This window comes from Streptomyces colonosanans (assembly GCF_001866645.1).
In the GTDB taxonomy this organism is placed as follows: domain Bacteria; phylum Actinomycetota; class Actinomycetes; order Streptomycetales; family Streptomycetaceae; genus Streptomyces; species Streptomyces colonosanans.
The window spans coordinates 57,672-115,342 of record NZ_MLYP01000058.1; the positions used below are offsets into that span (position 1 = coordinate 57,672).

At 70.9% G+C, this 57,671-nt stretch carries 29 protein-coding genes and 2 pseudogenes (2 of these 31 cut by a window edge); 20 read left to right on the forward strand and 11 right to left on the reverse strand.

The window, feature by feature from the left end; all coding sequences use genetic code 11:
• Positions 1 to 13,597, forward strand: the 3' portion of a protein-coding gene (locus BIV24_RS21900; RefSeq protein ID WP_079168435.1) for a type I polyketide synthase. 1,352 nt of this gene lie to the left of the window's left edge; the window shows 13,597 of its 14,949 coding nt (coding positions 1,353–14,949); its start codon lies off the left edge, out of view; the stop codon is at positions 13,595 to 13,597.
• Positions 13,598 to 13,604: 7 nt separating this feature from the next.
• Positions 13,605 to 20,198 (forward strand): type I polyketide synthase, encoded by a 6,594-nt coding sequence (locus BIV24_RS21905; RefSeq protein WP_071368101.1) that lies wholly within the window; start codon positions 13,605 to 13,607, stop codon positions 20,196 to 20,198.
• A 329-nt stretch (positions 20,199 to 20,527) separates the two neighbouring features.
• Here the strand turns inward: BIV24_RS21905 and BIV24_RS21910 are convergent, their stop codons facing one another.
• Positions 20,528 to 21,130, reverse strand: coding sequence for a TetR/AcrR family transcriptional regulator (locus BIV24_RS21910; protein ID WP_071368102.1), 603 nt, complete (start codon positions 21,128 to 21,130; stop codon positions 20,528 to 20,530).
• Between the two features lie 65 nt (positions 21,131 to 21,195).
• Here BIV24_RS21910 and BIV24_RS21915 point away from each other — a divergent pair, with 65 nt between their 5' ends.
• From BIV24_RS21915 to BIV24_RS21935, 4 genes are all read left to right on the forward strand, one after another.
• Positions 21,196 to 22,212, forward strand: coding sequence for an ATP-binding cassette domain-containing protein (locus tag BIV24_RS21915; RefSeq protein ID WP_071368103.1), 1,017 nt, complete (start codon positions 21,196 to 21,198; stop codon positions 22,210 to 22,212).
• The gene (locus BIV24_RS21920; protein ID WP_071368104.1) at positions 22,209 to 23,057 is read left to right on the forward strand and encodes an ABC transporter permease; all 849 of its coding nucleotides are present in this window, start codon (positions 22,209 to 22,211) and stop codon (positions 23,055 to 23,057) included. Before BIV24_RS21915 ends, BIV24_RS21920 begins: the two co-directional genes overlap by 4 nt.
• 650 nt (positions 23,058 to 23,707) lie before the next feature.
• On the forward strand, positions 23,708 to 24,061 hold the full coding sequence (locus BIV24_RS21930) for a VOC family protein (protein ID WP_143064643.1): 354 nt from the start codon (positions 23,708 to 23,710) through the stop codon (positions 24,059 to 24,061).
• A 96-nt stretch (positions 24,062 to 24,157) separates the two neighbouring features.
• The gene (locus BIV24_RS21935) at positions 24,158 to 26,263 is read left to right on the forward strand and encodes an MMPL family transporter (protein WP_071368107.1); all 2,106 of its coding nucleotides are present in this window, start codon (positions 24,158 to 24,160) and stop codon (positions 26,261 to 26,263) included.
• Between the two features lie 264 nt (positions 26,264 to 26,527).
• On the opposite strand, the gene BIV24_RS21940 is transcribed toward BIV24_RS21935, so the two are convergent.
• Positions 26,528 to 29,908, reverse strand: coding sequence for a non-ribosomal peptide synthetase (locus BIV24_RS21940; protein ID WP_177198787.1), 3,381 nt, complete (start codon positions 29,906 to 29,908; stop codon positions 26,528 to 26,530).
• 21 nt (positions 29,909 to 29,929) lie between these two features.
• Positions 29,930 to 33,613, reverse strand: a complete 3,684-nt coding sequence (locus tag BIV24_RS21945) for a type I polyketide synthase (RefSeq protein ID WP_071368108.1) — start codon at positions 33,611 to 33,613, stop codon at positions 29,930 to 29,932.
• Positions 33,614 to 34,193: 580 nt separating this feature from the next.
• Here BIV24_RS21945 and BIV24_RS21950 point away from each other — a divergent pair.
• A complete protein-coding gene (locus tag BIV24_RS21950; protein ID WP_071368109.1) occupies positions 34,194 to 34,979 on the forward strand; it encodes a beta-ketoacyl-[acyl-carrier-protein] synthase family protein in 786 nt (261 codons plus the stop codon).
• Positions 34,980 to 35,212: 233 nt separating this feature from the next.
• Here the strand turns inward: BIV24_RS21950 and BIV24_RS36105 are convergent.
• Positions 35,213 to 35,410: pseudogene (locus BIV24_RS36105) on the reverse strand (diiron oxygenase); the annotation flags it as partial.
• Positions 35,411 to 35,547: 137 nt separating this feature from the next.
• Here BIV24_RS36105 and BIV24_RS21955 point away from each other — a divergent pair.
• From BIV24_RS21955 to BIV24_RS36110, 6 genes are all read left to right on the forward strand, one after another.
• On the forward strand, positions 35,548 to 36,240 hold the full coding sequence (locus BIV24_RS21955; protein WP_342745266.1) for an MFS transporter: 693 nt from the start codon (positions 35,548 to 35,550) through the stop codon (positions 36,238 to 36,240).
• 981 nt (positions 36,241 to 37,221) lie between these two features.
• Positions 37,222 to 37,398 (forward strand): hypothetical protein, encoded by a 177-nt coding sequence (locus tag BIV24_RS34845; protein ID WP_218149325.1) that lies wholly within the window; start codon positions 37,222 to 37,224, stop codon positions 37,396 to 37,398.
• Positions 37,399 to 37,469: 71 nt separating this feature from the next.
• Complete coding sequence (locus BIV24_RS21960; protein ID WP_071368111.1) at positions 37,470 to 38,075, forward strand: response regulator transcription factor; 606 nt, start codon at positions 37,470 to 37,472, stop codon at positions 38,073 to 38,075.
• A gap of 48 nt (positions 38,076 to 38,123) precedes the next feature.
• Positions 38,124 to 39,401 carry a cation:proton antiporter gene (locus tag BIV24_RS21965; protein ID WP_245766890.1) on the forward strand — a complete coding sequence of 426 codons (1,278 nt, stop codon included), beginning with the start codon at positions 38,124 to 38,126 and terminating at the stop codon, positions 39,399 to 39,401.
• A 78-nt stretch (positions 39,402 to 39,479) separates the two neighbouring features.
• Complete coding sequence (locus BIV24_RS21970; protein WP_071368113.1) at positions 39,480 to 42,239, forward strand: helix-turn-helix transcriptional regulator; 2,760 nt, start codon at positions 39,480 to 39,482, stop codon at positions 42,237 to 42,239.
• Positions 42,236 to 42,364, forward strand: a complete 129-nt coding sequence (locus BIV24_RS36110; RefSeq protein WP_281247762.1) for a hypothetical protein — start codon at positions 42,236 to 42,238, stop codon at positions 42,362 to 42,364. The genes BIV24_RS21970 and BIV24_RS36110 overlap by 4 nt, the downstream gene beginning before the upstream one ends.
• A gap of 29 nt (positions 42,365 to 42,393) precedes the next feature.
• On the opposite strand, the gene BIV24_RS21975 is transcribed toward BIV24_RS36110, so the two are convergent.
• From BIV24_RS21975 to BIV24_RS21990, 4 genes are all read right to left on the reverse strand, one after another.
• Positions 42,394 to 43,065, reverse strand: a complete 672-nt coding sequence (locus tag BIV24_RS21975) for a hypothetical protein (RefSeq protein ID WP_071368114.1) — start codon at positions 43,063 to 43,065, stop codon at positions 42,394 to 42,396.
• 206 nt (positions 43,066 to 43,271) lie between these two features.
• Positions 43,272 to 44,336, reverse strand: coding sequence for a lipoate-protein ligase LplAB (gene lplAB, locus BIV24_RS21980; protein ID WP_071368115.1), 1,065 nt, complete (start codon positions 44,334 to 44,336; stop codon positions 43,272 to 43,274).
• Between the two features lie 102 nt (positions 44,337 to 44,438).
• Complete coding sequence (locus BIV24_RS21985; RefSeq protein ID WP_071368116.1) at positions 44,439 to 45,128, reverse strand: response regulator; 690 nt, start codon at positions 45,126 to 45,128, stop codon at positions 44,439 to 44,441.
• Positions 45,128 to 46,297, reverse strand: coding sequence for a sensor histidine kinase (locus BIV24_RS21990; protein ID WP_071368117.1), 1,170 nt, complete (start codon positions 46,295 to 46,297; stop codon positions 45,128 to 45,130). Before BIV24_RS21990 ends, BIV24_RS21985 begins: the two co-directional genes overlap by 1 nt.
• 260 nt (positions 46,298 to 46,557) lie before the next feature.
• On the opposite strand from BIV24_RS21990, the gene BIV24_RS21995 reads away from it, so the two are divergent.
• Positions 46,558 to 48,834, forward strand: a complete 2,277-nt coding sequence (locus BIV24_RS21995) for an MMPL family transporter (protein WP_071368118.1) — start codon at positions 46,558 to 46,560, stop codon at positions 48,832 to 48,834.
• 303 nt (positions 48,835 to 49,137) lie between these two features.
• Positions 49,138 to 49,404 (forward strand): annotated as a pseudogene (locus BIV24_RS32280) (ATP-binding protein); the annotation flags it as partial.
• 12 nt (positions 49,405 to 49,416) lie between these two features.
• Here BIV24_RS32280 and BIV24_RS22000 read toward each other — a convergent pair.
• Positions 49,417 to 50,142: a hypothetical protein gene (locus tag BIV24_RS22000; RefSeq protein ID WP_245766891.1), complete on the reverse strand. Its 726-nt coding sequence runs from the start codon at positions 50,140 to 50,142 to the stop codon at positions 49,417 to 49,419.
• 45 nt (positions 50,143 to 50,187) lie between these two features.
• On the opposite strand from BIV24_RS22000, the gene BIV24_RS22005 reads away from it, so the two are divergent.
• Together BIV24_RS22005 and BIV24_RS22010 are read left to right on the forward strand one after the other, a co-directional pair.
• Entirely contained in the window at positions 50,188 to 51,153 is a 966-nt protein-coding gene (locus tag BIV24_RS22005) for an SMI1/KNR4 family protein (RefSeq protein WP_071368120.1), read from the forward strand.
• A gap of 196 nt (positions 51,154 to 51,349) precedes the next feature.
• Positions 51,350 to 52,069 carry a CDP-alcohol phosphatidyltransferase family protein gene (locus BIV24_RS22010; RefSeq protein ID WP_071368121.1) on the forward strand — a complete coding sequence of 240 codons (720 nt, stop codon included), beginning with the start codon at positions 51,350 to 51,352 and terminating at the stop codon, positions 52,067 to 52,069.
• On the opposite strand, the gene BIV24_RS22015 is transcribed toward BIV24_RS22010, so the two are convergent.
• Positions 52,029 to 52,508 carry an FAD synthase family protein gene (locus BIV24_RS22015; RefSeq protein ID WP_071368122.1) on the reverse strand — a complete coding sequence of 160 codons (480 nt, stop codon included), beginning with the start codon at positions 52,506 to 52,508 and terminating at the stop codon, positions 52,029 to 52,031. The two genes, BIV24_RS22010 and BIV24_RS22015, sit on opposite strands and share 41 nt — an antisense overlap.
• A 367-nt stretch (positions 52,509 to 52,875) precedes the next feature.
• Between BIV24_RS22015 and BIV24_RS22020 the strand changes: the two genes are divergently transcribed.
• The 3 genes from BIV24_RS22020 to BIV24_RS22030 are packed head-to-tail and all read left to right on the forward strand — an operon-like array spanning position 52,876 to position 57,064.
• Entirely contained in the window at positions 52,876 to 54,081 is a 1,206-nt protein-coding gene (locus BIV24_RS22020) for a glycosyltransferase (protein WP_071368294.1), read from the forward strand.
• A complete protein-coding gene (locus tag BIV24_RS22025) occupies positions 54,078 to 55,772 on the forward strand; it encodes a lipopolysaccharide biosynthesis protein (RefSeq protein WP_071368123.1) in 1,695 nt (564 codons plus the stop codon). The genes BIV24_RS22020 and BIV24_RS22025 overlap by 4 nt, the downstream gene beginning before the upstream one ends.
• A complete protein-coding gene (locus tag BIV24_RS22030) occupies positions 55,769 to 57,064 on the forward strand; it encodes an MATE family efflux transporter (RefSeq protein WP_245766892.1) in 1,296 nt (431 codons plus the stop codon). The genes BIV24_RS22025 and BIV24_RS22030 overlap by 4 nt, the downstream gene beginning before the upstream one ends.
• Before the next feature lie 17 nt (positions 57,065 to 57,081).
• On the opposite strand, the gene BIV24_RS22035 is transcribed toward BIV24_RS22030, so the two are convergent.
• On the reverse strand, positions 57,082 to 57,671 hold the final stretch of the coding sequence (locus BIV24_RS22035; protein ID WP_245766893.1) for a hypothetical protein. Its footprint extends 919 nt past the window's final position; 590 of the gene's 1,509 nt are visible here — the last part of the coding sequence; its start codon lies beyond the right edge, outside the window; its stop codon occupies positions 57,082 to 57,084.

Sequence of the window (57,671 nt, forward strand, 5' to 3'; positions counted from 1 at the left end):
CGGCCCCTACGTGCTGCTCGCCTCGGCCTTCCACCGACCGGGCCTGGCCGACCAGGTCGCCAGGTTGGGGGAGCGGGTGACCGCCGAAGCCGACGGGCTCGGCGACCTCATCGCCTCGGCCGCCACTCGTCGGACCCATGAGCGGCACCGGTTCGCCGTCGTCGCGGCGGGACCGGAGGAGCTGGCGGCGGCGCTGGACGAGGCCGAGGAGGCGCCGGACGGCGCCTACTTCGGCGCCGTGGACCCCGAGGGCGCCCCCGAGCCGGTGTTCGTGTACTCCGGCCAGGGTGCGCAGTGGGCGGGCATGGCGGTGGATCTGTACGACGCCTCGCCCGTGGTCCGCGAGGCCCTCGACGAGTGCGACGCCCTGATTCGGCGGGATGCGCGGTGGTCGCTGATCGACGAGTTACGACGCAGCGGGGACAGCCGACTCGACCGGACCGACATCGCCCAGCCCGCCCTCCTCGCCGTGCAGGTGGCACTGACGAGCTGGCTGGCCGAATGCGGCATCCGGCCCGAGGCCGTGGTCGGACACAGCGTCGGGGAGATCGCCGCCGCGCACGCGGCGGGCGCGATCTCCCGTGCCGACGCCGTGCGGCTGGCCGTCCGGCGGGGCCAGATCCTGCAGGAGACGGTGGGCCGGGGCGCCATGCTGGCGGTCCGCGCGGACCGGGACACGGTCCAGGCCATGATCGCCGACACCGGCCTGCCGGTGGTGGTCGCCGTGGTCAACGGACCGGAGGCGGTCGTGCTCAGCGGCCCTGCGGATGCCATCGACTCGGCTGCGGCGGCGGTCGAGGGGCGCGGCCTGCGGTGCAAGCGGCTGCCCGGCGGCTACGCGTTCCACAGCCCGGTGGTGGCCGAGTGCGGCCTGCGGCTGCGGGAGGCACTGGCCGACCTCAGCGTCGCCGCGCCCTCGGTGCGGCTGATCTCCAGCGTGCTGCCGGACGATTCGGACGTGCGCTTCGACGCCGGCTACTGGGAACGCAACCTCACCGACCCCGTGCTGCTGTGGCCCGCGATCGACCGGCTGCTCGCGGAGGGCGACCGGGCGTTCGTCGAGATCGGCCCGCACCCCACGCTGACCCGGCCGCTCGCGGACGCCGTCCGCCACCGTCAGCGCAGCGGGCCGGTGACGGCCACCCTGCGCCGCGACGAATCCGGGCTGCTCGGGCTGCACAAGACGGTCGCGCAGCTGCATGTCGGCGGCATCGACGTGGACTGGACGAAGATCACCGGAACGCCGGGGCGGTACCGGACGCTGCCTGTACCCTCCTGGGGCGGCGACAAGCACTGGCTGCCGGGGATCGAGCCCGGCGAGCAGGGGCGCGGCCCGGCGGCCGCGGCACCGGCGCAGGTGCGCCTGAGCCTGCTCGACGGCGACGGCAGCGTGATCGGCGAAATGGTCGCTCGCCCTGCGGATGACGCCGCCCCAGGCGCCCGCGGCACACAGGCCCTGCCGGCCCCGGCCGCCGTGCCCGCCCCCGCCCCCGCCGTGAAGCCGCGGGTGAACGGCGGCCCGCTGCGGCGCGTGGAGGAGCATGTCGCAGCGGTTCTCGGCCTCTCCGGCGACCAGCGGCTGGCGCGACGGCGCGGCCTGTTCGACCAGGGCCTGGACTCGCTCACCGCTGTCGAGCTGCGGGACCGCCTGGCCGCCGAGTTCGGCCTGGAGCTACCCACGACGATCGTCTTCGAGAAGCCGACGATCGAAGCGCTCAGCGCGTTCCTGGCGGAAGCCGCCCCGGAAGCCGCCCCGGAAGCCGACGACGGGAACCAGACGACCTCGTCGGCCGCCGTGTCCGGCGGCCCGGCGGACGATGGCGGCCCGGCGGACGACGCCATCGCGGTGATCGGCATGGCGTGCCGGCTGCCCGGCGCGAGCTCGCCGGAGCAGTTCTGGGAGCTGTTGACGGAGGGCCGTCACGCGGTTCGTGAGATGCCGTCGGCCCGCCGGGCCGACCCGATCTGGGCGGAGGCCGGTCCCGAGGTCCCCATGCGCGGCGGCTTCCTCGATGAGGTGGCCGGGTTCGACGCGGAGTTCTTCCGGGTCTCGCCGCGCGAGGCGAAGTCGCTCGACCCGCAGCACCGGCTGCTTCTCGAGGTCGCCTGGGAGGCACTGGAGGACGCCGGGCAGCCCGCGCCCGCGCTGGACGGCCGGGCCGCGGGTGTCTATTTCGGCCTCAACACCACCGACTACCAGCAGTTGCTCACCCGCGACATGGCCGACGTCAACCACTTCTACGGAACTGGCACGTCGTTCGCCGCGGCCGCCGGACGCCTGTCGTACTTCCTCGGACTGAGCGGCCCCAGCATCGCCGTCGACACCGCATGCTCGTCCTCCCTCACAGCGGTCCACCTGGCTTGCCAGGGCCTGCGCCAGGGGGACTGCGAGATCGCCGTCGTCGGCGGGGCCAATGTGATCGTCGCCCCCACGGTGTCGGTCTCCATGTCGGGGGCCGGCGCCCTGGCCCCCGATGGCCGGTGCAAGACCTTCGACGACGCGGCCGACGGCTACGGCCGGGGCGAAGGAGCGACGGCGCTCATCCTCAAGCCGCTCGGCGCGGCGAGGCGGGACGGTGACCGCGTCTATGCGGTGATCCGCGGGACCGCGGTCAACCAGGACGGCGCCAGCGGCGGCATGACGGTTCCCAACGCGTCCGCGCAGGTCGCCGTCATCAAGCGGGCCATCGCGGCCGCGGGCTGGGAGCCGCGCGACATCGACTACGTCGAGGCCCATGGCACGGGAACGCCTCTCGGCGACCCGATCGAGGTCCGCGCGCTCGCCGAGGCACTGGGACCGGGGCGCGCAGCGGACGAGCCACTGCTGATCGGCGCGGCCAAGGCCAGCATCGGCCACCTCGAGGCCGCGGCCGGCGCCACCGGGCTGCTCAAGGCGGTCCTCGCACTCCACCACGGGGAGCTCCCACCGCATCCGCTGAACCGACCGTCGACCCACATCGACTGGGAGAAGCTTCCGGTCTCGGCGGTGACCGAGCGGCGCCCGTGGCCGCGACGGGACCACCCGCGGCGAGCGGGCGTGAGCTCGTTCGGTTTCAGCGGCAGCAACGCGCACGTGGTCGTCGAACAGCCACCGGAGGTTCCGGAGCCGGCGGCGCCGCCCCGCCAGGCGCCCTACGTCCTGATGGTCACCGCTGCCGCGGAGCCCGCGCTGCGCCAGGCGGCCGGCCGCCTCGCCGCCCGGCTGCGCGAGACCCCGGACGACCTGGACGACATCGTCTTCACCGCCGCCTACCGACGCTCCTGGCTGAGCCACCGGCTCGCCGTCACCGGCCAGGACGCCGCCGCGATCGTGGCGGCCCTGGAGGCGACGGCACGAGGGAACGGCACGCCCGCCGCCCGGCAGGGGCAGGTGCCCGAGGGGGTGGACCGCACCGTCGGATTCTGGTTCGGAGCCGAACCCCTGTCCGCCGCCCTGCGCGACCGGCTGGCAGAGCTGCCGGAGTACGCCGGCGCGCTGCGCTCCTGCGCCGAACGCCTCACCGGCCTGACCGGCGCGACCGTCGACCCGTTCGGCGAGCCCCCGGCCGACCTGTCCGCGGCCTACCTGCTGTGCCACCACGTCGCGGCGACCAGGCTGTGGGCGACCGTCGGGCTGGCACCGGAGGCCGTGATCGGCGCCGGCGCGGGACAACTGGGCGCCGCCTGGGCGGCGGGACGGCTGGACCTGGAGGACGCGCTGCGCCTCGCGGCCGGGCAGGTGTCCGGCGTCGAACTGCGGCCGGGCCGTATCCCCGAGTTGTCAGCGGACGGCGAAGACCTCGCCGTGTCGGCCGACGACCTGGCTCGGCGCGCACGCCGCGACCTGCCCGCCGGCCTGCCGGAGGGTCTGGCCGACGACATCTCGGCCGCGGGCGTGGACGCGCTCCTCGACGTCCTGCCGCAGGACCTGCCCGATCCGCTGGCCGGCCGGTTCGGGGTCGGGACGGACGCCGGTGACCCGGTGGACCGGCTCCCCGTCACCGCTGCGGAACTTTTCGTGACCGGCGCCGCTCCCGCTCCGGCCCAGGCACAGCGCCGGCCAGTCAGCCTGCCCGGCTATCCGTGGCAGCATCGCCGCTTCTGGTACCGCGAGATCGCCGACACCCGCGCCGACCAGCCGGCGATCCCATGGGTGATGTCCGCCTCCAGCGACACCGGCCTGCGGGCACGCGCCGCCGCGGTACGGGACTTCACGGCGCTGAGTCCGGAGCTCAGCGTTCTCGGCGTGGGAGCCTCCCTGGCCGCGCTGCCGGGCTCCGCCGCGCACCGCGCCGTCGTGCTGGCCGGCGAGGCCGGGGACTTCGGCGACGGACTGACCGCCCTCGCGGACGGCCGGACCGCGGCCAACCTGATCCAGGGCAGGGCCGTGACCGACCCGAGGGTCGCCCTGGTGTTCCCGGGACAGGGCGCTCAGTGGCCGGGGATGGCCGCGGAACTCATGGCGGCCGAGCCGGTCTTCGCCGAGCAGATGCGCGCGTGCGGGGAGGCGCTGGCAGAGTTCACCGACTGGTCGCTCGGCGCGGTGATCGGCGGCGAGCCCGGCGCGGCGTCGCTCGACCGGGTCGACGTCGTCCAGCCCACGCTCTTCGCGGTGATGGTCTCGCTGGCCGAGCTCTGGCGCTCCCACGGGCTCACGCCCGCAGCCGTGGCCGGTCACTCGCAGGGTGAGATCGCCGCCGCGTACATCGCCGGTGCCCTGTCGCTGCGGGACGCGGCCCGTGTCGTGGCGCTGCGCAGCGCCGAACTGTCGCAGCTTTCCGGCCAGGGCGGCATGGCCTCGGTCGCCCTCGGCGCGGAGGCCGTCACCGACATGCTGGGCCGCTTCGCCGGCCGTCTGTCGATCGCCGCGATCAACGGTCCGAGAAGCGTCGTGGTGGCCGGCGACGTCGGGGCCCTGGAGGACATGGCGGCCATCTGTGAGCGCGACGGCGTCCGGTTCCGGCGCATCGATGTGGACTACGCCTCGCATTCGCCGCACGTGGAGCAGATCCGCGAGCGGCTCGGGCACGTCCTCAAGGGAATCACGCCCCGTCCGGGGAAGGTGCCGTTCTACTCCGCGGCCACCGGTGGCCTGCTGGACACCACCGAACTCGGTCCGGAGTACTGGTACTACAGTCTCCGCGAGCGCGTGCGGTTCGAAGGGGCGGTCCAGGCGCTGCTCGCGGACGGCCACAACCTGTTCATCGAGGCCAGCCCGCATCCGGTGCTCACGCCGGCGATCGAGGAGACGGTCGAGCACGCGGGGAGCAGCGCGAGAGCACTGGGCACGCTGCGCAGGAACGACGGCGGCACCGGGCGCTTCCTGACCTCCCTCGCCGAGGCGTACACCCAGGGCGCCGATGTGGACTGGCAGCCGGTCTTCGCCGGGCACGACGCGGAACCGGCTGCGATTCCGGACGTCGCCGACCACGAACTCGACGCCTGGCGCTACCGCGTCGACTGGCGGCCCGCCGCCGATCTCGGAGAGCCGCAGCTGAGCGGAGACTGGCTGGTCCTGGCTCCCGGCACCGGCCCGGGCCGGGATTGCGCGCAGGCCGTGTGCGCAGCCCTCTCCGCACGGGGCGCGGACGTGCGGCAGCTCACGCTGGACCCGGCGCGCGACGGCCGGGAGCACATCGCCGGCCTGCTCCGGAACGAGACGGCCGCGGATGCGGCGGGCGTGCTGTCGCTGCTGGCGATGGACGAACGCCCGCACCAGGAGTTCCCTGACGTCCCCGCGGGAACGTCCGCCACCCTGGCCCTCGTCCAGGCGCTGGGCGACGTGGAGGCCGACATCCCGATGTGGCTGGCGACCAGCGGCGCGGTCTGCGTGGACGGCGGGGGCCTGGCATCGCCCGCGCAGGCCCAGGTCTGGGGCCTGGGGCGGGTGGCCGGCCTGGAACTCCCGCAGCGCTGGGGCGGTCTGATCGACCTGCCCGGCTCGCCCGGCGAGGACGCGCTCGCGCGGCTGTGCGCAGTGCTGGGCGGCGGCCTGGGCGCGGAGGACCAGGTGGCGATACGGGACAGCGGTGTGCACGTGCCGCGGCTGGTACGTGACCCGGTGGCCGACCGGCCCGCGGCACGGGCCTGGAAGCCGGGCGGCAGCGTGCTGGTCACCGGTGGCACCGGACGGCTCGGCCGGCGCCTGGCCCGGTGGCTGGCCGCCTCTGGCGCGGACCACGTCATCCTTGCGAGCCTGCGCGGCCCGGACGCACCGGGCGCGGCCGAGCTCGAAGCGGACATCGTACGGTCCGGCGCGTCGGTGACGCTGGCGGCCTGCGACGTGGCCGACCGCGACGCGATGGAGGGCCTGCTGAGCGAGGCCCGGTCCGCGGGGCGGCCGGTGCACACCGTCATCCACGCGGCGGTCGTCCCCGAGCCCGGCCCGCTGTCCGGGACGACGCCTGCGCAGCTGGCCTCCACCCTGCGCGCCAAGGCGACGGGTGCGCGCGTCCTGGACGAGCTGCTGAGCGAGGACGGCGCGGACACGGTGGACGCCTTCGTCCTGTTCTCCTCCGTCGCGGGTGTCTGGGGTGCAGCCGAGAACGGCGTTTTCGCGGCCGCCGACGCATACCTGGACGCACTGGCCGTCCAGCGCCGCGCCAGGGGCCAGGCGGCCACCACCATCGCCTGGAGCTTCTGGAACGCGTTCGGAGAGGACGCCGACGATCCGGCGGTGCAGGAGATGTTCACCAGCCAGTCGGAGCGGCAGGGCCTCCCGCTGCTGGATCCCGGACAGGCACTGCGGGCCCTGCGGCACGTGCTCGACCAGGACGAGACATCCGTGGCAGTCGCCGACGTGGAGTGGGAGCGGTTCGCCCCGCTCTACACTTCGGCCCGCCCCCGGCCGTTCCTCGACGAACTGCCGGACGTCCAGGGCGTAGCGGGCGGGGCGTCGGGTCATGGCGGGCAGGAGACGGGGTCGAGCGCCCTCGCCCAGCTGCTGGCACGGACTCCCGAGTCCGAGCACGAGTGGGCGGTGCTGGACCTGGTCCGGACCGAGGCCGCAACCGTACTGGGGTACGGCCGCGCGAGCGACGTGGACCCCGACCGGCCCTTCACCGAGATGGGGTCCGACTCCGTCACGGCGGTCGAGTTCCGGACCCGGCTGAACGTGGCCACCGGGCTGCGCCTGCCGGCGTCCCTTGCGTTCGACTACCCCACCGCCGCGGCCGTCACCGGCTGCCTGCTCGAGCTCGCCCCAGGTGCGTCGGCGGCGGAGCCCGCACCGGCCGTGACGTCCGAGAACCCGTCCGCCCTCGACGAGCCGATGGCGATCGTGGGTATGGCGTGCCGGCTGCCCGGTGGTGTGGCCACGCCGGAGGAGTACTGGGAGCTGCTGGCCGAGGGCCGGGACGCGGTGTCCGGGTTCCCGGCTGACCGGGGATGGGACCTGGCCGGGTTGTTCGATCCCGATCCCGATCACCTGGGGAAGTCGTACGTCCGCGAGAGCGGGTTCCTGGACCAGGCGGCCGAGTTCGACGCGGAGTTCTTCGGGATCTCCCCGCGCGAGGCGGTGACCATGGATCCGCGGCAGCGGCTGCTGCTGGAGACCTCCTGGGAACTGTTCGAGAACGCCGGCATCGATCCGCAGAGCCTGCGGGGGAGCCGCACCGGCGTGTTCGTCGGTGCCGGTCCGACGGACTACGCGACCGGGGCACCGCTGGCGCCGGCCGCCGCGGAGGGTTACGCGGTCACCGGAAGCACACCGGCTGTCATATCGGGGCGGGTGTCGTACGTGTTCGGGCTGGAGGGCCCGGCGGTGACGGTCGACACGGCGTGTTCGTCGTCCCTGGTGTCGCTGCACATGGCGTGCCAGGCGCTGCGGTCGGGCGAGTGCTCGATGGCGGTGGCCGGCGGCGTGGCGGTGATATCGAGCCCGAAGGTCTTCGTCGAGTTCAGCCGGCAGCGCGCGCTGTCGGCGGACGGGCGATGCAAGGCGTTCGCCGAGGCCGCGGACGGAACCGGGTTCGCCGAGGGCCTCGGCCTCCTGCTGGTCGAGCCGCTGTCGGAGGCCCGGCGCCAGGGGCATGAAGTCCTCGCGGTGATCCGGGGCTCGGCGGTGAACCAGGACGGTGCGTCGAACGGGCTGACGGCGCCGAACGGTCCGTCCCAGCAGCGGGTGATCCGCCAGGCGGTGGCCAACGCGGGCCTGGCGCTGCGCGATGTGGACGTGGTGGAGGCGCATGGCACGGGCACGACGCTGGGCGACCCGATCGAGGCGCAGGCGCTGCTGGCGACCTACGGGCAGGACCGGCCCGCGGGCAGGCCGCTCCTGCTGGGGTCGGTGAAGTCCAACATCGGCCACACGCAGGCCGCGGCCGGCGCGGTCGGTGTGATGAAGATGGTGCTGGCCATGCAGCACGGCGTGGTGCCCGCGACGCTGCACGTCGACGAGCCGAGCCGCAATGTGGACTGGTCCGCGGGCGAGGTCGAGCTGGCGGTGGAGGCGGTGCCGTGGCCCGACGATGGGCGCCCGCGGCGCGCGGGGGTGTCCTCGTTCGGGGTCAGCGGCACCAACGTCCACCTCATCCTCGAACAGCCGTCGGCCGAACAGCAGGAGAAGCAGGAAGACACCGCGCCCGATCCGGCTGCCCCGCAGGTTCCCTGGCCCGTCTCGGCGGCGTCCGCGGCTTCGCTGCGGCAGCAGGCGGGCAAGCTGCGGCGGCTGCTCGCGGACGAGTCCGGTGCGCAGCCGCGCGACATCGGCTGGAGCCTGGCCGCCGCGCGAGCGGCGCTGCCGCACCGCGCGGTGGTGCTCGGAGCCGAGCGGGACGACTACCTCGGTCGACTCACCCGGCTGGCCGACGGCGAGCCGGACCCCGGGCTGGTGCACGGCAGCGCACGGCGCAAGCCGCGGGTCGTCTTCGTCTTCCCCGGACAGGGCTCCCAGTGGTCCGGGATGGCCGTCGAACTGCTGGACACCTCCCCGGAGTTCGCCGGATACATTCGCGAGTGCGAGCAGGCCCTGGCCCCGTACACCGACTGGTCGCTGACCGCAGTGCTCCGCCAGGCGGACGGGGCGCCCGGCCTGGAGCGGGTCGACGTGGTGCAGCCGGCCCTCTTTGCGGTGATGGTGTCGCTGGCCCGCCTGTGGCAGCACTACGGGGTGAGCCCCGCGGCCGTCGTCGGACACTCCCAGGGCGAGATCGCGGCTGCTTATGTGGCCGGCGCGCTGTCGCTGGAGGATGCTGCCAGGATCGTGGCCGTACGGGCCACGGCGATCACCCGGCTGACCGGCTCCGCCGGCATGGCGTCGCTCCAGACTGACGAGAGCCAGGCGGCGGAACTGCTCGCGCCCGCGCAGGGACGGCTCACGATCGCGACCGTCAACAGCCCGTCGCAGGTCGTCGTGGCCGGCGACACCGATGCGCTGGACGACCTGACCGCCGCGTGCGAGCGGCGGGGAATCCGGATCCGGCGGATCGAGGTCACCTACGCGTCCCACTCGCCGCAGGTCGAGCCGATGCGCGACGACCTCCTGGCGAAGCTGAAGGGGATCTCCCCGCAGCGCGCGCGCATCCCGTTCTACTCCGCGGTGACCGGCGAGCCGGTCGACACCAGCGAGCTGGACGCGGCGTACTGGTACCGCAACCTGCGGGAGCCGGTGCTGTTCGCGCACGCCACCCGCGCGCTGCTCGACAACGGCTTCACGATGTTCGTCGAGGCGACTCCGCACCCCGTGCTGACCGCCGCGGTCATGGACACCGCCATCTCGGCGGACGACTCCGCCGAGCCGGTGACGGTGGGCTCGCTGCGCCGCGACGAAGGCGGCATGGCCCGGTTCGCCGCCTCGCTGTCCGAGGCGTGGGTGAACGGCGCCGACCTGGACTGGGCCAAGCTGATCCCCGACGGCAGGCGGGTCCCGCTGCCTACTTATGCCTTTGACCGGCAGCGGTTCTGGATGGACGACGAGCGTGCCGCTGTGGACCCGGCGGACCTCGGCGTGGCGGCGCCGGACCATCCGCTGCTCGGTGCCGCGCTGGAACTGGCGGACACCGGCGGCCTGGTGCTCACCGGGCGGCTGTCGGCCGGCACCCGGCCGTGGCTGGCCGACCACGGGGTCAACGGAGTGGCTCTGCTGCCCGGGACGGGGTTCGCCGAGCTGGCTCTGCGCGCCGGAGCCGAGGCTGGCTGCCCGCGGGTCGAGGAACTGACCCTGGAAGCGCCGCTGCTGCTGCACGGTACCGATCCGGTGCGCCTCCAGCTGGTGGTGGGCCCGCCCGACGGTTCCGGGCAGCGGCCGCTGGCCGTCTACTCACGGCCGGAGGGCGAGGACAGGGACTGGACGCGGCACGCGTCGGCGCTCCTGGCCACAGCCGGCAACACCGCCGCTGCCTCGCTGGCCGCCTGGCCGCCGCCCGGTGCCGAGGCGGTGCCGCTCGACCCGGACGCCTTCTACGCGGCGGGAGCGGAGGCCGGCTACACCTACGGGCCGTCGTTCCAGGGCCTGGCCCGCGCGTGGCGGCGCGGCGACGAGGTCTACGCCGAGGTGGCGCCGCCTGCCCAGGTGCAGGATGAGGCGGACCGGTACGGCATGCACCCCGCGCTGCTCGACGCGGCGCTGCACGCGATGGTGCTCGCCCCGTCCGCCGACCAGGGCGACGGCCAGGGCAGGACGGTGCGGCTGCCGTTCAGCCTGGCGGGCGTGTCGCTGTTCGCATCCGGCGCGCGAACGCTGCGCGTGCGCATCTCGCCGACGGGTCCGGGCGCGGTGGCACTGACCGCGGCGGACGAGAGCGGCGACCCGGTTCTGGCGATCGAACGCCTGGTGACCCGGCCGGTTTCGGCCGAACAGCTTTCGGCGGCGGCGGGCCCGGCCAACCGGTCCTTGTTCCAACTGGACTGGGTCCCGCTGCCGACGCCCAGGACCAGCGTCGGCGGCGACTGGGCCGTCATCGGCGAGGACGCCTTCGGCCTGGCCGGCTCGCTGCCGGCGTCGGGGATTCCGTTCCACTCCTATCCCGATGTGGCCGCCCTGCTCGGCGCGCTGGCCGGCGGTGCGCCGTCCCCCCGTGTCGCGGTGCTCCCCTGTGCGACGGTGGCCGGCGCCGGGCTGCCCGGTCAGGTCCTCGACCTGGCCAGCACGGTGCTGCACGACGTCCAGGCCTGGCTGGCCGACGACCGGACGGTCGATACGCGGCTGGTCGTGGTCACCCGCCGGGCGCTCCCGGCCGGGGACCCCGACGACGTGTACGACCTTGCCGCGGCGCCGGTGTGGGGGCTGGTCCGCTCAGCGCAGGCCGAGAACCCGGGCCGGATCGTCCTCGCCGACCTGGACGAGCACGACTCCACGGCCGCGCTCGCGCATGCGCTGGTCGGCGACGAGCCGCAGTTCGCGATCCGGCGCGGCGCGCTGCTGATCCCCAGACTGGCGACAGCGGGCACGCCGCAGGGCAGGCTGACGCCGCCGCTCGGCGGCCGGTGGCGGCTCGAACCGGACCCGGCCGGCGTCCTGGACGCCATGACGGTGGCGGCGTGCCCGGAGACCGGAGAGCCCCTGGCAGCGGATCAGGTGCGGGTACGGGTCCGTGCGGCCGGGATCAGCTTCCACGATCTCCTGGTTGCTCTGGGGCTGCCCCCGGACGACGGCCTGTTCATCGGCGGTGAAGGGGCCGGCGTCGTCCAGTCGGTCGGTTCCGGCGTGACCGGTCTGAAGCCCGGGGACAGGGTCATGGGGCTGATGCCGCGCGCGTTCGGCACCGAAACGGTCACCGACCACCGCTGGCTGGTCCCGATCCCCGAGGACTGGTCGTTCGAGCAGGCGGCCTCGGTCCCCTCCGCCTTCCTGACCGCCTACTTCGCCCTGAACGACGCGGCGGGTCTGTGCCCCGGGCAGCGGGTCCTCATCCACGCGGCGGCCGGCGGAGTCGGCACAGCGGCGGTCCAGATCGCCCGCCATCTGGGCGCCGAGGTGTTCGCCACGGCCAGCCCGTCCAAGCACGACGCGCTGCGGCTCATGGGCCTGGACGACGCCCACATCTCCTCGTCGCGGGACTCCGCGTTCGCCGACCGGGTGCTCGCCGCCACCGACGGTGCGGGGGTCGACGTGGTCGTCAATTCGCTGACCGGTGAACTCGTCGACGCCTCGCTGCGTCTGCTGCCCAAGGGCGGTCATTTCGTCGAGCTGGGCAAGACCGACCGCCGGGACCCGGAGCAGGTCGCCGACGCACATCCGGGCGTGGTGTACCGGCCGGTGGACCTGGTGCCGGACATGAGCCCGGAGTCGGTCCGGACCGTGCTGACCGATGTCGTCGGGCTGCTGCAGGACGGCGCCGTGCGGCCGCTGCCCGTCCGCACCTGGGACGTCCGTGACGCACCCGAGGCCTTCCGCTTCATGGCGCAGGCCAAGCACGTCGGCAAGCTCGTCCTGACGATCCCGGCCGCTCCCGATCCCGAGGGCACGGTGCTGATCACCGGCGGCACCGGAACGCTGGGTGCCCTGGTGGCGAAGCACATGGCCGGCCCCTGGGGGATGCGCCACATCGTGCTGGCGAGTCGCCAGGGCGCCAACGCGTCGGGCGCCGAGGAATTGCGCGCGGAGCTGGTCGGGTTGGGTGCCGACGTGCGGTTGGCCGCCTGCGACATCGCCGATCGCGAGGCCCTGGCGGACCTGCTGGCCGGGATTCCGGAGGAACACCCGCTCACTGCGGTGGTCCACACGGCGGGCGTGCTGGACGACACGGTGTTCACCTCCCTCACCAGCGAGCGCCTGGCGCCCGTGCTGCGTCCCAAGGTCGATGCGGCCGTGCACCTGGACGAGCTCACCACCGATCTCGACCTCGCCATGTTCGTCATGTACTCGTCTGCCGCCGGTCTGCTCGGCAATCCCGGGCAGGCCAACTACGGTGCGGCCAACGTGTTCCTCGACACGCTCGCCGCGGTCAGGCGCTCGCGCGGGCAGGCCGCCACGTCGATCGCCTGGGGTCTGTGGGCACCCGACAGCGCACTGACAGGCCAGATGAACGCGCTGGACCGCGATCGGCTCTCCCGGTCCGGGGCGCAGGCCATGTCCGCCGCGGAAGGCCTCGCCTTGTTCGACCAAGGGGCCCAGGCCGGGGAGCCGCTGGTCGTGGCGGCGCACATCGACCGTGAAGCGCTGCTTGTGCAGGACGCCCAGGGGACGCTCTCTCCCGTGATGCGCCTGCTGGCGCCGCGTCGCGGTCGGTCGGACCGCAGTGCGAACGGCAGCAGCGCCGCCGCAGGAGAAGCCGATCAGTTCGCCGGGATGTCCGCGGCCGAGCGGCGCCAGGCGCTCGTGCTGCTGGTCAGGAAGCAGGCCGCCGCGGTGCTGGGCCATGGCTCGGCAACCGCACTGGACGTCGACCGCGGGTTCGTCGAGATGGGATTCGACTCACTGACCGCCGTCGAACTGCGCAACCGGCTGGCCACAGCCACCGGTTTGCGGCTGCCCGCGACCGTCATCTTCGACTGCCCGACGCCCGAGGAACTCGCACGCCAGCTCAACGAGCGGCTCGCTCCGGTGAGCGACGCCCCGAGCGGCGGCGACCGGCAGGGCGTCGACGACGAGACCAGCACGGTCGACGACATGGATGTGGACGAGCTGATCCGCGCCGTGCACGGTGCCGACGGCCATGAGCGGAACTCCGGAGAGTGAGGTCCCGATGACTGCATCAATCGAAGAGATCACCAGGGCGCTGCGGGAATCGGTCAAGGAGACTCGGCGGCTGCGGGCGCGGAACGACGAGCTCGAGGCGACGCTCCGCGAGCCGGTGGCTATCGTGGCCATGGCCTGCCGGCTGCCCGGGGGAGTGACCTCGCCGGAAGGGCTGTGGCGGCTGCTGGCCGAGGGCCGGGACGCGGTTTCCGGGTTCCCGGGTGACCGGGGATGGGACCCGGCCGGGCTGTACGACCCGGATCCCGATCACCTGGGGACGTCGTATGTCCGCGAGGGCGGATTCCTGGACGAGGTGGCGGGGTTCGACGCGGAGTTCTTCGGGATCTCCCCGCGCGAGGCACTGGCCATGGACCCGCGGCAGCGGCTGCTGCTGGAGACCTCCTGGGAGCTGTTCGAGTCCGCCGGAGTGGATCCGCAGAGCCTGCGGGGGAGCCGCACCGGCGTGTTCGTCGGTGCCGGTCCCACGGACTACCCGCACGGTATGGAGGGGTACGCGGTCGCCGGGACCGCCCCGAGCATCCTGTCGGGGCGGGTGTCGTACGTGTTCGGGCTGGAGGGCCCGGCGGTGACGGTCGACACGGCGTGTTCGTCGTCCCTGGTGTCGCTGCACATGGCGTGCCAGGCGCTGCGGTCGGGCGAGTGCTCGATGGCGGTGGCCGGCGGGGTGACCGTGATGTCGAGCCCGAGGGTGATCGTCGAGTTCAGCCGGCAGCGCGCGCTGTCGGCGGACGGGCGGTGCAAGGCGTTCGCCGAGGCCGCGGACGGATTCGGGTTCGCCGAGGGCGTCGGTCTGCTGCTGGTCGAGCCGCTGTCGGAGGCCCGGCGCCAGGGGCATGAGGTCCTCGCGGTGATCCGGGGCTCGGCGGTGAACCAGGACGGTGCGTCGAGCGGATTGACGGCACCGAACGGCCCGTCGCAGGAGCGGGTGATCCGCCAGGCGGTGGCGAGCGCGGGTCTGGCGCTGCGTGATGTGGACGTGGTGGAGGCGCATGGCACGGGCACGACGCTGGGCGACCCGATCGAGGCGCAGGCGCTGCTGGCGACCTACGGGCAGGAGCGGCCCGATGGCAGGCCGCTCCTGCTGGGGTCGGTGAAGTCCAACATCGGTCACACGCAGGCGACCGCGGGTGCGGCCGGTGTGATGAAGATGGTGCTGGCCATGCGCCATGGGGTGGTGCCCGCGACGCTGCACGTCGACGAGCCGAGCCGCCATGTGGACTGGTCGGCGGGCGAGGTCGAGCTGGCGGTGGAGGCGGTGCCGTGGCCCGACGGCGGGCATCCACGACGTGCCGGGGTGTCCTCGTTCGGGGTCAGCGGCACCAACGCCCACCTCATCCTCGAACAGCCGCCCGCCCACGACGGCGCGGCCCCGGCCGCACGGCCGTCCGGGCCGGGGGACGCCCGGCCCGCGGGGGAGGGCCTGCCGGTGGTGCCGTGGGTGCTGTCGGGGCGGGGCGAGCAGGGCCTGCGCGGCCAGGCCGCCCAGCTCGCGGAGTTCGTCGAGGCCCACCCGGATCTGGACGCGCGCGACACCGCAAGCTCGCTGGCCCGGCGCGCGGCGCTGACCCACCGGGCCGTGGTGCTCGGCACCGCCCGGACCGAACTGCTCGCCGGGCTGCACGCCCTGGCCGAGGGACAGCCCGTGCCGGGCCTGGTGCAGGGAGCGGCACGCACCCGTTCCGGCGAGGCGGTGCTGGTGTTCCCCGGGCAAGGTTCCCAATGGCAGGGGATGGCGCTCGGGCTGCTGAAGACGGCTCCGGTGTTCCGCGACAGGCTCGCCGAATGCGACCAGGCGCTGGCCCCGTTCACCGGCTGGTCGGTGCGCGACGTGCTCCGTGGTGCGCCCGGCGCCCCGGACCTGGACCGGGTGGATGTCGTACAGCCGACGCTGTTCGCGGTCATGGTGTCGCTGGCCGCCTTGTGGCAGCACGCGGGAATTGTGCCCGCCGCGGTGGTCGGACACTCCCAGGGCGAGATCGCCGCCGCCTGCGTCGCGGGCGGGCTGTCCCTCGAGGACGCGGCGCGGGTGGTGGCGCTGCGAAGCCGTGCCCTGGCGTCGCTGTCCGGGCAGGGGGCGATGGCGTCGCTGGGCCTGGGGAGCGACGAGGCCGAGGCGCGGCTGTCCCGGTGGGACGGCCGACTGTCGATCGCCGTCGTGAACGGGCCCGGGTCGGTGGTGGTGTCGGGCGACAGCGCCGCGATAGCCGAGCTGGTGGCCGAATATCAGGACTCCGATGTCCGGGTACGGCGCCTCCCGGTCGACTACGCCTCGCACTCGCCGCACGTCGAGCGGATCCAGGGCGAACTGCTCGCGCAGCTGAAGGGCATCACCCCCGGCCCCTCGCACATCCCGTTCTATTCGGCGGTCACCGGCGGGCAGTTGGACACCGCCGAGCTCGACGCGGACTACTGGTACCGCAACCTCCGGCAGCCGGTGCGCTTCGACGAGGTCACCCGGACCCTGCTCGAGCGGGGGTACGAGCTGTTTGTGGAGGCGAGCCCGCACCCGGTGCTGACCATGGGACTGGAGGAGACGATCGCCGACGCGGACGCCTCCGCGGTCGTCCTCGGAACGCTGCACCGCGACCGCGGCGGCCTCGACGATTTCCTCGGCTCGGTCGCGCAGGCCTACGTCGGCGGCGTGCCGGTCGCCTGGGAGACCGTACTCGGCCACCGCGCGAACGGCCACGTCGGCCTTCCGTCGTATGCCTTCCAACACCGGCGCTACTGGCAGGACCCCGCGGAGCCGACCGGGGACGCCCTCGGAAAGGCGGGGCTGCGCGCGGGTGAGCACCCCATGCTCGGTGCCGCGATAGACGTCGCCGGAAGCGACGCCGTGGCGCTGTCCGGCCGCCTGTCGCCGCAAACCCACGGGTGGCTGGCTGATCACGTGGTCGGTGACCAGGCGCTGCTTCCCGGCACGGCATTCGTGGAGCTGGCGCTGCGCGCCGCGACCGAAACCGGCTCCTCCGGAATCGAGGAACTGGCTCTGGAAGCCCCCTTGTTGATCCCGCCGGCGGGCGCGGTCCAGGTCCAGGTGGTTGCTGGAGCCCCGGACGACTCGGGCAAGCGCCGGGTGACCGTGTACTCGAGGCCGGAGGAAACGTCCGTTGACGGCGAATGGACAACGAACGCCGTCGGCGAGCTGACCAGCTCGCCTTTCGCGGGAGACTTCGATGACCTCGTGATCTGGCCGCCGGCCGGCGCGGAGCCGCTGTCCACAGACCGGCTCTACGAGGGGTACGCGGAGCGTGGATACGGGTACGGATCGGCCTTCCGCGGGATACGCAAGGCATGGCGGGTCGGCGACGACATCTATGCCGAGGTCGGTCTGCCTTCCCAGCAGCGCGGTGAAGCCGGGCGATTCGGCGTCCATCCCGCTCTGCTGGACGCGGCGGCGCAGGCGGCCGGCATCCTCGTCTCTGGCGAGGGCTCGCCGGGTGAGGGAATCTGGCTGCCGTTCGTGTTCAGCGACGTGGCCCTGGTGGCGCCCGGTGCGGCCGACCTGCGGGTCAAGGTCCGGCGGAACGGCCCGGATCGGGTGACGCTGACGGCCGCGGACCTCGACGGACGGCCCGTGGTCTCGGTGGGAACCATCGTCGTGCGGCCGGGATCGTCCTGGCAGCGGCGCGCGACGACCACGGACGCGTCGCGTGACGCGCTGTTCCGTCTCACCTGGGCACCCGTCACCCCGTCCGAGTCCGGGCCGACGGCGGCTCAGCAGCGATGGGCGGTGCTCGACGCGGACGGGACGGGAGTAGCCGAACGGCTCGGCGACTCCGGCGCGGCCGTCGGCACGTACTGCGACATGGCCGCGCTCCGCGCGGCGATCGCAGAGGGAACTCCCGCGCCCGACCTGGTGGTGTGGAGCGTTCCCGAGTCCGTCGGCAGCGGCAGCGCCGACGAGTTGGCCTCTCGCGTCCGGACGGTCACCGCGGCCGCGCTGAGCGTCGTGCAGGCGTGGCTGGCGGACGACGACCTCGGCGCCGGCCGTCTGCTGATCAGGACGCAAGGCGCGGTCGCGGCACGAGACGGAGACGATGCCGCGGACTTCGCCTCGGCCGCCGTGTGGGGGCTGGTGCGCACGGCGCAAACAGAACACCCGGGCCGGTTCGTCCTGGTCGACGACGGTACCTGCCCGGGCGATGCCGGATCGGGGGAAGTCTGGGCGGCGTTGGCGGCCTGCGGGGAACCTCAGGTCGCCGTCCGTTCCGGCGAACTGCTGGTGCCGCGGCTGGCCCGGACCGATGGCGGCGAAAGCCTGACGCCGCCTGCCGGAGCGGCCGCCTGGCGCCTGGAATGCACCGGCACCCAGACTCTGGAGGGACTGACGCTGGCGGAATGCTCGCCGGTGACCGGCCCACTCGGCCCGCGCGAGGTACGGGTGGCCGTGCGCGCGGCCGGGCTCAACTTCCACGACGTGGTCGTTGCGCTGGGGCTGATCCCGGATGAGACAGATCTTGGCGGCGAGGGCGCGGGAACGGTGATCGCCGTCGGCAGCGACGTACATGACCTGGCGCCCGGGGACCGAGTTCTGGGTTTGTTGACCAGCGCGTTCGGCCCGGTCTCAGTGACCGACCACCGGTTGCTTGCCAAGATCCCCCGGGAATGGTCGTACGAGGAGGCCGCGTCGGTGCCGGTGGCCTTCCTCACCGCGTACTACGGGCTCTTCCACCTGGCCGGGCTACGACCCGGGGAGACCGTGCTCGTGCACGCGGGTGCCGGCGGGGTCGGCATGGCGGCGATCCAACTGGGCAGGCACCGCGGCGCACGGGTATTCGCGACCGCCAGCCAAGGCAAGTGGCCGGTCCTGAGGTCCGCCGGACTGGACGACGCGCATATCGCGTCAAGCCGCACACTCGAATTCGAGCGGCATTTCGCCGACGTGACGGCCGGGCAGGGCGTCGACGTCGTGCTCAACTCGCTGGCCGGAGACTTCGTCGACGCCTCGCTGCGGCTGCTACGGCCCGGCGGACGCTTCATCGAGATGGGGAAGACCGACGTCCGCGACTGCGATGACGTCTCCGGCAGTCACCCCGGGATCAGCTACCGGGCATTCGAGCTGAACGAGGCGGGACCGGATCGCATCAAGGAGATGCTGTCCGAGATCATGAGCCTGTTCCGCGCCGGTTCTCTGGAGTTGCCGCGGGTGACCGCCAGGGATGTTCGCCACGCGATACCGGCGTTCCGGTTCATGAGCCAGGCCCGGCACGTCGGCAAGATCGTGCTGACAATTCCGCGGGCGACGAACCCTGATGGGACGGTGCTCGTCACCGGCGGCACCGGGACGCTGGGCGGCCTTGTCGCGCGCCATCTTGCCGAGCAGGGGGCCAGACACTTCATGCTGGTGAGCCGCCACGGTCCCGAAGCACCCGGAGCGGAGACGATCCGCGCCGAACTGACCGAGCTGGGCGCCCGGGTGGAGATAGTCGCCTGTGACGTCGCCGACCGCGCGGACCTCGCCCGGGCGCTGGCCGCGGTTCCGGCCGATCACCCGCTGACCTCGGTGGTGCACGCCGCCGGAGTCCTCGACGACGGGATCCTGCCCTCGCTCACACCGGACAAGATCGACACGGTCATGCGGCCCAAAGTCGACGCGGCACTGCACCTGCACGAGCTCACCGCGGAGGCCGACCTGGCCGAGTTCGTGATGTTCTCCTCCGGCGCCGGGCTGACCGGCGCTCCGGGGCAGGGCAACTACGCGGCCGCGAACGTGTTCCTCGACGCGCTTGCCGGCCACCGGAAGGCCATGGGCCTGCCGGCGACGTCGATAGCGTGGGGCCTGTGGGCGGAGACCAGCGGGTTGACCGCCGGCATCACCAGCTCCAACCGGGCGCGCATCACCGGGTACTTCACCCCCCTGTCCACCGAGCAGGCGCTGACCCTTTTCGACGCCGCGCGAGGGTCCGCCGAACCCGTTCTGCTGGCGTCCGTCATCCGCGCGGGCCGACTCAGGTCCCTCGCCCGTGACGGTTCGCTTCCGGCGCTCTGGCGCGGACTGATCAACGCGCCGGTCCAGCCCCGGGCCACGGCGCCCGACCCTGCTGTCGGACTGACGAGGCAGCTGGCCTCGCTGAGCGAGGCCGAGCAGAAGGAGTTCCTGCTCAACCTCGTGCGGTCGCATGCCGCCATCGCGCTGGGCGCTGGCGACGCGGAGGCACTGGCCCCGGACACTGCGTTCCGCGACCTCGGGTTCGACTCTCTCACCGCCGTCGACGTCCGCAACAGGCTGACCGGCGCGACCGGCTGCCGTTTTCCGGCGACGCTGGTCTTCGACCATCCCACTCCGGCCGAACTCGCCGGCTACCTGCGCACCAGGCTCACCCCCGAGGCGGCTCCACGATCCGCTCCGGTGCTCGACGAGATCGAGAGCCTTGAGAAGGCCCTCCTGCAGAGTCAACCGGAGGAGGAACTGCGGGGCAGGATCACCCGGCGCCTTCGGACGCTGCTGAGCCGATGGGACGATGCTCAACCGGAGAACGGGGCGCCGTCCCTCGATGCGGCAGAGGTTGCCCTCGATTCCGCCACTGACGACGAGCTCTTCGCGCTCATCGACGGAGACCTCCCCGACGCCACGTGACCAGTGCCTCTCCCGGCAAGGTCTGCCCCGTTCGCCGCCTTGGCACGGGGCAGACCTTGCCGGTCGCGGTACTGGCCCAGTGTCCTGCGCCGGTCCGTCGTTGGATCTTGTATGAGTTCTTCTGCTGGGGCGCCGGTGCCGCGTCGTGGTCCGAAGCTGGAACGCTGCTGGGCGAGGACGAGCGTGCTGTGCTGGACAGATGGACGACTACGGACCCACAAGACGCCGGGGATCAGGACGTGGCCGGCCAAACATCCCCGGTTTCACATGCACTTCACCCTGCCCCCACGACGCCGCTCCGCAACGGGCAAACGTTGCCTGCCGGGGCACTAGCGGCGTGCCTCGCCGCCGCAAAGGCGGAGTGTGCTTTCCAAACACAACGCCTCTGCCTCCTGGGTGGTGGCGCGCCCGGCTGCGACTTGTGCAGCGGCGGTCTGCTGGAGTCCGATGATGGCGTCGGCGAGCCAGGCAGCGGGGAGGGAGGCGCGGAAGTCGCCCGTGCCCTGGCCTCGCCGGATGAGCTGTTCGAGCCGCGGGGGCACGACGTCGGAGAGAGCGTTGCGGTTGGGCCGCGGAGCCCCGGGTGCGGCGGGGTTGAGCAGGAGGGGGTGGCGGCGAAGGAACCGCCAGCCGGCGTCGAGGAACCGGGCCAGCGCGTCGGCGGGTGGGGCGGTGTCGAGGCTGGCGGCGTCGAGCGCGGCGAGGTATTCGGCGGCCGCGGCCTCGATGAGAGCGACGACCAGGGCGTCGCGTGAAGGGAAGTGCGCGTAGACGGTCTGGCGAGTGACGCCGGCCGCGGCGGCGATGTCCTCCATGCTCGCGTCGGGGCGTTCGCCGAGCACGACTCGCGCCGCGTTGAGGATGGCGTGAATGCTGCGTCGGGCATCGGCCCGGCGGCGGCGTGGTGGCGTGGCGGCGTCGTGCAAGTCCATCTCAAAATGCTATGCGTTCGGCCATAACCTTGACAAGCTGCCAGAGATAGCGCAACTCTTACGGCATGCCAAAGAAAAGCTCGGGTGGGGATGATCCGGCGATCGAGGCTCGCGGTCTGATCAAGGTCTACGGAGAGAGCCGGGCGCTGGACGGGATCGACCTCACGATTCGGCGAGGTCAGGTGTTCGGATTCCTCGGCCCCAACGGGGCGGGCAAGACCACCACGATCCGCATCCTGGCCACGTTGACCCGGCCTTCCGGCGGCATGGTCCGTGTCCTCGGTCACGACGTGATGACCGAGGCGGACGCGATCCGGGCCCGGGTGGCGGTGACCGGCCAGTTCGCCTCCCTCGACGAGGACCTGACGGGATACGAGAACCTGCTGATCCTCGGCCGGCTCCAGGGCCTGTCCCGGGCCGCCAGCAGACAACGCGCCGACGACCTGCTCGCCGCGTTCGACCTGACCGATGCGGCCGGCCGCCCGGTGGGCGGCTACTCGGGCGGTATGCGCCGCCGGCTCGACATCGGCGCCAGCCTGATCGTGACTCCCGACCTGCTGTTCCTCGACGAGCCGACCACCGGTCTCGATCCGCGCAGCCGTAACCAGGTGTGGGAGCTGGTCCGTCGGGTCGCCGCAGCCGGTACCACGGTGCTGCTGACCACCCAGTACCTCGAAGAGGCCGACCAACTCGCCGAGCAGATCGCGGTCATCGACAACGGCCGGATCGTGGCCGAAGGCACCAGCGCCCAGCTCAAGTCCCGAGTCGGCTCGGGCACCCTGCACATCCGGCTCCTCGACGGCGAGCAGCATCCGCAAGCGCTGCAGATCCTGGCCGGCGCCCTGGAGGGGACGGTTCAGCCCGCCACCGACCCGCTCGCCCTGTCCGTGCTGCTCGCCACCCGGCCTGACGCGACGGACACGGGTCGGCTGGTCGGGCACGTCATGAACCAGCTCGCCGAGGCCGGGGTGGGAATCGCCGATCTCTCCCTCGGTCAGCCCAGCCTGGACGAGGCCTTCCTCGCCCTGACCGGCCACCGGGCCGGTCAGGTAACCACCGAACACGAGGACTTGAAGGCATGAGTACCCCTGCCGCCCCCCCGTGCCTCGCCGCGGCGGAGCCCGACCCGATCGACGTCCTGCTCGCCGCTGGACGATTACGCCGCCGTGCCGGTGCACTCGCCGCCTCGGCCGCCTTCGGCAGGCGCGCGATGCTCAAGCTCAAGCACGACCCCAAACAGCTCGTCGACTCGGCAGCCATCCCGATCCTGTTCACCGTGCTGTTCACCTACCTGTTCGGCGGCGCCATCAGCGGTTCGACCGGCGAATACCTCAAGGTCCTCCTGCCCGGCGTGCTCAGTATGAGCATTGCCATCGTCACCATGTACGGCGGCGGCCGTCTCGCCCAGGACGTGCGCAGCGGAGCCTTCGACCGCTTTCGCGGCCTGCCGGTCTGGCGCGGGGCTTTCGTACTCGGCGGCCTGCTCAGCGATGTCGCCCGCTACCTGTTCGCCTCCGCCATCGTGGTGGTCCTCGGCCTGCTCATGGGCTACCGCCCCGACGGCGGCGCGCTGGGCGTGCTTGCCGCGGTCGCCCTGGTCGTCGCCTTCGGGCTCTCGCTGTCCCTGCTGTGGGCCGCGGTCGCCCTGGCCGTCCAGGACCCGGCCGTCGTCATCAGCATCGCCAACGCCGTGCTGATGCCGCTGTCGTTCGCCAGCAACATCTTCGTCCAGCCAAGCACCATGCCCGGCTGGCTCCAGGCCTTCGTCGACGTCAACCCGCTCAGTCATGTCGCGAGCGCGGCCCGGGACCTGATGAACGACACCGGAGGCGCCGGTGGCGCGGTCGCCTGGTCGCTCATCGCGACCGCCGCCATCACCCTCGTATGCGGCCCGATCACGCTCCGCCTCTACAGCAAGCAGGGCTGACTGGCGATCCACAAGAGCGAGACAGGCGGGCTCGAGACAGGTGGGCAGACGGGTCGGCGGACCCGGGCACCAGTCGCTGCCTCACCATCGGCCGGAGCAAAGACATGGTGATGTAGGGAAGTTACGCCATCTACATCAACGAGGTGGAGAAAGCGGAGCTTGCGCACTCCGTGGTGGCGGAGGCCACCAAGCGGACGAACGGGAATGGCGGCGACACGTGATCGAGGGTATTTCGCATCTGGCCATGGAGATCTCGCTCGAGGAGGGCGCGAGGTTCGCGGGCCAAGTCGGATTCCGGCACGGCTTCACCGGTGAGGCGAACCTCCCCGCTGACTTCGAGCGCGTCACCCCTCACAAGACGCCTCTGCCGCTCGCGCTCTACTCCGCGCAGGAAGGAATCCAGCTTGAGATCGTGCACCATGCCGAACGGGCGCGCAGGGATGGGGCGTTCACCGGTGTCTTCGGGTGCGCGCCTCCAGAAGGGGTGGGCGATTTCGTCAGCAGGCCGGCCATTGCGGACGCCATCGCGGAGTCCGGCGCGGCGCGTGCTCCCCAGTGCCTGTCGCTGAGTCCGCACGGCACCGACACATGGTTCGACGCCGCGGGGGGGAGCCGGGGGCCTGCGCGCGATAGTGTGCCGGGTTCGCGACGTGGCCGTGGAGGCAGCCTTCTGGGAGCGTTTCGCCGAGGTCCACTGGGACTCGGTCATGGCCGAGGCCGCGTGGGGCACGGTGCCGTCGGCGCTGCCGCAGACCAGGTGCGTGCTCATTCTCGTGAGAGACGCGGCACCTGTTGCAGACCGTCAAATGAACGATGGCGGGTTTCCCCCGATCGGCGTTGTGAGCACCGCGATCGAGGCCGACTACGAAAGGGCGCTGGCGCTCGGCGCGGTCGCGCGTTCCGCGCCGATTTCGGCCACCATCGGCTCGCGACGCCTCCGGCTCGCACTGTTCGCCTCACCGGGCGGCGTGCTCGTTGAACCGCTCGCCGCAGGATGGGGGTGAGTCGCGCAACGGAAGAGAGCGCGCTGCGGCACCTGAACGTCAAGCTTCCCCAGGCAGTCGGCACCCGCCTTGTCTGAACCCTTCAGCGGAGTTTCCATGCGAGTAACAGCAATTCCATCCGGCCGGAGGGCCAAATGGGCCGTCCTCGTGTTCTGGATCGGCCTGCTGGCGGTCGCCAGCATGTTCAGCGGCAAGTTCAACAGCATCGTCAAGGACGACGTAGGCACGTTCCTGCCGAAGAATGCCGAGTCGACCCAGGTCATCCCACTGGCGAAGAAGTTCACGCCGGACGTCAGCTCGGCGGTCGTCATCTATGAGCGCGCCGATGGCGCCGTCACCGCGGACGACCAGGCCGTGGCCAAGGCGGATGCCGGGCGCTTCGCGCAGTTAGCGAACGTGACCACGCCCATCGTCGGGCCGGTGGTCGCGAAGGACGGCCGGGCGATCGAGCTCGCCGTCCCCATCAAGGCCGGGGACACCGGGCATACGGGCTCGAGCAAGACCGAGGCCGCCGTCAAGGAGATGCGGTCGATCCTCGCCTCCCATCCCGGCCTCACCACGCACGTCACCGGACCCGCCGCCTACGCCGCGGACCAGGCCGACGCGTTCTCGGGTGCCGACAAGGCGCTGCTCCTGCTCACGATCGCGATCGTCGTCGTCATCCTGCTGCTCACCTATCGCAGCCCGGTGCTGTGGATCGCCCCGTTGATCTGCGTGGGTGTGGCGTTGGTCGTCGCACAGGCCGCGATCTACTTCTTCGCCCATTACGGGGGCCTGACGGTCAAGGGGGACACCTCGTTCATCCTCACCGTGCTTGTCTTCGGCGCGGGCACCGACTATGCCCTGTTGCTCATCGCCCGCTATCGCGAAGAACTGCGCCGACACGAGGACCGGCATGAGGCGATGGCCGTCGCCCTGCAGCGCGCCGGGTCGGCCATCCTCGCCAGTGGCGTGACGCTGACCCTGAGCCTGCTGTGTTTCCTCGTGGCCGAACTCAACTCGACCAAGAGCCTGGGGCCTGCGCTGGCCCTCGGAGTCGTGGCCGCTCTGGCCGCGATGGTCACACTGCTTCCGGCTCTCCTCGTCATCCTCGGGCGCTGGGTGTTCTGGCCGGTCCGGCCGACGTTCGGCTCCCCGGAGCCGGCGCAGCGCGGCCCGTGGACGCGGATCGGACACCTGGTGTCCCGCCGGCCGCGAGCCACCTGGATCGGTTCCTCGGTCGTGCTCGGTGTGCTGGCGCTCGGCCTGATCGGGTTCACGGCGGACAACATGCAGTTGAAGGACTCCTTCACCAGCAAGCCCGAAGCCGTCACCGGTGAGCAGGCGATGGCCCGGCACTTCCCGGCGGGCGGCGGCGATCCCGTCCAGATCATCGGCTCCGCCGGCGCGGCCGAACCGCTACGGTCCGCCGTGGCCGCCACGCCCGGGATCACGGACGTCACCGTGCCGGTGGTGAAGGACGGCTACGTCTACCTGGAGGGCACGCTGACGGCCGCCTCGAACACCAAGGCGGCGTTCGCGACTGTCGACAAGCTGCGTGACGTGGTGCACGCCGTCCCCGGCGCGCAGGCCAAGGTCGGTGGAGGCAACCCGATCTTCCTCGACTACAAGAGGGCCGCCGAGCACGACCGGAACCTGCTGGTCCCGCTCGTCCTGGTCGTCGTGGGCCTCATCATCGGCGTGCTGCTGCGAGCCGTCGTCGCGCCGCTGGTCCTGCTCGCCACGGTCGTGCTGTCGTTCGCGGCGGCGCTTGGTGTGAGTGCTCTGACCTTCAAGCACATCTTCGGGTTCGCCGGAGCCGACCCGGCGATTCCCCTGTGGATCTTCGTCTTCCTCATCGCCTTGGGAGTCGACTACAACATCTTCCTGATGACGCGGGTGCACGAGGAATCCAAGACGCACGGGACCCGGCGCGGAGCGCTGCGCGGCCTGAAGGCCACCGGCGGCGTGATCACATCCGCGGGCATCGTGCTCGCCGGAACATTCGCCGCGCTCGCAACGCTGCCACTGGTCTTCGCGGCGGAAATCGGCTTCGCGGTCGCGTTCGGTGTAATCCTCGACACCTTCTTGGTGCGCTCTGTCCTCGTCACGGCCCTGACGTACGACCTCGGTCGCCGGATGTGGTGGCCGAGTGCCATGAGCCGCCAGGAACCGGAGAGCGATCTCGAGGAGGCGACGCCGCACGAGCTCGCGCGGCGGTGAATCCTTCGTGACCGGGCGGGGCCTGGATCCGCCGAGGCTTGCCTCGGGTGGTCCAGGCCCCGCCCCCGTTACAGCTAGGGCCTCTCGTTTGGATCATGCCGGGCTCGCGGGTTTTGGCACCGCGCCTCGCCGCCTTGTCGTCAGGCGGCAGGGATCCCGCCCTGCCGCCCTCCTTCGCATTGCGAAGCTCCCCCACAGCCTGAACCGCGTAGGCGGCGCCCCCATCACCAGATCGCGCTCCCTGATCCGAACGAAAGACCCTGGCTAGCCCTCGGCCCGCATGACAGCGGCCAGCTGGGCGACCGTCGGGTTGTCGAAGAGCTTGCGCAGACCGTCGTCCTGGCTTTCGGCCGTGCCGAACTCCGTGCTGATCCGTTCCAGGACGCCGATCGCGTGGAGGGAGTCCCCGCCGAGTTCGAAGAAGTTCTCCTCCGTCCCGAAGTCATCGCGTTCCAGGACTTCCTGCCAGAACCGCAGCAGCGTCCGCTCCAGATCGTCCCGCGGAGCGGAGGGGCTGCCGGGGGCCTGTTGATCCCTCGGGGCGGGCAGGGCCGACACGTCGACCTTCCCGTTCGAGCTCAGCGGCACCTTCGGGATGACGAGGTAGTGACGGGGCACCATGTATTCGGGAAGGACCTCTTCGAGCGCGGCCCGCAGCGCGTCGGCGTCCGGATGCGCCTGCCCCGCGGCGGCCTCTCCTTCCGCGGGCACCAGATAGGCGACCAGCTGGCGGCGGCCCGTCCTGGGGTTGGTGTCCACGGTGACCAGCGCGTCACGGACGCCCGGATGCCGCCGCAGCGGGGCCGCGATCTCGCCGAGCTCGATGCGGTAGCCGTTGAGCTTGATCTGCGAATCCTCGCGCCCCAGGAACTCGATGTCCCCGCCGGGGAGATAGCGGCCGAGGTCGCCGGTCCGGTAGAGGCGTTCCTTGGTCTGGGGATGCACGATGAACCGCTCCGCCGTCCGCTCGGGATCGGCCCAGTAGCCGCGGGCCACGCCGCTTCCGCCGATGTAGATCTCACCCGTCGTCCAGACCAGGCTCGGTTCGAGCCACTGGTCGTACACGTGCATGGTCTGGTTGGCGAGCGGCTTGCCGTAGGGGATCCGTGACCATTCCGGGGGCACCGCGCCGATCGGGTAGTGAATCGACCAGATGGACGCCTCGGTGGCGCCGCCCAGGCTCATCACCTCGGCTGTGGGGTAGAACGCGCGGATCCGGTCCGGCAGTGCCACGGGGATCCAGTCACCGCTCATCATGACCAGCCGCAGCCTGCGTCCGGGCGGGGGAGCGGCCGGATCGTGCGCGTCGATCCACGCCTGCATGAGGGCCGGCACGGTGTTCCACAGCGTCACCTGGTGCCGGTCCGCCAACTCCGTCCAGTGCCGTGGCTCCTGCGACCTGCTCGGCTCCGGCATGACGACACTGCCGCCCGCCGCCAGGAGACCGAAGATGTCGTACACGGAGAGGTCGAAGCTGAGGGCGGACAGCGCCAGCACCCGGTCGTCCGGGGTGACATGGTAGCGATCGTTGAGGTCCTGGATCGTGTTGGCCGCGGCCCGATGGTCGATCATGACGCCCTTCGGCGTGCCGGTCGACCCGGAGGTGAAGATCACGTACGCCAGGTCGTCCGGGTCGGGACCGGTCGGCGGCGGGGTGGTCGGCGCGGACCGCACCTCGGCGTCGGCGAGGGTCACCAGCTGGATGTCGTCGGGCCAGGTCAGCTCGGAGCGCAGCTGCGGTGTCGTGACCACCACCCCGACCCGGCCCTGCTGGAGGAGCTGCTCCCGCCGGGCGGCCGGCCAGCGCGGCTGGATCGGCAGATACGCGGCCCCGGACCGGGTGACGCCGAGGGCGGCCACCACCTGCTCGTACCCCTTCTCGGCGATGATGCCGATCAGAGTGTTCGGGGTCGCGTCGACCGACTGCAGGACGTGGGCCAGCCGGTAGGCGTCGTCGACCAGCTCGCGGTAGGTGTGCTCGCCGTCGGCCGAGATCACGGCGGTCGCGTCCGGGGTCCGTCCGGCCTGTTCCTCGACCAGGCCGCAGAGCGTCCGCTCAGGGATGGGGGCCTCGGTCGCGTTGGCCTGGCCGCGCTCGTCGGCCTGCGTGTCCGGGAGTGTGACGAGCTCTCGCTCATCCCACGCGGCTTCGCTCTCGCCGAGGCGTTCCAGGCACGCGCGGTGGGCGAGGAACATCTCCTCCATCATGCCGGCGGGGAAGAGTTCGTCGACGAAGTCCCAGTTGACCAGCAGCTCGCCCCGGTCCTCAAGCACCTGGTAGTCCAGCCAGACCTGGGGCGTCTGGCTGACGCCGTACACGACCTCGCCGAACACCTGGGCCGTCTCGGTGAGGTTGGACGCGGAGTCGAAGCCGATCATGCTCGTGAACACCACCGGCATCGCGGCCCCCAGTCGGCCGCCCAGGCGCCTGGCGCGCTCCCGCAGGACGCGGACCCCCGAATAGGTGGAGTGCCCGAGATCGTCCATGAGCTGGTGGTGCAGGCGCTTCGCCCGCGCGGTGAAGGAGTCATCCGGCTCGGGCCGCGTCTCGAGGAGGACCAACGAGGTGAAGTCGCCGATCACCTCGCCGATCTGCGGGTGGAGCGGCGGCCGGTTGAACAGCGTCAGGTTGAGAGTGAGTTCGGGCCGTTTCGACCAGCGCCGGAGCACATCGGAGTAGGCGGCGATGAGCACGGCGGACGGAGTAAGACCCCGGCGCCGGGCGGTCTCCTTGATGGCGGACCACCGGTCGCGGGACAACCGGGCATGGTGTCGGGCGAACTTCGGGCGGGAGAGCTGCCCGGGCTGGACGGCCAGTGGCAGTTCGGGAGCGGGCGGCAATTGGTCGAGCCGGTCCAACCAGTACCGCTTGTCGGCTTCGAACCGCTGCTCGCCCTGCTGTCGCTGTTCGGCCAGAACATAGTCGCGGAAGGTGACCTCGATGGGCTCGGGCGGGGAGTCCGGCCGGCTGTAGAAGCGGAACCAGTCGCGCTGGAAGATTCCGAAGCTGAACCCGTCCATGACCAGCATGTCCAGGCTGAGGTGCAGGCGCCACCGTCGGTCGTCCAGCCGGGTCGCGTGGACCTCGAACAGCGGCCAGCGGTCGGCGGGCAGGATCTGGTGCGCCAGCTCTTCCCGGATCCGCGTGATCCCGGCCTCCTGCGCTGCGTGGTCGAGGCCGGACAGGTCCGTCACCTGGATGTCGTACGGCGGAACGTCGGGCAGGACACGCTGACGCCCGTCGGGTTGGATGATCGCCCGGAGCATGTCATGGCGCTGGACGAGTTTGTCGAGGCTCCGGCTCAGCCTCGGGACGTCGAGTTCCGCGGCATCGAACTCAAGGTAGCAGTGGGTCGAGTTCCCACCCAGCTCCACCGCCGGTGTCCGGCCCACCCAGTACGCCTGCTGAATGTCCGTCAGCGGGAACGGCTCATGCCTCTCCGTCGGCCGCGGATCGATGCTCGCCGGCTCGTCCGCGCTCTCGGAGCGCGTGATGATCTCGATGAGTTCGTCCCGGCGAAGCCTCATCTCCTCGCGTAGTTCGGGGGTCAAGGCGCCGGGCGGGGCCGTCACGTGAAGCCGGCCGTCGACCAGCCGCATTCTGACCCCGCGGCGGTGCAGTTCGGCGAAGAGATCCGTGGTCATCGTGCCTGCCTTCCTGGCGGGTTACAGGATGAGTTCTTCGATCAGTCCGGTGGACTCCGGCTCCTCGTCGCCGGTCAGGACGAGGCTTTGGGCAGCGAGGGACCGGCAGACCAGGTCGACGATCTCCGCCACGGTGGTGTCGCCGAGAAGACGCTGGGGCGGGATGTCCACGAGAAGCCCCGTGCGGAACTGCTCCCTGAGCCGCATCGCGCGCAGCGAGTCCAGGCCGAGATCACCCAGCCGGGTGCCGGCGAACCGTGCGCGCAGGCCTTCCCGATCATCCGCGAGCCCCTCGACCAGAGCGGTCACCCGGGCGAACAGGATGTCCGTGAGCGCTTGCCGTGCCGCCTGCGGCTCCTCAAGGGCGAGTCGAGACAGCTCGTCGGCGTCCCACGGCTCAGCGATATCCGGCTCCGCGCGGGCCGCCGCCTGCTCGGCCAGGTCGGATGCGGCGTGCGTGATCCCCGCGATGGTGACGAGCGGTTCACCGGTGTCGGAGAACAGCTCCAGGTCGACCGGGCCGCCCGGGGTACGGCGGGCATGGCACCACAGCCGCCGTGGCAGCTCGCGGTGGCAGGTGAGACGGGAGAGGCCCGACGGCAGCCACAGGCCGGTGCCGGTGCCGGTGCCGGTGCCGGTGCCGGTGACGAGCGGCAGGGCGGTCAGGAAGCAGGTCTCGAGCACCACGGGGTGGAGAACGTACTGATCGCCGTCGGCGGCGGCCACGTCGGTCTCGAGGAGGGCCAACGCCTCGTCGTCGGCCCGCCACCAGCCGCGGGTGACCTGCCGGAAGGCCGGGCCGCAGGCGATTCCGGCGTCGCCGAGCCGTGCGAACAGTGCTTCGGGATCCTGCTCGGTCATCCGGGAGCGCAGCCGGTCGAGGTCCGCGGGGGAGGGGACCGACGGGATCTCCTCCGTGGTCGAGGCGGTGAACCGGAGGGTCCAGCCACGGTCGGCGTCCTCGGGATCCGCGCTGAATCCCCTGATCCGGCGGACTGCGCCGTGGGTTTCGGCGGCTGCCTGAAGGGCCAGTGGAAGTGTGCCGGGCAGAGTGGTCGGCTCACCGAAGGTGAGACTCTCGATCGTCCGGGCACCGCCACCGCCGTGGGCTCCATGGCTCGCAGCCGCCAGTGCCCACTCGGCGACGGCGGCGGGCGGCAGAGCGGGCGTGCCGCGCAACCGGTACTGGGCAACGTACCAGGGCTCCCGCGCCGTCAGTGTGCGGGTGAATCGCAGTTCGGTGGAGTCGGCGAGGTCGATCGTGCCCCCGAGCAGCGGGTGCACGGGCTGCCGGACGACCTCGTTCCCGCCTCGGTCCCGGGTGACCGGCGCATCGAGCCAGTACCGCTTGCGCTGGAACGGGTAGCCGGGCAGGCGGACCCGGCCGGCGCCCGTCCCGGTGAAGACGGCCTCCCACGACATTGCCGTTCCGGCCGTGTACGCCGTCGCGAGGCGTGCCAGGACCCCGTCCTCGGTGAGGACGGCTCCCGGATCCAGCTCCAGGCAGGCCGTCGCCCCCTGCGACCGCACACCGGACAGGATGTCCTCGGCGCCGGCCCGCAGGAAGTCGCCCGCCGCCCAGTGGTCCGGGTGGCCGGGTTCGCCGGGGGAGACGATCGCGATGCGCGGCTTCGCGTAGCCGACCCGCTCAGCGGTGGCCCGCAGCCCGTCCTCGGCCCCGCGGTCCTCGGCGTCGAACGCACCCGCGGCGGCGGCCGCGAGCGCTCCGGCATCGCCTGGCGACAGGACGCCGGCGGCATGAGCCGCGGTGATCTCGCCGATTCCTGAGCCGGCGACAAGGTCCGGCACCACTCCGCATGAACGGATCAAGCGGTACAGCGCCACCTGGAGGGCGAACACGGCGGCATGCCGGTACGCCGACAGTGGCCGGTCGAGATGAGCCTCCAGATGCGTGCGAACATCGTCGTACGCCTCGGCGAAGGCGGGGAAGCGTTCCGCCAGCCTCCGGGTCGAGTCACCGGCTCCCGGCTCGCAGCCGGTGAACACCACGGCCGTTTTCGCGGCGGTGGCCGCACCGGTGACCAAGCCGGGTGCGTCCTCGCCTCGGGCCAGAGCCGCGAGCGCGGCAAGGTGCTCGCCGGCTGAGGCACCCACGCTGACCGCGCGGTGCTTGAACCCCGCCCTCGTGCGGGCAAGCGAATTTCCGACCTCCGCGGTGGGGGTCGGCTGAGCGGTGAGGAAATCGCCGAGTTCCGCGGCCATGGCACGCAGCGCCGGCTCGGTCTTTGCCGACAGCACCCAGGGCGTGGAGATACCGTCGGCGCCGCCCGGCGCCGGGGCGGATCCGTCGTCCGCAGTGGCATGCTCCTCGAGGATCAGGTGCGCGTTGGTGCCGCTGATGCCGAAGGAGGACACGCCGGCCCGCCGTGGCCGACCGTCGGCCGGCCACGGAACCGACTCGGTGGTCAGTACGACCGTCCCGCCGGACCAGTCGACATAGGTGGACGGCCGGTCGATGTGCAGCGTCCGCGCGTGTGTGCCCGAGCGGATGGACATGACCATCTTGATCACGCTCGCCACCCCGGACGCGGTCTGGGTATGGCCGATGTTCGATTTGACCGAGCCCAGCCGCAGGGGCCGGTCGGCCGTCCTGGTCTCGCCATAGGTGGCGATGACGGCCTCGGCCTCGATCGAGTCACCCAGCGGCGTGCCGGTCCCATGCCCTTCCACCGCGTCCACTTGGTCGGGGGTGAGCCCGGCGTTCGCCAGCGCCTGCCGGATGACCGCCTCCTGCGCCGTGCGGCTCGGCGAGGTCAGCCCGTTCGTCGCGCCGTCCTGGTTGACCGCCGACCCGCGGATCACCGCGAGCACGTGGTGGCCGTTGCGCAGTGCCACGGACAGGCGTTCCAGCACCAGCAGCCCGGCACCTTCGCCGAACCCCATGCCGTCCGCGGCGGCGGCGAAGGGCTTGCATCTGCCGTCCCCGGCGAGAGCGCCGCGGCGGCCGAACTCGAGGACGACGTCCGGTGTGGCCATGATCGTGACGCCGCCGGCCAGCGCGAGCTCGCAGTCGCCGCGCCGCAGCCCCTGACATGCCTGGTGGATGGCCACCAGCGAGGACGAGCAGGCCGTGTCGATGCTGATGGCCGGTCCGTGCAATCCCATGACATAGGCGACCCGGCCCGACGTCGTACTCGGGGCGCCGCCGACGATCAACTGGTCTTCGACGCCTGCCGGGAGCACCGCCTGCGGCCCGGCGCCGTAGTGACAGTAGGAGACACCGGCGTAGACGCCCGTCTGAGTCCCGCGCAGACCGACCGGATCCAGGCCGGCGTGTTCAACCGCTTCCCACGCGGTCTCCAGAAGCAGCCGCTGCTGCGGATCCATCGCCAGCGCCTCGTGTTCGCCGATCCCGAAGAACTCGGCATCGAACCGGTCGGCTCCGGCTACGAAGCCTCCCTGGCACGCCGTTGGTTCGGGCGTCGCACGGGCGCCGCCGCCGGGCATGCTGACGGCGCCCCATCCCCGGTCATCGGGAAACGGCGAGATGCCGTCGCCTTCGCCGGCCACGAACCGCCACAGATCCGCCGGGGAGCGCAGATCGGGCGGAAACCGGCAGCCCATGCCGACGATCGCGATGGGCTCGGCATCCCTGAGTTCGGCCTCGTGCAGTCTCCGGGCGGTGCGCTGCAGTTCACCGGTGGCCTTCTTCAGATACTGACGCAGCTTTTCTTCATCAGCCATTGGCCGCACGGCTCCCTGTAATTGTCAAGCAATTCGTTAGCTCGGGGGCAGATAATTCTGCTTCAGTTTATTTCCCGGTCGACCTTACTGTGCGGGTCAGCCCCCTGATACCCCACCTCCACCCCTACGCGTACCCCTAATTGCACCTCCTGAGGTGTGATAGGGGTTGATGGGGCATCGGGATTCGGGTAACGAAAGGTTCGTGGCGGCGTGCGCCGGTCGGGTCCGTTGTGGGTGCACTTGCGGTCGTGTATTTCTCATATTCCTCCAGGGTTTTTCCGTCGGTAGTCTGGCGGTCGAGGTCGCAGCCGTGAGTTCACCTGGACGTTCAACTGAGAAGGGGCGGAGAAGTCGATGGCTGAACAAGGCAATGGGCTGAGCATCAAGGCGGCGGCGGCTTGGTTCCCGCCGGACAAGGAGATTCCGCCCACCGGTGAGCTCAGCCCGGAGGACATCGAGCGCATCGGTGTCAGGGAAGTGACCGTCGCGAACGAGCTGGCGGCACCGGAAATGGCCGTGCTGGCCGCGCGGGACGCGCTCGGGGAGAGCGGTGTGGAGCCGGGCACCGTCGGATTACCTCGTGCACGCGCACGTGTACCACCAGGGATTCGACATGTGGTCGCCGGCGCACTACATCGCGCAGGAGTCGGGGGCCGTCAGCAGTCTGCCCATCAGCGTGCAGCAGGCCTGCAACGGCGCCGCCCTGGCGCTTCACCTCGCGGCCACGTGGATGACCGCCACGCCTGACGCGAATGCGGCTCTCGTCACGGCCGCAGACCGGTTCTGCGGGCCCGGGTTCGACCGGTGGGCGAGCAACGACGAGGCCGTCTGCGGGGACGCGGGCGTCGCGGTCGTGCTCGGCCGGCGCGGCGACGGCAATGACCTGCTCGACCTCCTGGCGCTCGAGATGGCGGCGGATCCGGCGTTCGAGACCCAGATGCGCGGAGACGACAAGTTCGGTCTCGCCCCGCTCTGGCACAGCACCCCGATCGACCGCCCCAACAACGCCTTCCAGGCCACGGCCCAGGCGGCGCCACTCGGCAAGAGCGGTATCGAGAAGCTGTACGCCGCTGCGCAGCGAAGCCTGGCCAAGGCCGGCGTCGCGCCGGAGGACATTCGCTGCGTCACGGTTCCGCGGCTCATCCGGCACATGCGCGAGAACGTGTTCAAGCCCGGGGTCGATCTGCTCCTCGGCAGGCGGCCGGAGTACCTGGAGAACGCCACCGGCTGCCTCGGCCCGGCGGAGTACCTGGCAGACCTGGCGGAGATGGGGGCGGCACTTGAGCCCGGTGAGGTCGGCATGCTCATCCAGTGCGGCGCCGGATTCACCTTCTCCTGCACGATCGTCCGGCGGTCGGTGAACTGAATCCCCATTGATTGCCTCGCCGCGGATGTCGGTCCCGGCGGGGCAATCAGTCGTATCCGTTCATTCGATGAAAAACACGCGAGGAAATGTGCGGGATTAATCTGCCATGACGAGTCATCTCGCTGGTAGCAGGTGGCGATGCTGTACTGCAGGTAGTCCTCGAGGTACTCGGCGACCACCGGCACCTCGTCCGGGTCGCGCTTGACCACCTGGCCGAGCAGGTTGGTGAAGGTCATCCGGCCGAAGGCGACGTGCCTGCTCTCGTCCACGTGGTGCACCCGGATGATCTCGCGGGCGATGTGCGGCAGTGACTGGTCGGTCGCCATGTGCGCGTTGTAGTAGTCGACGATCTCTTCGAAGATCAGGATGCGCGCGAACACGATCATCTCGCGGGCCACCGGCGAGAGGTGATCCACGGAAGCGGCGTTCATTCAATGGAATCCGCGACCCTTTCCCAGGGCGCATCCACCACTACAGGCCGGCCTGACACAGTCCACCTCCCGAGGCAGGATCGACAAGATTATTTTCAATCAACTTTGTCGACGAAGCCAAGAGCTCCCACCCGCTCATCCCGCTCGACCTGATCCGGCCGCGGACTCTGCGGATCGCAAATCTGCTCACGTTCTGCCTGGGCGTGACGCTGACCGCCCTGCTCTTCTTCATGTCGCTGTACTGCCAGCAGGTTCTCGGCTACAGCGCACTGCGCACCGGCATGGCCATGCTGCCCATCACCGTCATCTTCATCGTCGGCGGCCTCACCTCCCGCCAGCTCATTCCCGTGGTCGGCGCCCGCCCCATGCTGGTGGCCGGCGGCCTCATCGCCACCGCGGGCATCGCCTGGCTCGTCACCATCCCCACCCACTCCGCCTACCTGACCCACATCCTCGCCCCGAACCTGGTCGGCGGGTTCGGCGTCAGCATCATGCTGCTCGCCGTCACCATCAGCGGCACCACCGGTGTGGATCCGAAGAACGCCGGTGCCGCCTCCGGGCTGCTCAACACGTCCCGTCAGATCGGCGGAGCCGTCGGTCTTGCCGTGCTCGTGAACATCGCGTCCAGGGTGACCTCTCACGCGAGCCATGACAGTGATCGCCTCGACGCGCTCGTCCAGGGCTATCGCGTCGCGTTCCTCGTGAATGCGGGTCTCATGCTCGTCACCGCGCTGGCTGCTCTGGCATTGCCGGCCGTGGCGTCGGCCAAGGAGGCCAAGGAGAAGGCTCATGAACCGCTCGATGGCCGGCCGACGACCACGCGGCCGTGACCAGGGGGTCATTTGCTGATGGAAGCGGGTCGGGTGCGAAAAAGGGCCCGGCCTGCTCTTTTTTGATCACCGTGCTGATCGTGGACGGCGCCCCTGGCCGCCATCCGTGACCACGGCGCCGCCGAGAAGAACTGCCCGCCAGCCTTGATCTTGATGACGGTCCGCCTGCTTTGTCGGCGGACCGTCATCAAGATCAAGGCTGAGATCATTTAAGGGACAGTCGTTGAATTAAGGGACAACCCTTAGGGGCTGTTGATCAATATCTTCTTAAATTGATCACGTGGTAGCTTGTGTCCGGCGACGGTTGCGAGTTCTTGTGGGGTCGTGGTTCTGCTGGTGCGGGTGAGGCGGTGTGTGGCCGATTGCTTCAAGATCGACACTCGTCTCTCTGATCGCCGCGGCCGGCACTGACGCTTTGAGCTGTGTGTTTCCCTGTCCCGGCCGAGTCCCGGCATTCCAGGGGGCGTTTCCAGCAGGCGTCCGGGGCGTGTCGGTGCGTGGTGCTGATTGATCAGTTCGGCGTGACAACCTACTGAACTGGGTTCTTGACCTTCCATATCGAGACTGGCTATCTTCGGCCATCGTCATGCACGGCTCAAAACGGGGGGGTGGGCATGGTGGGACCCGAGATCGAATGGGTGGTTCAGGACATTCGCGAGGGTTACGAGATCAACTTGTTGATCGCCGGCCTAGGGTGCAGGGAGAGGTTTCACCAAGAAACCGGACCGACCCCTTGCGGGTTTCCGCTGGCCGTACAAACGGAGCAGGCGCGCCGCCCACTACTCCACTCCCAGGGCCGAATCGGTGGTTCCATCGTGGACATGGCCGCCGGGTCCGAGACGGTGTCCTTCGCCTACGGGTCGGTGGCCGTGCGTATCCGGCGCAGCGGCGGGCCGGCGGACGAGCCGGTCTGCATCGCGGCGTTCTCGATGTCCGCCTCCGGCCCGAAGCCCACCCGCTTGCTGCCGCACAGGCAACTCCATGGCGCCGTGGCGGATCGCCCACATACCCTCCGGGGCGTGGATGGCCGAGGCGGTCTCCAGGACGGTGGGCCGCGGGAGGTACCGCGTGGCCATCGGTCAGGCGCGGCCCTTCCGGATCGACCCGGGCGCCGTCGTCAGACCCGACATCGTGCCGGACGTGCTGCTCTCCGGCTGAACTACTGACGCGATATCCGGCCGGATCTTTTCTCGGGCGGCAGCGAGTCGTTTCTCATTTCAGGGGAATCAATGGGAATCCAAGTGATGTTATCCGACGATTTATTGCTGTCCCGAAGCGCGCTTGCCGCACTGATCGAGAAGCGTGAGGAGATCCGAGTCGTCGGGGCTGTCGGCGGCGACACCGACGCGCTGGAGTTCGCCGAGATTTATAGGCCGGATATCGCGATCATCTGCTTCGACGGCGTGGACGGCAGTGCGATCGGCCTTGCCGAGAAGATCGCGAGCCTTCCGGAGTGCCGGAGTCTGGTTATGGCCGAGAGCTTCACCCGATCGATCGTCCGCCAGGCATTCTCCAGCAGAGTCGACGGCATGCTGCAGCGAAGCGTGCCGCCCAGTCGGTTCTTCGAGGCCCTGCACCGGGTGCATCAGGGCGAACGCGTCTTTGACACGGACCTGACGGTCGCCGCCCTGGCCAACGCGGGCTGTCCACTGACCTCGCGCCAACTCTCGGTACTGGAGCGCCTCTCCCACGGGGACACGATCGTCGAGATCGCGGCGCGGCTGCACCTCTCCGAGGGGACCGTGCGCAACTACCTCTCATCCCTGGTGGCGAGGCTCGGTGCGCGCAATCGCATCGACGCGCTGCGGATCGCCAGAGACGCGCACGGGCTTTGAAATTCCTGCTCACCGAATTCATCGACCAATTGGGGACCGATAATGAACATGGATGTGGTGACGGCCGACGTCATCGGCGATATCGCCCTTGTGCTCGGGGCGTCAAGTCTGCTCGGAGCCCTTGCGCGCCGGATCGGGCAGCCGACCGTGGTCGGTCAGATCGCCGCGGGTATCATCCTCGGACCGAGCCTGCTCGGCAGGCTTCCGGGCAATCCGACGGCTCACCTCTTATCGCGCGAGGCAATACCCTTTATTTCCGTCATCGCCCAGATCGCCGTTGTGATCTTCATGTTCGCCGTGGGCTACGAAATCGACCTGAGATCCGTCCGCAGCCACCGAAGACCAGTCTTGCTGATCGCCGTCGGCGCCATGGTTATTCCGCTGGCCCTCGGTGCGGGCATCGCCCTGGGGGTGCAGCACCTCGGCGCCTTCGACGGCCAGCATGCCAGCGGCCGTTCCTTCGTGCTCTTCTTCGGCGTTGCGACGTCGATCACGGCACTCCCGGTGCTCGCGGCGATCATCGGAGAACGCGGAATCGCCGGGACCCCCGTGGGTGACATAGCCACCGCGGCCGCGGGGCTCATGGACGTGTCCGCGTGGCTCGTCCTCGCCGCCGCCCTCATCGGTACCGATGCGGCCGGGAGCAGGTCCTGGCTCGAGATGGTAGTGCTCCTCGCGGGCTTCGTCGCGGTGATGATCTTCGTGGTCCGTCCAGTGCTGAAGTGGTGGATCCAACGCCCAGGCGCCGTGGTGTCGAGTCAGATTCCGGTCGCACTTGTGCTCGCGGCGGCGGGGGCCTGGGCCACCGCTTCCCTCGGTCTGCACCCGATCTTCGGGGCCTTCGTCGCCGGGCTCGTCATGCCCAAACCGGAGGGCGCACCGGACGCGGACGTGCTGCGCTCGATGGAACAGACCGGAGGGCTGCTGCTGCCCTTGTTCTTCGTGGTCACCGGGCTGACGACCAACATCGGTACGCTGAGCGGTCCCGACGTGGCCCTGCTCGCCGTGATCCTCGTGTGCGGGATCGGCGGGAAGGCCGCCGCGGGCTACGCGATGGCGCGGCTCGGCGGTCTCGACACCGGGCAGTCGGCCATGATCGGCGCGCTGGTGAACACTCGCGGCCTGACCGAACTCATCGCGCTCAACGTGGGGTTGAGCGCGGGCATCATCGGCGGGCGGCTGTTCACGGTCCTCGTCCTCATGGCTTTGATCACGACCGCCATGACCGGGCCGCTCATCACCGTGATCGACCGCAGGCGCAAGGTGGTGCCGGCGCCGAGCGTCCCGGACCCGGCATCGGCCCCCGGAGCGCTGGACTATTCCTGACATCTCACACACATGATCGCGTGCATTCGTCGGGTTCCGATTCACCCCTGTCCCTGTGTTGCGAGATGGTGAGAAGTGATGGAGAAGCTGGTCGAACGGGATGAGGAAGAAAAGACACTGGCCCAGGTCTACAACGAATGCTCGCTGGGCAGAAGTCGGATGGTCGCCATCGGCGGCCCGCTCGCAAGTGGAAAGACAGCCCTGCTGGACGCCTTCGCGCGCGACGCCGCCGACGCGGGCGCGACGGTCCTCGAGGCCACCGCGTCGAGTTTCGAGCGCTTCCAGCCGCTGGGGGTCATAGATCAGCTTCTCCGGGGGCGCCGGCTCTTCTCACACGGCGCGGAACTTGAGGTCCGCGCACTGGTGGAGAGCGTCGGTAGGTCGGGAGCGCACAGTGAAGTCTTCCCGCCGATCCTCGGTCTGCTGCACAGTGCCTTCCAGCATCTGACCAACAGCTCGCCGCTGGTCGTTTGCATCGACGATGCGCATTTCATGGACGTCGAGTCGCTGCAGTGCCTGCTCGCACTCATGCGCCGGATGGGCAACGCGCCGATATCGATCGTCCTCACCTACTGCCCGGACATGGGCCGGGACGGCGTCCAGCGCATCCTCCAGGCTGAGGTACTCAGGATGCCGAACTGCACCCAGCTGGACCTTGAGCCGCTCTCGGAGACGGGAGTCGCGACGGTACTTGAAGACTATTTCCATCTTGAGATGGCGGGCCGGATCGCGTCCGAATGCAGACAGCTCAGCGGCGGTCGGCCGTTGCTGGTGCATGCTCTGGCCGAGGACTACGCCGGCAGGATTTCGGAGTCGGCCGCGCAGCGGCGGCCGGTGGCCGCCCCTGCCTTCGGCCGTGCCGTCCTGAGCTGCCTCTACCGGGCCGAGCCCGTTGTGCTCGAGATAGCGCAGGCGATGGCCGCGTTGGGCGAGTTCAGGTCGGTGGCCGTCGTTGCGCGCCTCTGCGGCATGGACCCGGAATCGCTCGGGCGTGTCGCCGCGTCCCCCGGCGTCGGTGGACTGCTGGAGCATGATCTTCTCGGGCAGCCCAGCGTGCGTGAGGCCGTACTTGGCAGCATCCCGCAGAAAGAGCGCCACGCCATGCGGTCTCGGGCTGCCCGCCTGCTGCACCAGGAGGGCGCCCCCGCACTCGTGACGGCCGAACACCTGATGCGTATCGACGAAGCGATCCCTTGGGCGAACCGGGTGCTGTGTGAGGCCGCGGACCAGGCCCTGGCCGACGGAGACCACGGCGCGGCAATCAGCTATCTCGAGCGGGCACATCGTGAGTGCGCGGACAGGCGGGAACGGATCGACACCGCCGCGAAGCTCGCCGACGTCGTGTGGCGGTACAACCCCGCGGCGGTGAAGAGCTACCTGCCTGATCTGGTCGCGGCCGCCGAGCAGGGCGAACTCTCCGTCCGGCAGTCGGTCCCCGTCGTCCGAAGCCTGCTCTGGAACGGCCAGGTAGAGCAGGCGACGCGAGTGATGGCATGCCTCGGCGACGACTCTCACGCGCAGGTCGGCGAGGACGCCGCCCCATACGCCGAGCAGCTGCGCCTGTGGCTCCCGCTCACGTGCCCGGGAATCGCACTCGCCCCGGGATTCGAGGACGCGGCCCCGCTGGACATCGGCCTCAGCGCTCCCGAGCATCGGGCCGCGGCCGCACTCGGCGCGGTCCTCCGGGGCGCCGGCGAGGAGGGAGCCGTCCCCGCCGCGGAACTCGTCCTCCGGGAGGCCTTGGCCGGAGCGGCGAGCCCGGCGTCATCGCTCGCCTCACTCATGGTCTTGATCTATTCCGACAACCTTGACAAGGCGTCGGCATGGTGCGATGCCCTTCTCGCCTCCATGGGGGAGACGTACGGGCTCGTATGGAACGCCATGTTCACCTCGGCGCGCGCGGAGATCCACTACCGCCTCGGAGACCTGCCGAACGCCAAGCGGCAGGCACACGCCGCGCTCGCGCTGATGCCGCGCGAGAGCTGGGGAACGGCCATTGCCGTCCCACTTTCGCTCCTGATCCTCACCACCACGGCGATGGGGAACCTGAGAGAGGCCGAAAGCCACCTTGACCTCCCCGTTCCCAGCGCCGCCTTCGGGACCCTGGGCGGAGTGATCTACCTCGACGCCCGTGGCCGCTTCCATCTCGCGCGCGGCCGCCACGACGCCGCTCTTAAGGACTTCCTGACGGCTGGACACCTGATGAAGCTCTGGGAGTCCGACTGCCCGTCCGCGGTACCCTGGCGAGCCAATGCCGCCCGCGCGTATCTCCACAAGGGCCTCGTGGCGCAGGCAAGGGAACTCCTGACGGAACAGATGTCGCTGCTCCCTTCAGGTCACCCGCGCACCCGCGGCCTGACCTACCGCGCTCTGGCAGCCACCCTCCGCCCGGACGAGCGTCCGCCGATGCTGCTGAAGGCGGCGAACATTCTCGACCGCTGCGGCGACTCACTGAACCTGGCGTACACGCTCGCCGAGCTGGCCCATGCCCACGAGTCGCTGGGCGACTCCGCCCAGGCCCGCCGCCACGCCCATAGGGCAAGGACACTGGCAGACCGATGCGCCGCGGCACTCCTGCCGGAATCGCCGACAGTGGCGGCCGACGAGGGAGCGGGAGCGCAGCCCCTCAGCGAGACCGACCCACCCGTCCGCCAGCTCAGCTCGGCGGAGTGGCGAGTAGCGGAACTGGCCGCCCGAGGCTCCACGAACGAGCAGATCGCCCGAAAGCTCTTCATCACGGTCAGCACCGTCGAACAGCACCTCACCCGCGCCTACCGAAAACTCGGCATCCGCCGCCGTACCCAACTCCCCTCGTGCCTACCCGAACTCGTCCCATGACCACCGCCGCCCACGAGCCGCTCGGCGACGGGGTCCCGCGATCCCGGGCGGTGGGACCGGGCACGTCGGTGGTGCTCTGCACGGCGCTGATGCTGTTGTGTGGCCGGGAGAAGGCCACGGCCTGACCGCCCGACCGCGCAGGGCGGGCGGGCGGTCAGTTCTTCCGGCCGCTCTCCAGGGCGGTCACTGCACTCCTGGCGGCTTTGATGGCGCCCTTGTTGATCTCGTCCGTACCGGGCGCCTTCTTCGTCTCGAAGTCACTGCCGTTGTAGGTGACGACCACCAGTGCGTTGGACGCGCGCACCAGCACCACCCCCTCGCGTGTCTCCTGCTTGTCCTTGGTGGTGAGGTTCACGACGGAATAGGCAGTGTCGCCGAGACCGGGCACGGCCCCTCCGCCGCTCTGCTTCGAGGTGCGTTCCTGGTAGGACTTCTGCGCCTGCGCCTCGGAGCCCGCGATCTCGAAGGACACGTCGAGCCAGCGGTAGTCGTAGCCCTTGAGCGCGTTCCAGGAGCAGGTGCGCCGCAGCGACTTGTCCGTCGAGGGGATTTCCTGCCCGGCCGGCTTGGCGCCGGGGACCAAAGACGTGATCGTCTTCTCGGGCAGGCTGGTGCACGGTGCCGGCGCGGTGGTGTACGTCTTGACCGCGGCCGACGCCGTCGGAGCGGGCGCGTCCTGGGAGTCCGGGGTCTTCTGCGCCGACTTGTGGTCGGTGGCGGAGGTCGAGGCGGGCGGATCCGACGACAGAGCCCAGCCCGCCACGGCGAGCACGGCAACCGGCAGCAGGCGTGCGGTCAGGGCGAGCGGCAGAGGAAGAGAACGCACGGCGCACTTCTCGATGGGGGAGGACGGTGCGGGGGAAGTCCGCACTGCGGATCGTACGCCAGTGTCACATGACTCTTTGCAGGGCAGGAAGCTTGAACTCGCTCCGTGGTCGCGCTGTGACAGAGACTCAACTCCGAAGCGGCCCTGTCCTGCCGCGCCCACAGGTACGTGAACCCGGTGCCCGGGCCACACACACCGGGGCGCACTCAGGGCACGCGGGCCGTCCACTCCGCCGAGCCGAACTTCGTCCGTGCCAGCTCCTGCGCGCGAGCCAGCTCCGCGTCCGTCACCTCGCCGTCCGCCAGGCCGTAGCGTCCGCGGAACGACTCGATCATCCGCCCGATGACGGCCTCGCGCGCCAGCCCGGTCTGCCGGCGCAGCGGATCGACCCGCTTCTTCGCGCTCTTGATGCCCTTGTCGGACAGCTTCTCCCGCCCGATACGCAGGACTTCGAGCATTTTGTCGGCGTCGATGTCGTACGACATGGTCACATGGTGCAGAACGGCACCGGGCCCTCCACCCGGTCCCACGATCCGCTTCTGGGCGGCGCCCGCGATCTTCCCGTGCTCCGTGGCGATGTCGTTCAGCGGCTGGTACCAGGCCATGATGCCCATGTCGCCCAGCGCACCCAGCACCCAGTCGTCGAGATACGCGTAACTGTCCTGGAAGGACAGCCCGTGCACGAGCGCCTCGGGCACGGACAGCGAATAGGTGATCGTGTTGCCCGGCTCCACGAACATGGCGCCGCCCCCGGAGATCCGGCGCACGACCTGGATGCCGTGGCGCGCTGCGCCCTCCGGGTCCACCTCGTTGCGCAGCGACTGGAAGCTGCCGATGATCACCGCCGGGGCACCCCACTCCCACACGCGCAGCGTCGGCGGGCGACGCCCGGCGGCAACCTCGGAGGTCAGCACCTCGTCCAGCGCCATGTGCAGGGCCGGCGCCTGTGGGCCCTCATGGATGAGCTGCCAGTCGTAGTCGGTCCAGTCGGTGGCGTGCGCGAGGGCCCGGCGCACCGCGATCCCGATGCCCTCCGAGGTCAGCCCGTACATCACGGTGCCCTCGGGAAGGGCCGCGTCGATCCGGGCGGCCAGGCCGGCCGCGTCGGTGTCCGCCGGGGCGCCCTCCAGCGCGCGGTTCACGGCGTCGAGCGCCTCGTCCGGTTCGAGGAAGAAGTCGCCCGCCACGCGCGCGTGCCGCAGCACGCCCTCCTCGACGTCCACATCCACGACGACGAGCTTGCCGCCCGGGACCTTGTACTCACCGTGCACTGATCGGCCTCCTGTCCTGCCGAAGGAGATCAACGCCGGGGACCGCCGTGGTGTTCCCGGGCCCGGGGCGTTTCCGTCCGCCGTTCTCACCGTCCGCCGTCCTCACTGGCCGCGTTGTCCCACCTCGACCAGCCCCGTCTCGTACGCGGCGATCACCGCCTGCGCTCGGTCCCGGACGCCCAGTTTTCCGAAGACGCTGGTGATGTGGTTCTTCACGGTCGAGACGCTGATGTCCATCGTCGTCGCGATCTCCGTGTTGTCCAGGCCCGTGGCCATCAGCCGCCACACCTCGAGCTCACGCGGCGTCAGCAGGTCCGTGTGCGCGGAGGGCGGATCGGGGCGCTGCGGGGCCCTGACGTAGGCGGAGATCAGCCGGGTCATCAGTCGGGGTGCGACGGCGGCCTCCCCGGTGTGCACGACCCTGACGGCCGTGACCAGTTCCTCCGGCGAGATGTCCTTGGGCAGAAACCCGCAGGCGCCCGCACGCAGCGCCGCCACCACGTACTCGTCCATGTCGAAGGTGCTCAGCGCCAGCACGCGGCAGTCCGGCAGCTCCCGAGCGAGACGGCCGGTCGCGGCGACCCCGTCCAGCACGGGCATGCGGATGTCCATCACGACCACATCAGGCCGCAACCGGTGCGCCAGCGTCACCGCCTGCTCGCCGTCCTCTGCTTCGCCGACCACCTCGAAGGCGGGGTCCGGCGTGAGGATCAACGCCAGTCCCCGGCGCACCAGCGGCTGGTCGTCCGCGATCAGGACCCTGATCGGCTCCGCGTCCGCCGTACCGTTCATCACCGCACCCCCTCGTCGACCGGCAGCGGCAGCCGGGCCCGGACCCGGAACCCGCCCTCGTCCAGCGGGCCCGCCTCCAGCGTCCCACCGTGCAGCACGACCCGCTCCCGCATCCCGATCAGTCCGTATCCGGACCCGGCGCTGAAGCCCGCGCCCGGCCCGTCGTCCGACACCTCCACCGTCACCTCGCCCTGACCGTAGGTCAGTTGTACGTCGGCCTTTGCCTCACGGGCGTACTTGCGGGTGTTCGTCAGTGCTTCCTGCACGACCCGGAACAGGGTCAGCCCGATGCTCGACGGCACCGTGCGCGGCTCGCCCCGCACATCGAGCGCGGTGGGCACCCCGGACCGGCAGGACTCGGTGACGAGGCGGTCCAGGTCCGTGATTCCCGGTTGCGGGGCGGTCGGTTCCTCCTCAGCCTCGTCTCCGGCCCGCAGGACGTCCAGGAGTTGGCGCATCTCGCGCAGTGCCATCCGGCCGGACCCCTCCAGCGTCACCAGGGCCTCCCTGGCCTGTTCCGGGGACGCCGTCAGGTTGGCCCGCGCGCCCCCGGCCATCAGCTGCATGGTGGTGATGTGGTGCGCCACGATGTCGTGCAACTCTCGTGCTATGCGCCGCCGTTCGGCGGCCACTGCCTGGTCCGCGAGCAGCTGCCGTCTGGCCTCGTTGTCCCGTTGCCAGCGGTTCATCACGGTCGCGGCCCCCACCACCAGCACAGCGGCGGCCACGGCGCCCGCCACGTCGATGAACGACGGGTGTGGCCACGAGGTCTGTGCCACCAGCGGCAGGACGATCGCCGCAAGTGCCGCCGGCGCCGTCACGGCGAGGCCCCGCAAGCGGACGACCGTGTAGAGCGCCACCACCAGCGTGGCGTTGAAATGCTGAGGCATCGGCACGCTCAGGTTCAGCGCCAGCCCGAACAGCAGGACGGCCGCCAGCACCGGCACCGGAGCGCGGCGCCGGACGAGCAGAGGCAGAGCGGGCACGACCAGGAGAACGCACCCGACGGCGGGGACGTGCCCCAGGGTGGCCTGGGTGCCGAAGACGAAGCCGATCAGGTCCACGACCGCCGCCCCGACTGCGACCAGCGCGTCGTTGCGTGTCCACGGCAGCGATTCACCGCCCGGCCGATCCTCGGGTGCCCCGGGCCCAGGGCCCTCTGTCGGCATGACGGTCCTCCTCTGACGCTGCCGGTGCCGTACGACCGGCATGGCGTGATCCAGTGACGCAACGTGATTCAGCAGGCGACGTTCGACCGGGCAAACGTCGCCTTTCGGGGCACCAGTTTCCCATCTGCTTCTCGCGGTCCCGCCCCGGGACCTCGAGCCGGCCCGGCCTGGGACCAGGGTCCTGGTCGGCACGGCGGCCCGGACCCCGCTCCCACACCTCTTCTCGTCCGGCGCTCGGACGATTCCCGCGCCGACCGCTGATGAGCTGGAGACCGGCCGCAAACGCGGCGCACCACCCACTGCCGGAGGACAACGTGATCCGCGCCCTGACCGGGTTTTCCACCCGGAACCCATGGAAGGTCATCGCCCTGTGGGCGGTGTTGGGCATCTTTCTCAGCGGGCTCGGCCAGGTGCTGCTGTTCCGCGTCACCCAGAGCCAGGCCGGCGACTTCCTGCCCGCGACCTACGACTCCGCCGCCGCGATGAAGATCGCTGAGGAGCGCTTCGGAGCCGACCCCGACGCCAACGCGATCACCGTGCTCGTCGCCCGCACCGACGGCAAGCCCCTCACCGCACCGGACCAGCGCACGATCGGCGCCGTCGCGGAGAAGCTGGCCCACCGGCACGTGCAGATGCCAAAGAACGACGACAACGGGCCCTCCTTCCTGGTCAAGGACTACTCCCAGACGCCCAGAGTCAGCCCCGCCGTGGTCGCGCCCGACCGCAGCTTCGAGCTGCTGTCTGTGGAGCTGACGGGCAACTCCACGGACCCGGGCCTCCAGGACCTCTACCGTGCCGTCCGCGACGGCACGCGGCAGGCGTTCGTCGAGGAGGGTATGCGGACCGGGTTCACCGGCGGCCTGGCCGACCAGGTCGACACCGCCGACGCCGAGAAGACGACCACGACGGTCGTCGGGTTCCTCATGATCGGTCTGATCGTGCTGATCAACATTCTGGTGTTCCGCAGCGTGCTCGCGGCCTTCGTGCCGCTCTTCGCGGTCGCCCTGGTCGGCGGCGCTGCGGCGGGAGCGGTCGTCGGCGTCGCGATGCTCACCGGAATCAAGCTCGACCCCGGCACACCGAGCATCATCGGCGTCGTACTGATCGGCATCGGCGTCGACTACTTCCTCTTCCTCCTCTTCCGTTTCCGCGAGCAGTTGAGGGCGCGCCCGGACCTGCCGGCCCGTACCGTGTCCGGCGAGGTCAGCGCCCGGGTCGGAATCGCGATCACCTCGGCCGCCCTGACCATCGTGGCCGCCTTCGCGACGCTCGGAGTCGCGACCTTCGGCCAGTTCCGGGTGCTCGGCCCCGCCGTAGCTGTATCGGTCCTGGTGATGCTGCTGGCCAGCCTCACCCTGATGCCGGCGCTCCTCGCCGTCACCAGACGCAAGATGTTCTGGCCCTCCCGCGCCCTGAAGCGCGAGCCCCGCCCCGGCAGGGCCGCGCGTCTGGGCGACTTCGTGGCCCGCCGCCCGCTGACCGCCATCCTGGCCAGCCTCGCTCTGCTCGGCGCCCTGACCGCGGGACTGATCGGCATCCGGATGGACTTCGGCCAGACAGGCGGAACTCACAAGACGGCCGCGGCCGCCACCTCCGCCGAGATCACCCGCGCCCTGCCCGCGGGGGTATCCGACCCGGCCAGCGTCTACGTCGAGGCCACGGACCACCAGGCCCTCACCGCCGGGCGCCTCAAGGCGCTGCCCAAGGCCCTCGCCGAGGTCAAGGGCGTCGGGCAGGTCGGCAGGACCGTCCTCAACGATGACCGCACCGCCGCCCGGATCGACCTGTACCTCACCGTGGACTCGCAGCGCGCGCAGGCCCGCCACCTGGTGGCGGGACCCGTCCGCGACGCCGTCGCCCGCCACACACCCGCAGGCACCGAAGCCCATGTCGGCGGCACCGCCGCGATCTTCGCGGACGTCTCCACCGCCGTCGACCATGACCTGAGGATCGTGTTCCCGGTCGCCGCCGTGCTGATCGCCCTCATCCTGCTCGTGCTGCTGCGCAGCCTGCTCGCCCCGGCCGTGCTCATGATCGCCGTCAGCCTCGGCTTCGTCGCCACCCTCGGCGCCTCCACGCTCTTCTTCCAGCGCCTCCTCGACAAGCCGGGCGTCAACTTTGTTCTGCCGCTGGTGCTGTTCCTCTTCGTCGTCGCCCTCGGCACCGACTACAACATCCTGATCAGCGACCGCATCCGCGAGGAGATGGAACACCCCGGCCCGGCCCGCGCCGCCGTCGCCCGCGCCGTGCGCCACACCGCGCCGGCCATCATGACCGCAGGCATAGTCCTCGCCGCCTCCTTCGGCAGCCTCGGCGTCAATGCGGACCCGTCGACCCAGCAGATCGGCTTCGCGACCGCGCTAGGCATCCTGCTCTCCGCGTTCGTCCTCTCTCTGGTGCTGGTACCGGCGCTCGCCGCGCTCCTCGGCCGGGGCATCTGGTGGCCGGTCCGCCCGCGCCGCACACAGCCTCGCCCCCACACCGCGCCTCCGCCTGCGGCCGACCGGCCCTACCACGACGGTGACTTCGTCCACTGACCAATCTGCCGACGAGGGTGAGCTCAGTCCGCGGCCGCCCGCTCTCCGGCCGGGCGCCTGCGCCATGCGCTCTCGGTGAGCGACGGCGGCTGCCAGGCGCCGTCGGCCTGATAGAGATCGGTGCCGGGAGCCACGATTGGAGTGCGGTCGATAGCAAGAGCACGGGGGAGTTCCGTCGGGCGCGTTGTCAGTGGTACCAAGGCGGTCACCATCACCCTGCAGCAGCTGTCGGAAGGCCGCCCTTCATCGACGCCCAACCGAGAATGGCCGTCGCGGCACTGACGGTTGTGTCGTTGACCCTGCGCCGATCTCCAACTCTGCCTGAGCGAACTCCTGACCAATGTCATCCGCCATCTTGCTGAGGGCATCCCCGTGACCGTCCGTGTGTCCCGCACCCGGGACCGTACGCGGCTTGAGGTCACCGACCCGGATCCGCGTGCCCTGCCAGTCCCGTGCCTGACGGTCGACGAGGACGACGAGTCCGGCCGCGGCCTCGTTCTGCTCGACGCGCTGACCCTGCGGTGGGGTGTGGACCGGTGGCCCGGCGGCAAGACCGTGTGGTGCGAACTGGCGGCCCCGCTGTCAGGGAGTGAGTGCGGCCGACACACGGGCCAGCCGGAAGGGCGGCAGGGCGAAGCCGTTGGCGGGGTTGCGGAAGGAGTAGGCGCCGTCGTTGACCCGGATGCCGTCGTCCATGGTGGTCCAGGTCGCGGTACCCGCCGCGCCCTGGCTCTCCAGGAGCACCGTGGCGAGCGCCACGGGGTCCTCGACGCCGACCAGGGCCCGTAGGGCGGACGTCAGGCGTTCGGCGGCGTCGTCGGGGAGGTTGTCGTCGCCCAACGCGGGCAGCAGGAGCAGCAGTCGGGCGCCCGGGTCGGCGGTGGAGCCGCCCGGCAGACCGCTGTCCGCGGCGGCGACCAACTCCGGCCAGGACAGGGCGGGGCCCATGAAGTGGCCGTCGGCCACGGCGAGGAGTTCGGCCTGGTCCCAGTCGGGGTGGTGCACGAGGAAGTCGGTGCCCGGGTCGTCCTCGAAGGTGCGGACGACGACGTGCAGCCGGTGGCCGGCGGTGAGCGGCACGGTGAAGGCGGGCCAGTCGGCGCGCTCGTGCAGCCGGCGGTGGAAGTCTCCGGCGGCGTCGTAGTCGGCGCCGAGCAGCAGTTCCTCGCCGTCCTCGCTGCCGAGGGCGCAGGGGAAGAGGTGTCCGAGCCAGAAGAGCCGCTCCTCGAGGAGGTCGGGGCGGCGGGTGAGGGGGCCGCCGTCGTAGCCGGGTATCCGGGCGGGCGTGAGGTCTGCGCTGGTTGTCACGGGCGCCATCATCGAGTGTCGGTACCGTCCGCTTCAATTCCGGTCATGGACGAACGCGAAGAGCTCCACCACGACGAACTCCTGCAAGCACTCCTGGCCTGCCCCGGCACCGGTGACCTGGTGTGCGAGGAGCCGGGGCACCCGGCAGGGCACAGCTGCCTGGCACCGTCGGCGGATCTCGGCCTCCCCGAGCTGCAGGAGGCGATCAGCGGGTGGTTCGGGCGGCCGCGCAACCTCGCCATGGGTGGGTACGTCGACCCGAGCGTGACCGGGCGGACCGGGCTTCCGCTCCTGGCGCCGTTCGGCGAGCGGATCGTGGAGATGCGCGCATGGGCGTATGCGAACCGGTGGATCGGCTGCGGTGCGGCGCGTGACGGCGACGGCGATGACGTCCGGCTTGTGGTGCTGGTCGCGGAACGGGACAACCCTGCAGCGGACATGGCGGAGCCGACGTCCTGGGTGGACGGGGTCGTCGCGGTCACCGGGTGGGAGACGACCCGGGTGCGTACGCACGACTGGGCGGCGGTGGAGGCCCGGCTCGGGACCTCGCTGCCCGGTGACTACAAGCGGCTCGTCGAGGCCTTCGGGGCCGGTGCCTTCGACGGTTACCTTCAACTCCAAATACCAGACGCCGGTTTCGAGAGCGAGGACATCGTCCGGCGCGTCGAGCGGCTGGACGAGCGGGCCAGGACACACGGCAGCGACCTATGGAGGCCGTACAAGGTGTACCCGGCCCCCGGTGGGCTGCTGAAGTGGGGGAGTTCCGTACAGGCCGACGGGTTCTACTGGCTCACCGAGGACCCGGACCCGGACCGGTGGCCTGTCCTGGTGACCGAGGACATCCCCGACTCGTGGGAGCGGTTCGACGGCCCGACCGCCGAGTTCGTCTACCGCTCGCTCACCGAACGGGAGCATCCCTTCTCGATGGCCCGCTACTTCGACGCCCACTGGTTCCAGAGCTATGAGACCGGTGACCAGCCACCGTCCAGCGCGCCGGTAGGTGAGCAATGAACGGGCGGCTGCGGGCCGGGGACCCCGTCGTGCCGCGGACGGGTTCGGGGCGTGGAGCAAGGACGTCGTCGCAGCGGCCGAGGACGACGCCCGTCATTTCCGGTTAGTTCTCTGATCGTTCGTCATGGCACGCCATCACCTGTGATGATGTGGAACAGGGGAGTGGCCGGTGTGGTCATGGGGGCCAGGGGGATCGATGAGCAATACGACGTCGGCGCTGACACGGCTGAAGTCCGCACAGAAGAGCGCGAAGGGCGTATCACTGTATTCGCGGTTCGTGAACCGGCCTGCGGGCCGGTATCTCGCCGCCGGGGCGTACCGCCTCGGACTGACGCCCAATCATGTCACCATGATCAGCGCGGCGTTCAGCTTCGCAGCGATCGCGGTGACGGTGCTTGCAGCGCCCACCTGGACCGCGGGCCTCATCGCGTGGCTCGGGCTCGCCGTCGGGTTCGCCTTCGACTCCGCCGACGGGCAGCTCGCCCGGCTGCGCGGCGGCGGCAGCGCGGTGGGTGAATGGCTCGACCATGTGGTCGACTGCGCCAAGATCACCGCACTGCACACCGCCGTGCTGATCTCCTTCTACCGCCACCCCGGTCACTTCGGGACCGCAGCAGACGGCTGGCTGCTGGTGCCCCTCGGTTTCCAACTCGCCGCCGTCGTCACGTTCTTCGGCGGACTGCTCACCGAGCAGCTCAAGTCCAAGGCGGCCCAGGGCGACCGTGCCGCGCCCTCCACGGCACGCGCGGTGGCCCTGCTCCCGGTCGACCACGGGGTGTTCTGCCTGGTCTTCCTGCTGCTCGGCGGCGGTGGCGCCTTCCGTTGGGTCTACACCGTCCTCGCCGTCGCCGCCGCGCTCTTCCTGGTCGCCTTTCTCACGAAGTGGTTCCGGGAACTGTCCGCAGTTCGTCGGTGAACCGTGTCCCGTCGAGGGCGTCGATGGCACGTCTCAGCTGGGTGCTCGACGTGTGCACGGTGTACGGGAAGTAGACAATGTTCACGCCCACAGTGGAGAAGTCCCGCTCCAGCCGCTCCCCCTTCGGCGTGTCCCGCCAGTCGTCGCCCTTGAACAGCACGTCGAAGCGGACCTGTTTCCAGGTCTCCAGCTTGTCCGGCACGGTCTCGACGAACGCGGCGTCCACGTACCGGATGCTGCGGACGATCTCCAGCCGCTCGACCAGCGGGATCATCGGCCGTCTGCCCTTGGCTTGTTCGGCCATCTCGTCCGAGACCACACCTGCCACCAGGTAGTCGCACTGGGCCCGTGCATGGCGCAGGATGTTCAAGTGCCCGATGTGGAATAGGTCGTAGGCGCCCGGCGCGTAGCCCACGCGATACGGCTTGCTCGATAGCACAGGTACCCCCCTCGTTCGATGGTGTCCCCCTGTGCGCACCCCCTTTGCGGGGGAGTGCGCGGACTTTGACGATAGCGTTCACGCTCGGTGGGGGAAGGGTGAACAATTAGGGTGCGTCGTGGTTCACTTCTGAGCTGTGCGTGGGACCGGGGGGTCCCGTGAGACGCCGGCACACAGGGGGCCGCCGAGGCGGCCGGGGGGAAGGTTCTGTCGCGTGACACAGACCCACGACGAGCGTCACGATCGGGACACGAGCGGGGCTGCCCACACAGCGGCCTCCGTGCCGCGGCAGCGCAACACTGAGCCGGACGTTACCGCGCTCGCCGACGAGAAGGTCGAACTCACCTCGTCGAGACGCCGGTTGCTTATGGTGTCCACCAATTACGCGCCAGAGCACACCGGTATAGGCCCGTATGCCACTGGCATCGCCGAGCACTGGGCGAGTCGCGGGCACGACACCCACGTCCTCGCCGGGCTCCCGCACTACCCGTCCTGGCGCCTCGATCCCGCCTACCACCGAGTGTGGCGGGCCACCGAGCAGCGTGCCGGTGTCACTGTGCACCGTCGTCGGCACAGCGTCCCACCGCATCAAAGCGCCCTGCGCAGAGCCCTGTTCGAGAGTTCTATCCTTGCCCACGGTCTCGTCGCACCCCCGCGCACCGGCCGCGTCGACGCCGTGCTCGCTCAACTGCCCAGCCTCGCCGGGGGAGTTCTCGGCGCTCGTATCGCCGCCCGGCACCACGCCCCGTTTGTGCCGGTCGTGCAGGATCTCATGGGCGCCGCCGCCGCGCAGTCCGGCATCCAGGGCGGCGGCCGCGCCGCCGAGCTGGCCGAGCGTGCGGAGTCGTGGGTGCTGCGGCGTGCCACCCTCGTCGGCGTCATCCATGAGACGTTCGTCGATCGGGTGCGGGCGATGGGCGTGGACCCCGGACGCATCCGTCTGGTTCCCAACTGGTCGCACATACAGGCTCCTTCGGCACCTCGTGCGCGCACCCGTGAGCGCCTCGGCTGGCGGCCGGGACAGACGGTGGTGCTGCACTCCGGCAACATGGGTCTCAAGCAGGGGCTGGACGTGCTGGTGGAGGCGGCCCGCCGCGACCCGGCCACCCGCATCGTGCTGATGGGTGACGGCAACCAGCGAGAGCAACTCGCCCGCCGTGCCCAGGGACTGCCCAACCTGGAGTTCCTGCCTCCGGTGCCCGACGCCGACTTCCCCGACGCACTGGCCGCAGCCGACGTGCTCGCCGTGACCCAGCGTGCCTCTGTCCTCGACATGAGCGTCCCCTCCAAGCTCACCTCCTATTTCGCGGCCGGACGCCCGGTGGTCGCCTCCGTTGCTGCCGCAGGCGGCACGGCCCGCGAGGTGCTGCGCTCCGGTGCCGGAATGCTCGTGGAACCGGAGAATCCCGATCAGTTCCTGTCGGCAGTGCGTAAACTCGCCGAAGATCCCGCGATGGCAGACGAGTTGGGGGCGGCGGGGCCGCGCCACGTGGCAGCTCACCTGTCGCGCGAGGCGGGTCTTGCGCGGATCGACGCGCTGATCGACGAGGCTTTGGGGGGTCTTGGCAGGTGAGCAACACACACGTCCAGGTCCGCGGGGAGGACGAGCCGGAGCAGTTGCGCGAGCAGTTCCGGCAACTGCTCCGATACCGCTGGCTGATCGGCGGCGGGGTCGGCGTCGGACTGCTGGCCGGTGCCTGGCTCGGCATCACCGGCGCCGACAGCTACGCCGCCACCACGGACATCGTGCTGCGCGCCCCCTCCAGCGACCCCTTCGCGCCGACCCTGTCCAGCGACAAGGCGATCAACATGGGATCCGAGCGGCAGACGGCGCTCAGCCGCAAGGTCGCCGAAGGCGCCGCGAAGCGCCTCGGGACGGGCGCGGACGAGGTCGACCGGCTCCAGCACGCGCTCCAGGTCACCAACCCGCCGCAGACCCTCGTGCTGCACTTCACGTACACCGCCTCCGACCCGAAGGAGGCGGCGCGCCGCGCCGACGCCCTCACGCAGTCCTACATCGACCTGCGCCAGGAGCAGTGGGAGTCCGTCCGCGGATCGATGCTCAAGAGCCTGCAGGACCAGCTCGATCCCGTCGCCAAGCAGAACGACGAACTCTCCCGGCGGATCAAGCAACTGCCCAACGGCTCTGCCGCGGACTCCGCCTACGCGGTGCAGGCCAACCTGCTCAACCGCATCACCGACCTCCGCAGCAAGATCACCAGTCTGAAGGCGCTCGACATGACGCCCGGCAATGTGATCCGCAACGCCGCCGTCCCCACCTCTTCCGACGGGCCGGGCCTGCCGCTCTCGCTCGGCCTGGGCGGCCTCGGCGGCGTCGGTCTCGGCCTGCTCGCCGCCTGGGTGCGCCTGGTCTTCGACCCCGCGCCGCGTTCGGCCGGTGACGTGGCCCGTGCGGTGCGCGGTCCCGTCCTCGGCGCGCTGCCGCGCGGCGCGGCGGGTGCCCTGGTGGTCGGCCGCACCGACTCCCGGGCGGCCGAGGAGTACCGCTCGATCGCCTTCCGGCTCGCCTACGACGACAGGTTCGCCGACCGGCGCCGCCTGCTCGTCGTCGCCCCGCGCGGCTCCATGGAGTCGAGCGTGGCCGTCGCGGTCAACCTCGCCGCCTCCTTCGCGGAGACCGGCAAGAACGTGCTGCTCGTGGAGGCCGATCTGCGTACCCCGTCCCTCTCCGAACGGCTCGACGTGTCCGCCGCCTCCCGGCCCCGCTGGAGCCGCACCGGCGGGCACGTGGAGAGCGAGTGGCCCGGCCGCGGCCAACTCGTGGTGGACGCAGGCGAGTCCGGGGCGTTCGGCCTCATACCCGGCGAGCGGGTGCGCAACGTTCCGCGCGCGCTGACCTCCGCGCGGACCACCCAGCTGATCGCCGAGGCCGACGATCCCGATGCCACCGTCGTGGTCGTCGCCCCGCCCGTCCTCGCCTACGCCGACGCCCTCGCGCTCGTCGACCGTGTCGACGGGGTGCTCATCGTCTGCGACCCGCGCACCGTGCACCGCGCCGACCTGGTCCGCATCCGTGAGCTGATAGTCGGTGCGGGCGGCACCGTGCTCGGCGCGGTGACGCACGCAAAGTCGCGCCGGGGCGAAACGGCGGCCGCGACCCGCCGCGGCAACCGGCGCCGTGGGCGCAAGAGTTCGGCAGCCCGCCCCGCTGCGCCCAGCACCCGTCCCGAGCCCGACCGGTACCCGGACGGCGACGGCAGCAACACGATCGCCCTGGGCACCGTCCGCTCGGGGGACTGGTGAGCGCCCCGGGGGAACAGTCACCGACATCCGACCCGCCGTCCGTACCGCGGCGTTCGGCGGCCGTGTTCGCCTCCGTGCTCGACCAGGCGGCATCCAGCCTCACCAACATCGCCGTGCTGGTGATCGCTGCCCGCGTCTCCACCGTGCACGGGTTCGCCACCTTCTCGATGGTCTACCTGACCTTCACGGTGCTGCTCGGCCTCAACATGGCGTACGTGGGCCAGGCCGTCGTCCTCACCCGGGGCGACACCGCGGTCACCGGGGCCGCCTGCCGGTCCGCGGCCTCCTTCACCGCACTGGCCGCCACCGCGGTCGGCGCCCTGCTTGCCGCCGGCGGCGCGGTCACCGCCGCCGCCACCGGTGGCTGGGCCGGGCCGGGCGGAGCCTTCCTCGCTCTGGGACTCGTCCTGCCGCTGGTGCTGGTGCAGGACGGGCTGCGGTACGCGTTCTCCACCCTGCGGCGCCCTGGCCTGGCGCTGGCCGCCGACAGCCTGCGCCTGGTGTGCGTGGTGCCCGCGCTGCTGCTCCAGCCCCGGCACACCGCGCCGGGGCAGCTCGTGGCCGTCTGGGGACTTTCGGCCGTGCCGGCACTGCTGCTCGGCCTGCGCCTGCTGTGGCCCCACGTGCGCGGCGCCCGAGCCGACCTGCTGCCCTATGTGCGCAGGGGGCACCTCGGACAGCGCTTCGTGGTGGAGTTCGCCGTGGGCAACGCCGCCAGCCAGCTCGCCGTGCTGGGCCTCGGGCTGTTCGCCGCCCCGCTGGCCGTCGGAGCGCTGCGCGGGGCCACCACGCTCTTCGGCCCGCTCAACGTCCTGTTCAACTCGGTCAACGCCTTCGGGCCGCCACTGCTGGGCCGTCTCAGAGGCCGCCGGGCCACCGCCCGCGCCGCCGCCGTGCTCGGCCTCGTGCTCTGTGTCGTCGGCCTCGCGTGGGGACTGGTGCTCTACGCCCTGCCCGCCGGTGTGGGACGTCAACTCCTCGGCGCTACTTGGCAGTCGGCCTCCGCCCTGCTGCCCGCCTCGGGGGCCCAGTATGCAGTGATGGGCCTGGGCACCTGCGCCCTGGTGACCCTGCGGGTGCTCAGCCCGCGTGCCACGCTGTCCGTGCAGGTGGTGTTCTCGCTGCTCTCGGTCGTCCTCATGCTCGGCGGATACCTGCTGAGCGGGTCGGCGCTGGGCGCCGCCTGGGGACTGGCCGCGGGTTCCGCGCTGAAGGCGGTGGCGGCCTGGACACGCGTCGCCCGCCTGCGCGCGCAGGAGCGGCCCTCGGCCGCGCCAGTCCCCGCGAGCTGAGAGCCGGCCGTCCCCGTTCAGCGCAGCCCGGTCGCCCGGTCCTGCCGGAACGTGGTGATCAGCGCGATGCAGCACGCCGCGATCGCCACGCGCCCCGACGCCTGCAGCAGAGGCCCCCGCAGCAGGATGAAGGAGTACCCGGCGACCAGCGGCACGGTCAGCGCGATCAGGCTGCCCGGCGGGGCCCGGCGCACCGCCCGGCGCGCATAGCGGCGGTCGACCCGCGCCGCCGCGTACCCCAGGGCCACGAACCCGGCCGTCATGCCGACCGGGCCGAAGTCGATCCACAGCTCGGCCCACACCGGCGACGAGAGATTGGTGTTGGTCGCCCCCATCCACTGGCCGATCTCCACACCGGTGTCCATCGGCTTGCCCGGCCACACCGACCGGGGTACCGCGAACAGCACCGAGCCCGCCAGCTGGCGACCGTAGGTGTGGCCGGACCCCGACCGCACGTAGGTGATGGTGTTGGCGAACATGCCGACCTGGTCGTAGTCCTTGAGGGCCAGTGGTTCCAGGGGGGATGTCGTCTGGATCGGACGGTAGTTGGAGTCGTCGTAGCGGAATCGGTCCGCGAACGGGAAGAGGACCAGCGCCACCACCACGC

What these genes read in the sequence shown, in the direction of transcription:
- BIV24_RS22020 (WP_071368294.1), top strand. Translation starts at nt 52,876, where the DNA reads ATGGTGTCCACCAATTACGCGCCAGAGCACACCGGTATAGGCCCGTAT.
- BIV24_RS21915 (WP_071368103.1), top strand. Translation starts at nt 21,196, where the DNA reads ATGCCAAAGAAAAGCTCGGGTGGGGATGATCCGGCGATCGAGGCTCGC.
- BIV24_RS21960 (WP_071368111.1), top strand. Translation starts at nt 37,470, where the DNA reads ATGGGAATCCAAGTGATGTTATCCGACGATTTATTGCTGTCCCGAAGC.
- BIV24_RS22010 (WP_071368121.1), top strand. Translation starts at nt 51,350, where the DNA reads ATGAGCAATACGACGTCGGCGCTGACACGGCTGAAGTCCGCACAGAAG.
- BIV24_RS21905 (WP_071368101.1), top strand. Translation starts at nt 13,605, where the DNA reads ATGACTGCATCAATCGAAGAGATCACCAGGGCGCTGCGGGAATCGGTC.
- BIV24_RS21935 (WP_071368107.1), top strand. Translation starts at nt 24,158, where the DNA reads ATGCGAGTAACAGCAATTCCATCCGGCCGGAGGGCCAAATGGGCCGTC.
- BIV24_RS21970 (WP_071368113.1), top strand. Translation starts at nt 39,480, where the DNA reads ATGGAGAAGCTGGTCGAACGGGATGAGGAAGAAAAGACACTGGCCCAG.
- BIV24_RS21985 (WP_071368116.1), bottom strand. Translation starts at nt 45,128, where the DNA reads ATGAACGGTACGGCGGACGCGGAGCCGATCAGGGTCCTGATCGCGGAC.
- BIV24_RS21920 (WP_071368104.1), top strand. Translation starts at nt 22,209, where the DNA reads ATGAGTACCCCTGCCGCCCCCCCGTGCCTCGCCGCGGCGGAGCCCGAC.
- BIV24_RS21945 (WP_071368108.1), bottom strand. Translation starts at nt 33,613, where the DNA reads ATGGCTGATGAAGAAAAGCTGCGTCAGTATCTGAAGAAGGCCACCGGT.
- BIV24_RS22005 (WP_071368120.1), top strand. Translation starts at nt 50,188, where the DNA reads ATGGACGAACGCGAAGAGCTCCACCACGACGAACTCCTGCAAGCACTC.
- BIV24_RS21995 (WP_071368118.1), top strand. Translation starts at nt 46,558, where the DNA reads ATGAGCTGGAGACCGGCCGCAAACGCGGCGCACCACCCACTGCCGGAG.
- BIV24_RS21910 (WP_071368102.1), bottom strand. Translation starts at nt 21,130, where the DNA reads ATGGACTTGCACGACGCCGCCACGCCACCACGCCGCCGCCGGGCCGAT.
- BIV24_RS21990 (WP_071368117.1), bottom strand. Translation starts at nt 46,297, where the DNA reads ATGCCGACAGAGGGCCCTGGGCCCGGGGCACCCGAGGATCGGCCGGGC.
- BIV24_RS36110 (WP_281247762.1), top strand. Translation starts at nt 42,236, where the DNA reads ATGACCACCGCCGCCCACGAGCCGCTCGGCGACGGGGTCCCGCGATCC.
- BIV24_RS34845 (WP_218149325.1), top strand. Translation starts at nt 37,222, where the DNA reads ATGGCGCCGTGGCGGATCGCCCACATACCCTCCGGGGCGTGGATGGCC.
- BIV24_RS21965 (WP_245766890.1), top strand. Translation starts at nt 38,124, where the DNA reads ATGGATGTGGTGACGGCCGACGTCATCGGCGATATCGCCCTTGTGCTC.
- BIV24_RS21940 (WP_177198787.1), bottom strand. Translation starts at nt 29,908, where the DNA reads ATGACCACGGATCTCTTCGCCGAACTGCACCGCCGCGGGGTCAGAATG.